Origin of the sequence: Streptomyces canus, assembly GCF_030815415.1 — a bacterium.
In the GTDB taxonomy this organism is placed as follows: Bacteria; Actinomycetota; Actinomycetes; order Streptomycetales; family Streptomycetaceae; genus Streptomyces; species Streptomyces canus_F.
In genome coordinates, this window is record NZ_JAUSWW010000001.1 from 1,087,597 (window position 1) to 1,145,267 (window position 57,671).

At 70.9% G+C, this 57,671-nt stretch carries 43 protein-coding genes and 2 pseudogenes (1 of these 45 running past the window's edge); 28 read left to right on the forward strand and 17 right to left on the reverse strand.

The window, feature by feature from the left end; translation table 11 throughout:
- From QF037_RS05120 to QF037_RS05135, 4 genes are all read right to left on the reverse strand, one after another.
- Nucleotides 1-826: the 5' portion of an FAD-dependent oxidoreductase gene (locus QF037_RS05120; RefSeq protein WP_307022253.1), read on the reverse strand. It extends 311 nt beyond the left edge of the window; the window shows 826 of its 1,137 coding nt (coding positions 1-826); its start codon is at nucleotides 824-826; its stop codon lies off the left edge, out of view.
- A gap of 513 nt (nucleotides 827-1,339) precedes the next feature.
- Nucleotides 1,340-3,055 (reverse strand): serine/threonine-protein kinase, encoded by a 1,716-nt coding sequence (locus QF037_RS05125; protein WP_307022255.1) that lies wholly within the window; start codon nucleotides 3,053-3,055, stop codon nucleotides 1,340-1,342.
- Between the two features lie 111 nt (nucleotides 3,056-3,166).
- Nucleotides 3,167-4,276, reverse strand: coding sequence for a hypothetical protein (locus QF037_RS05130; RefSeq protein ID WP_307022257.1), 1,110 nt, complete (start codon nucleotides 4,274-4,276; stop codon nucleotides 3,167-3,169).
- 2 nt (nucleotides 4,277-4,278) lie between these two features.
- A complete protein-coding gene (locus tag QF037_RS05135) occupies nucleotides 4,279-5,346 on the reverse strand; it encodes a hypothetical protein (RefSeq protein WP_307022259.1) in 1,068 nt (355 codons plus the stop codon).
- 435 nt (nucleotides 5,347-5,781) lie between these two features.
- Here QF037_RS05135 and QF037_RS05140 point away from each other — a divergent pair, with 435 nt between their 5' ends.
- A complete protein-coding gene (locus QF037_RS05140; protein ID WP_307022261.1) occupies nucleotides 5,782-7,704 on the forward strand; it encodes a rhamnogalacturonan lyase family protein in 1,923 nt (640 codons plus the stop codon).
- 920 nt (nucleotides 7,705-8,624) lie between these two features.
- Here QF037_RS05140 and QF037_RS05145 read toward each other — a convergent pair.
- The gene (locus QF037_RS05145; RefSeq protein ID WP_307022264.1) at nucleotides 8,625-9,140 is read right to left on the reverse strand and encodes a DUF3592 domain-containing protein; all 516 of its coding nucleotides are present in this window, start codon (nucleotides 9,138-9,140) and stop codon (nucleotides 8,625-8,627) included.
- Between the two features lie 325 nt (nucleotides 9,141-9,465).
- Between QF037_RS05145 and ligA the strand changes: the two genes are divergently transcribed.
- From ligA to QF037_RS05165, 4 genes are all read left to right on the forward strand, one after another.
- Entirely contained in the window at nucleotides 9,466-11,553 is a 2,088-nt protein-coding gene (gene ligA, locus QF037_RS05150; RefSeq protein WP_307022266.1) for an NAD-dependent DNA ligase LigA, read from the forward strand.
- Nucleotides 11,554-11,763: 210 nt separating this feature from the next.
- Nucleotides 11,764-12,237, forward strand: coding sequence for a hypothetical protein (locus QF037_RS05155; RefSeq protein WP_307022268.1), 474 nt, complete (start codon nucleotides 11,764-11,766; stop codon nucleotides 12,235-12,237).
- Between the two features lie 102 nt (nucleotides 12,238-12,339).
- Nucleotides 12,340-12,699, forward strand: a complete 360-nt coding sequence (locus QF037_RS05160) for a hypothetical protein (RefSeq protein WP_307022271.1) — start codon at nucleotides 12,340-12,342, stop codon at nucleotides 12,697-12,699.
- Between the two features lie 202 nt (nucleotides 12,700-12,901).
- Nucleotides 12,902-14,320, forward strand: a complete 1,419-nt coding sequence (locus QF037_RS05165) for a DEAD/DEAH box helicase (protein WP_307022273.1) — start codon at nucleotides 12,902-12,904, stop codon at nucleotides 14,318-14,320.
- A gap of 81 nt (nucleotides 14,321-14,401) precedes the next feature.
- On the opposite strand, the gene QF037_RS05170 is transcribed toward QF037_RS05165, so the two are convergent.
- Nucleotides 14,402-14,566, reverse strand: a complete 165-nt coding sequence (locus QF037_RS05170) for a hypothetical protein (RefSeq protein WP_307022275.1) — start codon at nucleotides 14,564-14,566, stop codon at nucleotides 14,402-14,404.
- Between the two features lie 268 nt (nucleotides 14,567-14,834).
- Here QF037_RS05170 and QF037_RS05175 point away from each other — a divergent pair, with 268 nt between their 5' ends.
- The 5 genes and pseudogenes from QF037_RS05175 (at nucleotide 14,835) to QF037_RS05195 (ending at nucleotide 17,789) form a co-directional block, all read left to right on the forward strand.
- Nucleotides 14,835-15,446, forward strand: coding sequence for an FAD-dependent monooxygenase (locus QF037_RS05175; RefSeq protein ID WP_307022277.1), 612 nt, complete (start codon nucleotides 14,835-14,837; stop codon nucleotides 15,444-15,446).
- Complete coding sequence (locus QF037_RS05180) at nucleotides 15,443-15,919, forward strand: hypothetical protein (protein ID WP_307022279.1); 477 nt, start codon at nucleotides 15,443-15,445, stop codon at nucleotides 15,917-15,919. The genes QF037_RS05175 and QF037_RS05180 overlap by 4 nt, the downstream gene beginning before the upstream one ends.
- Nucleotides 15,920-16,056: 137 nt before the next feature.
- A pseudogene (locus QF037_RS05185) lies at nucleotides 16,057-16,497 on the forward strand (methyltransferase family protein); the annotation flags it as partial.
- 124 nt (nucleotides 16,498-16,621) lie between these two features.
- Nucleotides 16,622-16,819: a methyltransferase gene (locus QF037_RS05190; protein WP_307022280.1), complete on the forward strand. Its 198-nt coding sequence runs from the start codon at nucleotides 16,622-16,624 to the stop codon at nucleotides 16,817-16,819.
- 199 nt (nucleotides 16,820-17,018) lie between these two features.
- Nucleotides 17,019-17,789, forward strand: a complete 771-nt coding sequence (locus QF037_RS05195) for a polysaccharide deacetylase family protein (RefSeq protein ID WP_307022282.1) — start codon at nucleotides 17,019-17,021, stop codon at nucleotides 17,787-17,789.
- A 69-nt stretch (nucleotides 17,790-17,858) separates the two neighbouring features.
- On the opposite strand, the gene QF037_RS05200 is transcribed toward QF037_RS05195, so the two are convergent.
- The 3 genes from QF037_RS05200 to QF037_RS05210 form a co-directional block, all read right to left on the reverse strand.
- A complete protein-coding gene (locus QF037_RS05200) occupies nucleotides 17,859-18,062 on the reverse strand; it encodes a cold-shock protein (RefSeq protein WP_037751662.1) in 204 nt (67 codons plus the stop codon).
- Between the two features lie 247 nt (nucleotides 18,063-18,309).
- On the reverse strand, nucleotides 18,310-18,603 hold the full coding sequence (locus QF037_RS05205) for a hypothetical protein (protein WP_307022284.1): 294 nt from the start codon (nucleotides 18,601-18,603) through the stop codon (nucleotides 18,310-18,312).
- Between the two features lie 42 nt (nucleotides 18,604-18,645).
- A complete protein-coding gene (locus tag QF037_RS05210; protein WP_307022286.1) occupies nucleotides 18,646-18,873 on the reverse strand; it encodes a ferrous iron transport protein A in 228 nt (75 codons plus the stop codon).
- A gap of 332 nt (nucleotides 18,874-19,205) precedes the next feature.
- Between QF037_RS05210 and QF037_RS05215 the strand changes: the two genes are divergently transcribed.
- The 16 genes from QF037_RS05215 to QF037_RS05290 all read left to right on the forward strand — a co-directional run bounded on the left by QF037_RS05215 (nucleotide 19,206) and on the right by QF037_RS05290 (nucleotide 44,342).
- Complete coding sequence (locus QF037_RS05215) at nucleotides 19,206-20,861, forward strand: phosphodiester glycosidase family protein (protein WP_307022288.1); 1,656 nt, start codon at nucleotides 19,206-19,208, stop codon at nucleotides 20,859-20,861.
- A gap of 219 nt (nucleotides 20,862-21,080) precedes the next feature.
- Entirely contained in the window at nucleotides 21,081-22,271 is a 1,191-nt protein-coding gene (locus QF037_RS05220) for a Cmx/CmrA family chloramphenicol efflux MFS transporter (RefSeq protein WP_307036995.1), read from the forward strand.
- A gap of 170 nt (nucleotides 22,272-22,441) precedes the next feature.
- Complete coding sequence (locus tag QF037_RS05225) at nucleotides 22,442-23,020, forward strand: dihydrofolate reductase family protein (protein WP_307022290.1); 579 nt, start codon at nucleotides 22,442-22,444, stop codon at nucleotides 23,018-23,020.
- A 93-nt stretch (nucleotides 23,021-23,113) separates the two neighbouring features.
- Complete coding sequence (locus tag QF037_RS05230; protein WP_307022292.1) at nucleotides 23,114-23,608, forward strand: NUDIX hydrolase; 495 nt, start codon at nucleotides 23,114-23,116, stop codon at nucleotides 23,606-23,608.
- A gap of 56 nt (nucleotides 23,609-23,664) precedes the next feature.
- Nucleotides 23,665-24,474, forward strand: coding sequence for a leucine-rich repeat domain-containing protein (locus tag QF037_RS05235; protein ID WP_307022294.1), 810 nt, complete (start codon nucleotides 23,665-23,667; stop codon nucleotides 24,472-24,474).
- Between the two features lie 219 nt (nucleotides 24,475-24,693).
- Nucleotides 24,694-26,661 (forward strand): DUF1996 domain-containing protein, encoded by a 1,968-nt coding sequence (locus QF037_RS05240; RefSeq protein WP_307022295.1) that lies wholly within the window; start codon nucleotides 24,694-24,696, stop codon nucleotides 26,659-26,661.
- A gap of 333 nt (nucleotides 26,662-26,994) precedes the next feature.
- Nucleotides 26,995-27,861 carry a DUF4132 domain-containing protein gene (locus tag QF037_RS05245; RefSeq protein ID WP_307022296.1) on the forward strand — a complete coding sequence of 289 codons (867 nt, stop codon included), beginning with the start codon at nucleotides 26,995-26,997 and terminating at the stop codon, nucleotides 27,859-27,861.
- Nucleotides 27,858-32,762, forward strand: a complete 4,905-nt coding sequence (locus QF037_RS05250) for a DNA-binding protein (RefSeq protein WP_307022299.1) — start codon at nucleotides 27,858-27,860, stop codon at nucleotides 32,760-32,762. The genes QF037_RS05245 and QF037_RS05250 overlap by 4 nt, the downstream gene beginning before the upstream one ends.
- Nucleotides 32,763-32,865: 103 nt before the next feature.
- Nucleotides 32,866-34,026, forward strand: coding sequence for an ATP-binding protein (locus QF037_RS05255; protein ID WP_307022301.1), 1,161 nt, complete (start codon nucleotides 32,866-32,868; stop codon nucleotides 34,024-34,026).
- Nucleotides 34,023-37,559, forward strand: coding sequence for a vWA domain-containing protein (locus QF037_RS05260; RefSeq protein WP_307022303.1), 3,537 nt, complete (start codon nucleotides 34,023-34,025; stop codon nucleotides 37,557-37,559). Before QF037_RS05255 ends, QF037_RS05260 begins: the two co-directional genes overlap by 4 nt.
- Nucleotides 37,556-39,430: an SWIM zinc finger family protein gene (locus QF037_RS05265; protein ID WP_307022305.1), complete on the forward strand. Its 1,875-nt coding sequence runs from the start codon at nucleotides 37,556-37,558 to the stop codon at nucleotides 39,428-39,430. Before QF037_RS05260 ends, QF037_RS05265 begins: the two co-directional genes overlap by 4 nt.
- Nucleotides 39,431-39,588: 158 nt before the next feature.
- Entirely contained in the window at nucleotides 39,589-40,098 is a 510-nt protein-coding gene (locus QF037_RS05270; protein WP_307022307.1) for a SigE family RNA polymerase sigma factor, read from the forward strand.
- A gap of 10 nt (nucleotides 40,099-40,108) precedes the next feature.
- Nucleotides 40,109-40,435, forward strand: coding sequence for a hypothetical protein (locus tag QF037_RS05275; protein WP_307022309.1), 327 nt, complete (start codon nucleotides 40,109-40,111; stop codon nucleotides 40,433-40,435).
- A 116-nt stretch (nucleotides 40,436-40,551) separates the two neighbouring features.
- Nucleotides 40,552-42,246 (forward strand): dolichyl-phosphate-mannose--protein mannosyltransferase, encoded by a 1,695-nt coding sequence (locus QF037_RS05280; RefSeq protein WP_307022310.1) that lies wholly within the window; start codon nucleotides 40,552-40,554, stop codon nucleotides 42,244-42,246.
- A gap of 61 nt (nucleotides 42,247-42,307) precedes the next feature.
- Nucleotides 42,308-43,009 carry a 2-phosphosulfolactate phosphatase gene (locus QF037_RS05285; RefSeq protein WP_307022312.1) on the forward strand — a complete coding sequence of 234 codons (702 nt, stop codon included), beginning with the start codon at nucleotides 42,308-42,310 and terminating at the stop codon, nucleotides 43,007-43,009.
- 100 nt (nucleotides 43,010-43,109) lie between these two features.
- The gene (locus tag QF037_RS05290; RefSeq protein ID WP_307022314.1) at nucleotides 43,110-44,342 is read left to right on the forward strand and encodes a PP2C family protein-serine/threonine phosphatase; all 1,233 of its coding nucleotides are present in this window, start codon (nucleotides 43,110-43,112) and stop codon (nucleotides 44,340-44,342) included.
- 19 nt (nucleotides 44,343-44,361) lie between these two features.
- Here QF037_RS05290 and QF037_RS05295 read toward each other — a convergent pair whose 3' ends face one another.
- The 4 genes from QF037_RS05295 to QF037_RS05310 all read right to left on the reverse strand — a co-directional run bounded on the left by QF037_RS05295 (nucleotide 44,362) and on the right by QF037_RS05310 (nucleotide 49,553).
- Nucleotides 44,362-45,744 (reverse strand): L-serine ammonia-lyase, encoded by a 1,383-nt coding sequence (locus tag QF037_RS05295; protein WP_307022315.1) that lies wholly within the window; start codon nucleotides 45,742-45,744, stop codon nucleotides 44,362-44,364.
- 54 nt (nucleotides 45,745-45,798) lie between these two features.
- A complete protein-coding gene (glyA, locus tag QF037_RS05300; RefSeq protein ID WP_307022317.1) occupies nucleotides 45,799-47,055 on the reverse strand; it encodes a serine hydroxymethyltransferase in 1,257 nt (418 codons plus the stop codon).
- Between the two features lie 28 nt (nucleotides 47,056-47,083).
- Complete coding sequence (locus QF037_RS05305) at nucleotides 47,084-48,262, reverse strand: NAD(P)/FAD-dependent oxidoreductase (protein ID WP_307022319.1); 1,179 nt, start codon at nucleotides 48,260-48,262, stop codon at nucleotides 47,084-47,086.
- A 157-nt stretch (nucleotides 48,263-48,419) separates the two neighbouring features.
- Nucleotides 48,420-49,553 (reverse strand): aromatic ring-hydroxylating oxygenase subunit alpha, encoded by a 1,134-nt coding sequence (locus QF037_RS05310; protein ID WP_307022321.1) that lies wholly within the window; start codon nucleotides 49,551-49,553, stop codon nucleotides 48,420-48,422.
- Between the two features lie 250 nt (nucleotides 49,554-49,803).
- Between QF037_RS05310 and purU the strand changes: the two genes are divergently transcribed.
- Nucleotides 49,804-50,676 carry a formyltetrahydrofolate deformylase gene (gene purU / locus QF037_RS05315; RefSeq protein ID WP_307022324.1) on the forward strand — a complete coding sequence of 291 codons (873 nt, stop codon included), beginning with the start codon at nucleotides 49,804-49,806 and terminating at the stop codon, nucleotides 50,674-50,676.
- Between the two features lie 120 nt (nucleotides 50,677-50,796).
- Nucleotides 50,797-51,595, forward strand: a pseudogene (locus QF037_RS05320) (IclR family transcriptional regulator).
- A gap of 43 nt (nucleotides 51,596-51,638) precedes the next feature.
- Here the strand turns inward: QF037_RS05320 and QF037_RS05325 are convergent.
- Genes QF037_RS05325 through QF037_RS05340 form a run of 4 tightly spaced genes read right to left on the reverse strand, consistent with a single transcriptional unit; the run spans nucleotide 51,639 to nucleotide 57,645 of the window.
- Entirely contained in the window at nucleotides 51,639-52,241 is a 603-nt protein-coding gene (locus QF037_RS05325) for a sarcosine oxidase subunit gamma (RefSeq protein ID WP_307022325.1), read from the reverse strand.
- Nucleotides 52,234-55,494, reverse strand: a complete 3,261-nt coding sequence (locus tag QF037_RS05330) for a sarcosine oxidase subunit alpha family protein (protein WP_307022327.1) — start codon at nucleotides 55,492-55,494, stop codon at nucleotides 52,234-52,236. Before QF037_RS05330 ends, QF037_RS05325 begins: the two co-directional genes overlap by 8 nt.
- Before the next feature lie 26 nt (nucleotides 55,495-55,520).
- Nucleotides 55,521-56,753, reverse strand: a complete 1,233-nt coding sequence (locus QF037_RS05335; RefSeq protein WP_266819105.1) for a sarcosine oxidase subunit beta family protein — start codon at nucleotides 56,751-56,753, stop codon at nucleotides 55,521-55,523.
- Nucleotides 56,754-56,784: 31 nt separating this feature from the next.
- On the reverse strand, nucleotides 56,785-57,645 hold the full coding sequence (locus QF037_RS05340) for a bifunctional methylenetetrahydrofolate dehydrogenase/methenyltetrahydrofolate cyclohydrolase (protein WP_307022330.1): 861 nt from the start codon (nucleotides 57,643-57,645) through the stop codon (nucleotides 56,785-56,787).
- Nucleotides 57,646-57,671 lie beyond the last annotated feature (26 nt).

Consider the following 57,671-nt stretch of genomic DNA (forward strand, 5'->3'; position numbering starts at 1 on the left):
AGTGGGGCCGCAGGACCGGTGCGGTGTCGCCGTCGGTGATCAGCGCGGTCAGTTCGGGCGCCCAGCCATCGAACTCCTGGGCGATCCGTGCGGCGGCCGCGGCGGCATCGGTGAAGTCGATGCCGGCGAACCACTCCTGCGGCCTGCTCAGCGCCACATAGGTGTGCAGAGTGTCGCCGCTTTCCCGGTGGCCGAAGATCTCCTTGCCCGGCGAAGGCGCCATCATCGAACCACCACCGACCGCTTTCGCGCAGGCGGGGTGGCGGGTGTCGGCGTCGAACAGATAGGTCTCGACGAACGATGTCCCGACGTACTCGGGTGTGGCACTGGAGAGCAGCGGCCTCACCCGCGACCACGCACCGTCCGCGCCGACCAGCAGACTGGTGACGACGGTGGTGCCGTCGGCGAACGACACCTCGTAGCGTCCCTCGCCGAGGGCACGGGTGCCGCTCGCCTTGTGCCCCCACCGGACGATGCCGGCCGGGAGTGAGTCGAGCAGGATCTGCCGCAGTTCGCTGCGCTGGACCTCGGGGCGTCCGCCGGTGCCGTCGTCGCCCTCCTCGAACAGGACGGTCCCGTCCCGGTCGAGCACGCGCATCGCCTGGCGGCCCTCCAGGATGATGGCCCGGAACTCGTCCATCAGACCGGCCGCCTCCAGGGCGAGCTGCCCGTTGTAGTCGTGGATGTCGAGCATCCCGCCCTGCATACGCGCCGACGGGGAGGACTCCGCCTCGTAGACCGAGACCGGGATGCCGTGAACATGCAGGACACGGGCCAGCGTGAGTCCCCCGAGTCCGGCGCCGATGATCGTGACGGGTGTGCGCATGGTGGCTCCTTGGGGATCGGGCCGCCCGGTGGTCTCCGGCCGGCCTCCTCCCGAAAGATCCCAACGCGTGCCGACAAGCCACCGACATCGCACCAACAGCCCCCGACAACCGACCGACACCACGGCTCGGCCGCCCGACAAGAAGCCACAGGGGCACCGGCCGGTCCGACAGCCGCACACAGGTCTGGCCCGCCGCTACGGGGGAGAGCGACGGGCCAGCATCTCCACAGTGCCACAGCCGGGCACGAGATGTGCGGCGTCACGGGAAAGCGGCGTGACGCAAGGTGGCCCAGAAGGCCGAAAACACACAGAGCCTGTCCCGCATGTACGACGGGACAGGCTCTGCTTCTGAGCGCCGGGCAGGCCTTGCACCTGCATCTCCCCGCAGGAAGCGGGGCGTCTTTCCTTGGACCACCAACGCGCGACCGGAGACCAGCAGTTCTGGCGACCAGCTCAAGATCAAGCATAGCGGATGCGCGACGGCCGGCAGACACGGGCGACCGCGCGAAGCGGTCAGTTCTCTGCCGGGTTCACGTCCGTCACTTTGCCCCTGGTATCGGTCTGCAGGTATCCAGTACGGCTGTACTTGTCCGAGAGGTAGACGGACAGCCCGAACGAAGGGTTGAAGGCGTTGGGCTGGCGGACCAGCACATAGCGGGTCTCGGGATTCTTGACGTTCAGCTTCTTCTCCGCCTCTGCCAAGAGAGCGGGGACCCTGTCCCAGTTGAAGTCTTCGGCGGCGAAAGGCTTGTAGCCGCTGATCAGTGTGCCGTCGATGATGCCCTTCTTCGCGCCCGTGCCCGGACGGTAGTCGTACGACTCGTATGCGGTGTCACTGCCGTTGACCATCACCTGGGCCAGCACGTAGTCGTCGTAGACGGAGAAGCTGCCGAACCTCTTCCGGCCGCTCTCCTTCTCCAACGCCTTGATGGCGATGCGGATGTTGGCGGGGGTGAGCATGCTCCCCGTCGCGGTCTCCTGCGAATCCGAGCCGGCGGAGGGTGAGCCCGATGTAGGCGTCGAGACGGACGTGGGTGTCGAGGACGACGTGGACGCCGACGGGCCTCCCGTGTTCAGGTCGGCGGAGCCGCCGTCCAGGGGCAGCAGCCACCACAGCAGGGCTACGGCGCCGATGAGCGAGGTTCCCGACAGGCTCAGCAGCAAGGGGCGGCCCGGGGTGCGTCGCCGTGGCGCTCGGGTGGGGGCGGTCACCGATTGAGGTGCCGTCGGTGGTGTCGGCCCTGGGATCGGGTTGACCGGTGGATGGCCGAATGCGGCGGGACTGGCAGGTGCGCCGGGGTACCAAGGCCCCGTGGGCGCGGACGGTGCGGGCAGCGGGTAGGAGGTGGGTTGGTCGCGCGGGGGCGTCGGGTCGATCGTCGGCTCCGACTCGATCACGGCGAGTCTGCGGTCCAGGACGGCGGCGGATGCGCGCGCTGCGGGGTCCCGTACCAGCACGCTCATCAGGACGTCACCGAGGAGGCCGGCGCGTACCGGTGGCGGCACGTCCTCGTGGAGGACTGCGGCGAGGGTGGCCAGGGTGCTGCCCCGGCGCAGCGGGTGGTGGCCCTCCACCGCGTTGTAGAGCATCATCGCCAGGGACCACAGGTCGGACGCGGGTCCGCCCTCGTGGCCCGAGATGCGTTCCGGCGCCATGAAGTCGGGGGTGCCGATCATGGAGCCGGTGGCGGTGAGGCTGGTCGTCTCACGGATCGCGGCGATGCCGAAGTCGGTGAGGACGGGGCGCCCGTCCGGCCGTAGCAGCACATTGGCGGGCTTGACGTCCCGGTGCTGGATTCCGGCGTCGTGCGCGGCGGTCAGTGCGGCCAGTACCCCGCGGCCGATCCGTGCCGCCTCGGCCGGGGGCATCGGCCCCTGGGCCAGCCGGTCGGCGAGCGAGCCGCCGCTGACCAGCTCCATCACGATCCACGGGTAGGTGCCCTCGCCGCCGTCGACGATGTGGTGGATGGTGACGACGTTGGGATGGTCGATGCGGGCCAGGGCCCTGGCTTCGCGCAGCACGCGCTCACGCAGCATGCGTGCGGCCTCGGGGTCGTACTCGGCGAGGTCGCGGTCCGGCGGGCGGACCTCCTTGATCGCCACCAGTCTGTGCAGGACCAGGTCTCTGGCCCGCCAGACCATTCCCATCCCGCCGCCGCCGAGGCGGCCCTCCAACTCGAAGCGCCCGTCGACAACTCGTCTGCCGGGACCTCCGTCTGCCTCGTTCATGGGCGGGAGCTTAGTTGGAGCCACCGACATCGTTCGACGGCCCCCGAGGCGCCGGTCCGGTGCTGTGCGATCAGCGTGCCCAACGGCCTCCGGACGGGCCCCGTTGGCCTCTCAGCCGAACCGCAGGATGCGCGGGGCGAAGGCGCCCTCGGGACCGTCGGCGCGGCCGACCGACCACACCGTCGACGTGCCCGGCACCGGTGCCAGCCGTAGCGTCCTGGAGTCTCCCTCCCCGGCCACCGCCGGTTCGCTGTACTCGGTGAACGACTGTCCGTTCCAGGCGAGGAAGTCCGGTCCGGGGACCCACGGTGGCGTGCTGCCCGGCGGGCCCCACTTCTGCGAGCGGGCCACCGCGACCCAGCCCAGCTCGCCGGACGTGGTGGGCGCCAGTGACGTGATGCCGCCGAAGTCGGTGGGCACGGTCACGTGGCTCCACTCGTGTCCGTCGAAGCGGACGAGCAGCGGCGGGATCGGCCGGCCCACCGGACCTCCGACGAACCCGGCCGTGCCGCCCGCCCACACCTCCGTGGGCGAGACCGCCAGCACGCTGCCCACGGCCGAGCGCGGGAACCCGTCCACGACGGTCTGTTCCCACGTCTGCCCGTCCCAGTGCGACACCGCCGCACCCGAGACGGTCTCGCCCGCGGCCCAGACGTTGTCGGCCGCCAGGATGTGCAGGCCGTACACGGCCCCCGAGGGCGCCGGCACGTCCAGCCAACCGCGGCCGTCCCAGCGCAGCAGTACCTGGGCGCCGTCCCGTGAGCCGATCAGCCAGGTCTCGCCGCCACCGGAGACGACTCGGGTCAGCAGGACCCCGCGCGGCGACCGGGTCTCGCGCCAGGCAGTACCGTCGTAGCGCAGCAGGTGCGCGCCGCCGGCCGAGTCGCGGCCGACCGCCCAGACGGTGGTGGGTGAGGTCGCGGCGACGGACAGCAGTTCTCCCTGCCAGCCGATCCCGGGCAGGTTCTGGCGCTGCCAGGTTGTTCCGTCCCAGCGCAGCACCAGCGGGAAGCCCGGCGCCTCGCGGCCGACGGCGTCGGCACCGACCACCCAGGCCTGGTCCGGCCCGAGTGCCACGGCCTCGTTGAGTCCGGTCTGTGGGTGTACCTGTGCCGGGACGGGAACGTGTTGCCAGGACTGGGTGCCCGCCGCGGCCGTGGTCATGAAGGTGATGATGGTCAGGGCGACGGCGAGGGCCGCGACGAGAAGTCTGCGTGCCATGGTCAGCCTCCCAGCCGCTCGCTCATCAGGTTCGGTTTGGAGCCGTAGATCTCGACGGTCCCGAAGGACAGCAGTGAGGACCCGACCCTCGTCAGTTCACGCGGTTTGACGTCGATCGCGTTCGTGCGCTCCGGACCGTAGGAGAAGGTGGTGCGGGTGCCGTCCACCCGTGCGTACTTCGACTGGAACGCACGGTCGCTGCGCACCGGCAGCCACAGGGCGCCGTCCGGGCCGCGCGTCATGCCCTCGGTGTACGTGTCGCCCAGCGAGGGGTAAGTGGTCCGCCAGGAACGCCCGTTGAAGGTCATCAGGTAGGTGCGGGGCACGCCGTCGATGTACTGGCTGCCGCCGATCGTGGCCCGGCCGGACGGTTCGAGCAGGATCGTGTGCACGTTGCTGTTCGGCGGCAGCGGCACCTCGGCGTCCCGCCACACCGTGCCGTCCCAACGCAGCACGGTGGTCCCGGTGTTGGTGTTCGCCCAGGCCCAGGCGTCGGTGGCCGTACGCGCGGTGACGCCCATCAGGTAGATCACGCCGTCCGGGGTGGACTGCGTGGTCCAACGGGAGCCGTCGTAGTGCAACACCTTCAGCCCGGTGTCGTCTTCACCGACGACCCACGCGGCACCCGGTACGGCGGTGAAGTCCTGGTAGGTCCACAGGGTCTGCGGCAGCGGTACGGCACTCCATCCTGACGTCGACCGGCGCAGGATCTCCCCCGCCCCCGCGCGGTTGTGGAAGATCCACACCTCGTCGCCGACGAACTGCACCTTGCCGAGCCAGCCCAGCTCGTCGGCGCCGGGGAAGGTGGTGTCCCGGTTCCATGCCGTGCCGTCCCAGCGGTACAGCATCGGCCGCAGTCCGTCGGCGGCGTGCTCGTACCCGGTGGCCCATGCCTCGCCCGCCCCGCGGGCGGCGAGATCGGACACGGTCACCGGCGGGGCCGCCGCCGGCACCGGCAGCGCCGACCAGCTCGGTTTCGCAGCAGCGGCGGGCGGCGCGGCCGTGGCCGGTGACACGACCGTGGCGCACGCGATCACAAGGCAGACGATGACTGTGCGGAGACCGTTCACGAGACCCCCCAGTACGCGACGGTCGCACACGGTATTGGCGTTCACGCACCGGGAACAGACGGCATTCGGCCATCACGGTTCCCTCTGGAGGACGTCCGTGTCGCGGGGCTTCTGGAGTCACGAGCAGGGTTTCGTCGGGCGGGGTCCTCCTTCCTGCGCGCCGTGCCGAGTTGCAAGCGTTTTCACTCCAAGGTCGCGCGGACGGTCGGGAGATGACGACCGACCTGAACTCCATAGATGGAGTCATGCGTTTTTCCTTGACGCGTACGCATCACGATGCTTCCATCGCCACCGTGTAAACGCTTCAACTCCGGACGGCCCGTTGGCGATCGATCGACGCGAAGGTCACGCCGACGAGGCGGTCACGAGCGCGGCCGAGTCAGGTCCGATGGACCGCACCACGAACACAACCGCGAGCAACCCAAGGAGACCGTCGTGCACTTAACGCATCGGTGGCGAGCCGCCCACCGGCTCCCCGTCACCGTCTCAGCGGTCCTGGCCGTCTGCGCCACACTGGCCGCCGCCCCGGGAAGCGTCGCCTCGCCCGACCCGGCCGCGGCCGGGGATGTGACGATCCAGGCCGCGCGCGTGATGGAGAACCTCGGACGCGGGGTCGTGGCGGTGCGCTCCGGCAGCAGCCAAGTCCTGGTCTCCTGGCGGCTGCTGGGCCTGGACCCGCAGGGCATCGGCTTCAATGTGTACCGGTCCACCGGTGGCGGCGCGTACGCCAAGGTCAACACCGCCGTCCTGACGGGTGGGACCAACTACACGGATTCCACGGCCGACTTGACGCGGTCCAACAGCTATCGCGTGGCCGCGGTCGTGGGTGGTCAGGAACAGGCGCCCAGCGCAGCCTTCACTTTGACGGCCAATCATGCGACGGAACCCGTGGTCCGTGTGCCGCTGCGCTCCGGTGGTCCGGTGAAGTTCGTCTGGGTCGGCGACCTCGACGGCGACGGCGAGTACGACTACCTGGTGGACCGGCAGACCTCGCCCCAGAAGCTCGAGGCGTACAGCAGTGCCGGCGACTTCCTCTGGGACGTCGACATGGGGCCGAACAGCCAGAACCAGGACAACATCGAACCGGGGTCGTCCGCGATCGACGTAGGCCACTGGGACGGCGTCACGGTCTACGACTTCGACAGCGACGGCCGAGCGGAGGTCGCCCTCAAGATCGCCGACGGTGTCAGGTTCGGCGACGGAGCGACCTGGACGCACGCGGACGACGCGCGGCAGTTCATGGCCATCCTCGACGGCCGGACCGGAGCACTGCGCAACTGGTCCGCGGTACCCACCACTTACCTGAGCGACGGCCCGATGGGGGCGCGTCTGGGCGTGGCGTACCTCAACGGCACCACGCCGAGTCTGGTCGCCTACATGAAGAACCGGCGCGACGACGGCGCGTTCAACCTGATGATGGCCGCCTGGAAATTCACCGGCAGTGCGCTCAGGCAGGAATGGACGTGGCTGCGCGGCAGCCAGAACACACCCGACGGACACAACAGCCGCGCCCTCGACGTCAACGGCGACGGGACCGACGAGGTCGCCGAGATCGGGTTCGTCCTCAACGGCGACGGCACCCTGCGCTACTCCATGGGCCCCCAGGGCATCGTCCACGGAGACCGCTTCCACATCGCCGACATGGACCCCGGCCGCCCGGGCCTCGAGGGCTACGGCGTCCAGCAGGACAACCCCAGCGGCCTCCTCGAGTACTACTACGACGCCTCGACCGGCTCCATCATCTGGAAGCACAACGGCGGCCCCGCCGACGTCGGGCGCGGCATGGCCGCCGACGTCGACTCACGCTTTCCCGGCATGGAGGTCTGGTCCTTCTCGGGCCTGTACAACGCCCCCTCCAACCAGCTCACCGAACCGAACACCTCCCTACGGCCGTGGCCGCAACTGGGACTGTGGTGGGACGGCGACCTCACCACGGAGCTCCTCAACGACGGCAAGATCGAAAAATGGAACCCGCTCAACCCGGCGTCGACCGGCAGCCTCCCGCGCCTGGTCAGCACCTGGAACTACGGCGCCGTCACAGCCGCCCAGGGCGGCCCCACCCTCGTCGGTGACATCCTCGGCGACTGGCGCGAGGAGGCCGTCTACACCAACGCCTCCTACAACGAACTGATCATCTTCACCACGAACCAACCGACCACCACCCGCCTCTACACACCGGCCCACAACCCCGCCTACCGCAACGCCATGACCTTCAAGGGCTACATGCAGTCCCACCACGTCGACTACTTCCTCGGAGCCGGCATGTCCGCGGCGCCTCGGCCGAATATCGCCTATGCGGGTAGCGCTGCCGCGGGCGCGGCGGAAGCACGGGGCAGCGCGAACGGCTCGGGCGGCTAGAAACTGGTCTCCTTGAAGGGGCGGCCGGTTGATCGGAGACGGCTGGGCTGCCCGGTGAGGCATCGCTGGTGCGGCGATGCGGCACGGGACCGGATCGGCCTGCTGATGCCGCCTGATCCGGTTCGCGGAGGCTGGTGGTTCGACCACCGCTCTCGAAGTAACTTGGGGTGGGGTGCTGCGTAGGGCCAGTGCGCGCCTCACCCGCGCTGATGGCTGCCTGCCGCCGCGCTTGTCGGCCGGTGTGCGTGGGCGCTGTCACGCGGTTGGACACTCAACCCTGCCTACAGGTCCATGGCGGCATCGTCCCGTTCCCCGATGTCTGCGCTGGAGTTGAGCGGGGCCTCAATGAGGTCTCGCAGTTGTTCAGCATCCACACCGGCCCCCTCGGCTCGGCCGGGTTGTGACACCAACACGTTTTCCAGCCGTGGTGGTGAACTTTGGAGGCACGAACAGGGACGTTCTCCCTGCGTTTATGGACGGTCGGCTGTCAGCGCCGGCACGGTCTTGGGTCGCGCCTGAACGGCCCTGAACGGCCTCAATGAGACGGACGGTGGGGCCATGCTCGGTAGCCTCTCCGCTTTTGAAGGGGAAACCACGGCGCTGGTCCGCAAGGGATCATGACGGATCGTTGTCAACGGCACGGTCTACCGCCGGCGGCTGCGGGGCAGGCCGACGCACCTTCAAGGGCTGGCCTGGTCGCCGTGCACGAATCTGGCACACAGCCTCTGCGTCCCGAACTACAGGCGGGGCGGTTGCTGAGGTCTGCTGTGCCGCTGAACTGGCAGGCGAGGTTGGCCGCTGCGGCCGTCACGTGATCTTGGACGGACCTATGAGCTTGAACCGTCCGCTGGAGTGCAGCAGCAACAAGACTGCGACGCCTGTCAGTGCTCTGAGGAAGGGGCTGCCGCTGGACTGGCGTGCTACCCGGCTGATCCCCCTCCAAGGCTCGAACCCGCGCGACACTGCCGCACCACGCGTATAGCCGCGACGCCACAGATCATCAGGAAGAGCAATGCGCCTCCGCCCGACATCACCGCCAGTACGGCTGCCCCGCCACCCCCGACATCATCTTCACGGCCGACGACTTGTGGATCGTCCGCCAGGTACCGGACGGTCAGTGTGCTGCCGACAGAGCTCTTGCCGCCGCCGCTGCCTACCGGAAGATCCGCCACCACAGTCCGTCCATCGGCCTCGAACTTGACCCGGCATTGGCCCGCCATGCACGAGCCGCTCGTATGCAACGTCGCACGAGCCTGCTCGCCGTCTCGGAGAGAGCGTAGATGCTGGGCCGCCGGAAGCATCACCAGCGCCGACAGCGCAGCCAGCAGCAGCGCGAGCACCAGCGACGCCAGTAGGGACGCGCGAGGCCCCAAGCCGCCGTTCTGCTGGTACGCATTGGAGGCACCCGCGTTCGATATACCGTTCAGGACTGTCACCGCCCCTTCCAGTTGGCGTCGAGGCGGTGCGCCACGTCTCGCACGTGGAGTGCACCTCGTAGCCGTGTTGGGAAACAGAGTAGAAATTCTGCCGAGGTGGCGTCAGGTACTGATTCGGCACATCGGACACGGCCTGGCTGCCTGCTGTCGGCAACGAAGGTCGGCTGAGCGACTTTGGCCGGGACGCCGCATCGCCTCCGGGATCGTTCAGCGCGGCGTGATCCCGGCCGGCGTGACCGCCACCCCGCTCGCACACCGACCCTGATCTTCTGCCCGGAGCCGGGTCGCGAGGGCATTGTCAGTGGTGGCAGGCAGGATGATGGGCATGACGACACCCGTTGCACAGATCGTGGATGCCGCCGCCTACGCGCAGGCGGTCGAGGATGCGGTGAAGGCCGCGGCCGCCTACTACGAGGGCGGCACCTCAGCCCTGGACGACGACACCTACGACCGGTTGGTGCGCGGTATCGCGGCGTGGGAGGCCGAGCATCCCGATGAGGTGCTGTCCGACTCTCCGACGGGCAAGGTGGCCGGCGGGGCCGTGGAGGGGGATGTTCCGCACACGGTGGCGATGCTGAGTCTGGACAACGTGTTCTCGCCGGAGGAGTTCACCACCTGGACCGCCTCGCTGGCCCGGCGCATCGGCCACGACGTCACCTGCTTCAGTGTCGAGCCGAAGCTCGACGGGCTGGCGATCGCCGCACGCTATACCCACGGCCGTCTGAGACAGCTGATCACGCGCGGGGACGGCACCGCCGGGGAGGACGTCTCGCACGCGATCGGCACCATCGAGGGGCTCCCGGAGGAGCTGTCCGAGCCGGTCACCGTGGAGGTGCGCGGCGAGGTCCTCATGACCACGGCGCAGTTCGAGCACGCCAACGAGGTGCGCACCGCGCACGGCGGGCAGCCGTTCGCCAATCCGCGCAATGCCGCGGCGGGCACTCTGCGCGCCAAGGAGCGTGCCTACACCGTGCCGATGACCTTCTTCGGTTACGGCCTGCTCCCCCTGCCCGACACCCCACCGGCATTGGCGGAACAACTCGGCGAGAGCGCCCACAGCGGCCTGATGGCACAGGCCGGCGGGCTCGGCGTGAACACCACTGCGACGACCGCCGTGCCCGGCAGCACCGCCGACACCGTCGAGGAGGTCCTGGCGCGGGTGCAGGAGATCGCGGCACTGCGTGCGGAGCTGCCCTTCGGGATCGACGGGGTCGTCATCAAGGCCGACCTGGCCATCGACCAGCAGACCGCCGGATCCGGGACACGCGCCCCGCGCTGGGCGATCGCCTACAAGCTCCCCGCCGTGGAGAAGGTCACCCGGCTGCTCGAAGTCGAGTGGAACGTGGGCCGCACCGGCATCATCGCGCCCCGCGCGGTCCTGCAACCGGTGGAGATCGACGGCTCGACCATCACCTACGCCACCCTGCACAACCCCGCCGACATCACCCGCCGCGACCTGCGCCTGGGCGACCACGTCATGGTCTACCGCGCCGGCGACGTCATCCCCCGCATCGAAGCCCCCGTCGCCCACCTGCGCACCGGCGACGAACAGCCGATCGTCTTCCCCGAAGTGTGCCCGCGCTGCGGCTCCGCCATCGACACCAGCGAACAGCGCTGGCGCTGCGAGAACGGCCGCAACTGCCACCTGGTCGCATCCCTGTCCTACGCCGCCGGCCGCGACCAACTCGACATCGAAGGCCTCGGCCACACCCGCGTCGTCCAGCTCGTCGACGCCGGCCTGGTCGCCGACCTCGCCGACCTGTTCACCCTCACCCGAGACCAACTCCTGGCCCTGGAACGGATGGGCGACACCAGCACCGACAACCTCCTTGCCGCGCTGGCCACGGCCAAGAACCAGCCGCTGTCGCGTGTGCTCTGCGCGCTCGGAGTACGCGGCACCGGCCGGTCCATGTCCCGCCGTATCGCCCGCTACTTCGCCACCATGGACAACATCCGGGCCGCCGACGCCGAAGCGATGCAGCGGGTCGACGGCATCGGCACCGAGAAGGCCCCCTCCATCGTCGCCGAACTCGCCGAACTCGCCCCGCTCATCGACAAACTCGCCGCGGCCGGGGTGAACATGACCGAACCGGGCGCCACCCCGCCCGTCCCGGCGGACGACAACACCGCGGACACCGACGGTGAAGCGCAAGGAGCGGAACTGCCGCTGGCAGGGATGGCCGTCGTGGTCACCGGCTCCATGACCGGCGCACTGGAGAAGCTCTCCCGCAACGAGATGAACGAACTCATCGAACGCGCCGGCGGCCGTGCCTCCTCCAGCGTCTCCAAGAAGACCACCCTGGTCGTCGCCGGAGACGGCGCCGGCTCCAAGCGAGCCAAAGCCGAAGACCTCGGCATCCGCCTGGCCACCCCGGACGAATTCGCCACGCTCATCGCCGACTTCCTCAACTGACCGACACCTGGAGCCGCGGCCGACCTCCCCCCTCCAGCCGCGGCGCCGCCCACTGTCGGCAACACCACCAGCCACGTCCCTCCTCACGTCCAAAGCGCCTCTGGTGAGCGGCAAGGGAAGCTGCGAGATACAGGGCGTTCTGCCGGGGCCGGGCCTGCACCAGGTGCCGTCATACCGGCGTGTCAGAGGCACCAAGTAGCCTCGGGAACCATGGGCATTGAGATCGACGTAGTGGTGGGTTACCCGATCAACGATGAGGTGGAGCGGGTGCTCGGGTTGGCCGAGGCGGTCGATGAGCCCATCACTGTCACGTTCATGTGGGAGGGGCGGGAAAAGGCGGAACGCGCGGTGCTGGTGCCCGCGGCCACGTTGGCGCTCTGGGAGCACTGGGCCCCCACGGCGTACCCGACGAGTGGCACTGGGGAAGTGGACCAGGTTGTGGCGGAGGAGCCGGAACTGGCCCACCCGGCGGAGTTCGGCGCGTTCACTCTCTTTCGTCGTCGCGTGGGCGGGCGCACGGCGGTTGCCCGTAAAGGCGTGGTGGTCGCCGAGCTCCTGGACCCCGACGAGGCGCACTGGCTCCAGGAGAAGGCCCGTAATGTCCGCCAAGGGTTCATGGATCCGAAGCAGAAAGCGGCGTTCGAGGAGTTCCTGGCCCGACAGGCATCCCTCGATGATCAGTGAGGCGCCCTCGCCCTCGAACGCGGTCCGGCGGGAGCCGGGTGCGATCCTGCCGGTATGAACGATCTCGGTGACGCGCACCTACGTACCTGGACGCTGCGCTTGATGACTCTCCTCGCAGCCGACACCCAGGATCAGCTTGCCTGGATGGGCGAACGTGAGCTGGAGACGGAGGACATCGTCGAAGAGGTGGAGCTCCTCTGCCGCGTCTCCGAAGGGCTGGCAGAGCGCGGAGTCTTCGAACCCCAGGAGCTGCTGGATCTTCGGGCCGTCGGCCGTCGCCTCGGCAAGATCGATGCCACCTGCCGCACCGGCCTCTGGGCCGACGCCCTGGGCACAGATGCGGCGACAGATCCTGCGTGGGGCGAGATACGTCTTCTCGCCCGCCAGTTCCTCCTCACGGCGCTGGGCGACTGGCGTCAGCCGATGCCACGTCCCGTGCACCCGCACACAGGCCACCACTGAGTGACACATGGGCGAACAGATGAAACGAACACTTGTTCCCCATCGCGGCTGAAGGCGACCGCCGTGATGCCCGGGGCCCGGACCAGCGGGCCGCTGGGCGTCCGCTGGTAAAATGGGGGCACGCTTCGACATCGCCGGGGCCCGTGCCAAGGGGTACGGGCCCCGGACCGTTCCGGGGCGCCACTTCAGGAAGGTTCCCCTCATGAACGCGAAGCCGTCGACCCGTGGACGCTCCCGTGCCGGTACACCGCAGCGGGCGACAGGGGTGCAGGGCGACCTTTCGACGCCGAAGACGGTGTCGCCGGGCCTGCCCGCGGCCGCGTCCTTCGACGCGCTCGAGCTGCCGCCGGAGCTGAGGGAGGCGATGACGGGCCTCGGGGTGACGGAACCGTTCCCGATTCAGGCAGCCACTTTGCCCAACGCGCTGGCCGGCCGCGATGTCCTCGGCCGGGCACAGACCGGCTCCGGCAAGACGCTGGCCTTCGGGCTGGCGCTCCTCGTCCGGACCGCGGGCCTGCGAGCGGAGTCGAAGCGCCCGCTCGCGCTGGTCCTGGTGCCGACCCGGGAACTCGCGCAACAGGTGAGCGACGCGCTGACTCCGTACGCGCAGACCCTCGAGGTGCGACTGACGACGGCGGTCGGCGGGCTGTCGATCAACCGGCAGCAGGCCGCGTTGCGGACCGGAGCCGAGGTGGTCGTCGCGACGCCAGGGCGACTGGCCGACCTCGTGTCACGCCGGGACTGCCTCCTGAATCATGTGCGGATCACCGTGCTGGACGAGGCGGACCAGATGTGCGACCTGGGCTTCCTGCCGCAGGTCACGGAAATCCTGGACCAGATGCCCACCGACGGGCAGCGCCTGCTCTTCTCCGCCACGCTCGACCGCAACGTCGACCAGCTGGTGCGCGACTACCTCCACGACCCGGTCCTCGCATCCGTCGACCCGGCGGCAGCCTCGGTCACCACGATGGAACACCACCAGCTCAACATCCACCCCGCCGACAAGTACGCGACCGCGACCGAGATCGCCGCGCGGGACGGCCGGGTCCTGATGTTCCTGGACACCAAGGCCGCCGTGGACCAGTTCACCCGTCACCTCCGGGCCAGCGGCGTACGGGCCGGAGCCCTGCACAGCGGAAAGTCGCAACCTCAGCGCATGCACACCCTGGGCCAGTTCAAGAACGGCGAGATCACCGTGCTGGTGGCCACCAACGTCGCCGCCCGAGGCATTCACATCGACACGCTCGACCTCGTCGTCAACGTCGATCCGCCCGCCGACGGCAAGGACTACCTGCACCGCGGCGGACGCACGGCACGCGCCGGGGAGTCCGGGACCGTGGTCACCCTGGTCACACCCAACCAACGACGTGATGTGAACCGGATGATGTCCGAGGCCGGGATCCGGCCGACGGTCACTCAGGTGCGCTCCGGCGAGGCGCAACTGACCGCCATCACCGGTGCGAAGCGCCCGCCGACGGCCACGAAGTCCACCACCGGCAACATCCCCTTCCGCGGCATCGGCGACCGTACGGGCCGCCCCGCGAAGGAGTCCCGCAAAGCCGCCGAGGCCCGCAAGGCCGCGGAAGCCCGCGCGGCGGCCCGGGTGCGCAAGAGCCGCTGACGGCGGTTTGGTTGCTCGGGCGCTGAACGTCGTACGCACTACGTGCGCTGCGGAGCGGACCCGCGGTCGATACGAAACTGCTCAGCGGTCGGCGGCGCGTGAACGTCTGCGTCGCCGCAGCGGTGCTGTCCCCCACACCGTCAGCCCGACGAGGGAAACGATCAACGCCCCTCCGATGACGATGGGGACGGACGCTATCAAAGCGGAGTTCAGCAGGAGCTCCGCCCAGGTCGGCTCCTCACCCATCGTGCTCCCACCCTGTGCCATACACGCCAGGACGCCGCCGGGAGTCGATCAGTTCCAGGTGTCCGGCACGGCCTACGCCAGTGAAGGGCCGAGTTTCTACGGCGCGGTGGTGACCTGCGGTTCGGGGCCGAGGCCGAGGAAGTCTCCGAGGGCCGGGTGCGGTTGCGCGGCGGTGCGGAGGTGACAGGTCGGTACGTCGCCGGCTGCGGCGGACACGCGCCGGGCGTTGGCGGCCCGGGGTGTGCGGACGGATCGGTGGGATCACGGAGTGTCCTGGCTGGCGGTGCTGGTCCAGGCTCCGCCCAGCCTGGCGGCCGTCGGATACGCCCTGCACGAGCGAGGGTTCGCGGGGCACATGGCCCGTGCGGAATCCGTCACCCGGTATTACCTCCAGTGCCCGCGCGGAACCGTTTCCGCCGACTGGAGCGAGGAACGGATCTGGGCCGAGCTCGCGAGGCGGATGCGGACGACCGAGTTCGGGCCGCTGCACGGGGGCGCCGTCCTGGAGAAGGCGGTCGTCGACCTGCGTTCCGACGTGCTGGAGAGCCCGGGTGCTGGGCGGCTGTGGCTGGCCGGTGACGCCGCCGGGCTCATCAGTCCGTCGGCGGCCAACGGGGCCAACCTCGCCGTTCTCCAGGCCGAGTTGCTCGCCCGGGGACTGCACCAGGCACTGACGCGCGGGGACGAGAACGGCCTGTCCCGGTACGCCGCGGACTGTCTGCCGCGGGTCTGGCGGGCGCATGAGTTCTCGCACTGGATGAGCACGCTCCTGCACGGTCCGGCCGACGGCGGTGCCGAGGCCCGCTACGGGCGGGCGCTCCAGTACGCCCGACTGGACAGTCTGCGTACCTCCCGCGCGCATCAGGACTTCTCTTCATGAACCTCCCTGTCGCACAGGCCTGCCTGTCCGCCTCCGATCTGAAGCGAATTGAGCACGCGGCCGCCCATGTCCGCAACTACGACACCGAGCAGGGTTCTCGCCGGACTCCTGCCCGGCCTCACGGCCGAGGAGCGGGGCGACGTCTGCCGCCACCTCGTCTGCCGGTCGCGCCGAGCGGGGTGGTCCGCGAGCGTCTGGTCCGCCGCTACGGCGCGCTCGTCGGCGACGCCCGGGTCGGCATCGTGCATGTACCCGTCGACGGGCGCAGCGTGGAGATCTTCGCGCTGCCCGTACCGCCGGACTCCCCGAGGCAGGCTGTCGCCGACGACGAACGCTCCGCCGAGCACGAGGTGCACCACGCGTTCGCGGTCACCGCGCCGGGGGCGGTGGTGCCGGCCGGGCTGCGGACGCTGCACCAGGAGAGGGGCGGCGCGGTACCGGACGTGGTGGGTACAACGGCCATGAGAACGTGACCGTCCTGTACTTCCGCACCAGGCAGCACCGCCGCTTCGAACTCCGGCTGCCCGGCCGTCACGAGCCGCTGCCGGACCCCTCGGTCTCGTTGCTCGGCGTGATGACCGGCGCCTGGGCCACCCAGGCCGTCGCCGCCATGGCAGAGCTCGGGATCGCCGACCGCCTCGCCGACCGGCCGGAGCTCGGCGCCGACGCCCTCGCGGAACTCACCGGCACCGACCCGGACGCGCTGCGCCGACTGCTGCGCTATCTCAGCGCGCTGGGCCTGCTCACTTCCGCCGCCGACACGTATCACCCGACCGCCCTCGGCCAACCCCTGTGCACCACAACCGAGTTCTCGCTGCGGTCGCTGGCCCAGCTCTACGGCGGCCCGTTCTACGACTCCTTCGCCGGACTGACGTACTCCGTACGCACCGGGCGCGAGTCCTTCGCCCACCGGTACGGGCAGCACCACTTCACCTGCTTCGCCGAACGGCCCGAACTGGGCACCCTGTTCAACCGGGCGATGGCCGCGAGCGCGGAGATGTTCACGCCGGTTCCGGCCCTGGCGGACTTCTCCGGTGCGCGGCGCGTCGTCGACGTCGGCGGCGGAAACGGCGCCCTGCTCACGCGAGTCCTGCGGACACACGGGCATCTGGAGGGCGTACGCGGTCGGGCTCGACCGGCGGTGCTCCTTCGTCGTCGGGGACTTCACGGTGGCGGTGCCGGAGGGGGGCGACGTCTCTCTGCTGTCCCGGGTGCTGCACGACTGGGACGACGAGCGGTGCCTGACCATTCTCCGGCGGTGCGCGCGGGCGATGCGAGCAGGAACCGAACTCCTCGTAGTGGAGCGGCTGCTGGCGGAAGCGGGCTTCGAGGGTGACGGCTTGCCATGGTCTGCCCCTGGGGGGGCTCTCTGATCCACGCCGTGAGAAGTGCCGTGATGTGACGTCTTCCTGCATTTGGTTCCGGCTGCTGCTCGCCGTGTTGTCCGTGAACTCCCCCGGAATTGTCCTTGATCGGTAACAGGCGCATCCCGGAGGCGCCGGCCGTCGTCCTGCCTGGTGTGTCGCACGGCGACGCAGGATCGGCGAGGAACTGTTGGAAGGCGGGGCGGACATGGCGCAGCACGGCGGCGGGCGGGGCTGGTACGGCAAGGTCGTCGGAGCTGCTCTCGGTGTGACGGTGCTGGCCGCCGGTGCCTCGGCGTGGTCGGCGCAAGCCGGCGCCGTGGACGGCTCGTCCCCGCGGGCGGAGAGTTCCGCCACGCCGGGCAGTGTCAAGCCCGTGTCGGTGACCATCGCGCACGCCTCGGACAAGGGCGCGCGCGGCGTCAACATCACCATCGACGACGGCCCCGACCCCGTGTGGACCCCTCAGATGCTCGACGTACTGCGGGAGTACGGGGTGAAGGCCACGTTCTGCATGGTCGGTACCCAGGCGCAGGCCCATCCGGACCTCGTGAAGCAGGTGGTCGCGGCCGGGCACCGGCTGTGCGACCACTCGGTGGCGCACGACACCACCATGGACACCAAGACCCAGGCGTACCAGTCGCAGCAGATCCTCGACGCCGAACGGATGATCACCGAGGCGTCCGGGGGCGTACGGCCGATGTACTACCGGGCCCCCGGTGGCGCGTTCACGCCCTACAGCCGCAAGCTCGCCGCCTCCCGGGGCATGCGCCCGCTGGGCTGGAACGTGGACACCAAGGACTTCGAACGGCCGGGCGCCGACGCCATCGTCGCCACCGTCCAGCGGGAGCTGCCCAACGGACCGACGCTCCTCTTCCACGACGCGGGCGGCGACCGTTCCCAGACCGTAGAGGCGCTGCGCCGGATCCTGCCCTGGCTCAAGACCCAGGGCTACTCCTTCGGCTTCCCGGTGCGCTGAGCCCCGGCAGCTGTGAAACGGTTCGGGCCCGCGAGCTTGGCTCGCGGGCCCGAAACGCTGCCTTCAGAACTAGGCGGGGGTGATGTTCTCCGCCTGCGGGCCCTTCTGGCCCTGGGTGATGTCGAACGTCACCGCCTGGCCTTCCTGGAGCTCACGGAAGCCGGAGGCGTTGATGTTGGAGTAGTGAGCGAAGACGTCCGGTCCGCCGCCGTCCTGGGCGATGAAGCCGAAGCCCTTCTCCGCGTTGAACCACTTGACGGTTCCGCTGGCCATGCTGGTACCTCTCAATAGACGTCAGAACCGCACCGCGCGGTCCTGAAGGTGCTCGCCCTGGTCCGGTACTGCACAGCAAAGCGCCCGCGCCTAAGCGCGGGCAGGTACTGCGAACCACGACAGCTGGCAGTGACGCTACACCGCGGAAAGGACGATCACCAGAGAGCAACAACCTCGAACCACACCAAGCTGGTTGGAAAAATGTCTCAAGGGCTTCGTTCTGCCGCATTCCACGGTGCGGGATTGTTCAAAATGGTACGGAAAGGCCGGCCTCTCGCTGCCTGAGCAGCGCTCTTCCCATGCACTCCGCGACCGAGGCTCCATCGGCTCTCATGCCTTCGAGCAGCGGCCCACCACTCGCGGCAAAGGTCCACGCCGGTCGGCCTTCCTGCAGTCGCTCCGCGTCGACCCGGATCATCGCCCCCACGCCCTGCTCGCCGAGCCATTCCAGAATGAGCAGCGTCACGTCTTCTACGCCGTCGTTCGGATCCAGCTTCGGCCACCGTCCCTTCGCCCTGGTCATGGTCATGGTCATGGTCATGGTCCGAAGCCTACGCAGTGGCTGTCAGCGGCTGGGGAGTCCCTACACATCGGCATCGGACCCGGTCCTCAGATACCGACCCCAGATCTGGGCCTTGCGGTAGGGGCCGTCCCCGTCGCTGTCGTACTGCGGGGTGTCGAAGGTGACCCAGTACAGCAACTCGCCACTGGGTGCCTGGGCATGTTCGTTGGGCTCGGGCGCGCGGGTGGCGTCGATCGTTCCGGGAAACTCGGCCTGCCAGGGGCCGTCCCAGTCCGATGCGCGAACCACCGTGACCCGGCTGCGGGGCGGCAATGCACCTGTCGGCCATGTCTGACCCACATCGGCAGGAGCGGGATCGGAAGCTTCTTTCATGCCCCCCACCCTGCCCGCACCGTCTCGGAGACGCCACAGGACAGTCACGCCTCGACACCCTGCATCCAAGGTCTGCCTCAAGGCACGCGAGACGTCTCGATCCGGTCCTACTCGGTCCCCCGGATATCAGCGAGGCTTTCCCTGCTCATGCCCGCGTCTTCACGCAACGGCCTTCGCGCGGAACTGTGATGACGGGTGCGGTGCCCAGGTGCCGTCGCCCACCGCACGGGCCAGAGGTCAGGAGAGGTATGTCTGTGATTGCCAAGGCGCCCGGATGCCCAGCACACCGTGGACAGCTCAGGACCGTACGCAGCTTCGCGCTGGGGACCGCGCTCACCCTGATCGCGTTCGCTCCGTCCGCGGCCGCGACCGAGCCGGACAGTTCGGTCGGCGATGACGCCATCTCGTGGACCACGCAGTACGTGGCACCCGGAGTCGAGGTCCGTACCGGGGTGTTGAGCGCCCCGGAGGCCGTCGGCGTCTGGACGGTCACGGTCCATGCGCCCGCGGCCAACCGCCTGACCGGGGCGGCCACATGGGCGCCGCTCGGTGACCGGTCCTGGGCCGACACCACCGCCGAGAAGTTGCGGGCGGACGGATTCGCGCCGCGCCTGGAGCGGGTGACCTGGGACGCGTATGCGGACACACCGCACGGCACGATGGGGTGGCAGGTCAGGGTCGGGCAGTACGGCACCCAGGCCGAGGCCCGTACGCTCAACTCGGCGGTGTCGGCGGCCGGTTTCCGTACGTCCGTGGAGTGGACGGGGTACGACGGGCGGCAGCGCGCCGACGCGGAGCGCATCCACGTCGCCGTGATCGATCCGGGCCGACTGCGGGGCACCGTCGAGGTCAGCGACGGCGGCAATACGGCCGATCGCGAGAAGACCTCGGCGGTGGCCGCTCGCCTGGGGTCCCTGGTGGGTGTCAACGGCGGATTCTTCATCACTTCCGATGCGGACGGCGTACAGGGCACGACCGCCGGACTGTCGGTGGTGGACGGCGAGTTGCAGTCGATGGCGGTCGGCTCGCGCGCCGCGCTGGTCCTCGAGGACGGAGGTCGGCACGTACGTGTCGCGGATCTGTCCACCACCGTCACCGTGCGCGCCGGTTCCGCCTCCCACGCGGTGCAGGGAATCAACCGGGTGCCGGGCAAGGTGCGCAACTGCGGCCGTCCCGGCGCCGTACCCACCGAACTGCCCCGGCAGGACCTCACGTGTTCCCTGCCGGACGACCTGGTGAAGTTCACCGAGCCGTTCGGGGCGCCGCTGCCCACGGGCGCCGGTGTCCAGGTCGTGCTGGACGAGCACGATGTCGTCGTCTCCCGTGGCGACCGGGGCGGCTCCGTGCCCGCCGAGGGCTCCGTCCTCCAGGGCACCGGGGCAGCAGCAGCCTGGCTCACCGAGCACGCCGAGGTGGGCCGAGGGCTGCACCTGCGCGAGATCGTGCGGGACGCCGAGGGACGGCAGTTGCGCCTCGGTCCCGACGACGACGTCGTCAGCGCGGCACCCACCCTCGTCGAGAACGGCCGCATCCACATCGACGCCGCCACCGAGGGCACGCTGGACCCGCTCGACCTCTCCTTCGGGTTCGCCTGGTCCAACGTCCGCCAGCCCCGCACCCTGGCCGGCATCGACCGGCGCGGCAGGCTGCTGCTGGCGACCGTCGACGGACGGCAGCCCGGCGTCAGCGAAGGTTTCACACTCGCCGAAGCCGCGCGGTTCATGCGCACCCTGGGCGCCGTCCAGGCCCTCAATCTCGACGGCGGCGGCTCCAGCGCGATGGCCGTCCACGGGGCTCTGGTCAATGTGCCGTCGGACGCAACCGGTGAGCGAGCCGTCGGCGACACCGTCCAGATCCTGCCGCGTGCGACTGAGTCCGCTTCCACTGAAACCGAGGTGCCCTGACCGGCATCGGTCGGGTAGCGTGCGGGCCATGTCGAGTCCTGAGTCAGACAAGGTGGGGGCTTTCGGTCACGCCGTCAGCCCCCTGAACCACTGAGCTCATAGCCCTGCCGTCGCACCGCGTCCCGCGGTGGGACGCGAGCGCTCCTGAGGGCCGGCCGCGGTGACGAGATGCCCCTCTCGTGCTTGTCCTCACCTCGGAGCCACTCGATGCCACTCCCCCTGCCTCTCCCCCTGTATCTGCTTGCCGTGGCGGTCTTCGCCATGGGCACCTCGGAGTTCATGCTCGCCGGCCTCTTGCCGGACATCGCGTCGGATCTCGATGTCACCGTCGCCACGGCAGGCGTACTCACCTCCGCCTTCGCCATCGGCATGGTCGTCGGCGCCCCTCTTGTCGCCGCGCTCGCCCGCAACTGGCCCAGGCGCTCCACTCTTCTCGGCTTCATCCTCACCTTCGCGGCAGCTCACGCCGTGGGCGCCGTGACCACGAACTTCCCGGTCCTGTTCGCCACCCGGGTCGTCGCCGCGCTCGCGAACGCAGGGTTCCTTGCCGTCGCGCTGACGACTGCCGCCACGCTCGTCCCACCCGACAAGAAGGGGCGTGCACTGGCCGTGCTGCTGTCGGGCACGACGGTGGCCACGATCGCAGGTGTCCCTGGTGGGTCGGTACTCGGCGCGTTGCTCGGCTGGCGAGCCACGTTCTGGGCGGTCGCCGCCCTCTGCCTGCCCGCAGCCATCGGCATCCTGAAAGGGACCCCAAGGGGACGAGGGAACGATGGGGCGAGCGGCGGCCCAGTCTTGCGTACGGAACTCGCCCTCCTCGCACAGCCGAGGTTGCTTCTGGTGATGCTGCTCGGCGCACTGGTGAACGCGGCGACCTTCGCCGGCTTCACCTTCCTGGCACCCGTCGTGACCGACACCGCCGGGCTGAGTGAACTGTGGGTCTCCGTCGCCCTGGTCCTCTTCGGCCTCGGCTCCTTCGCCGGGGTCACCGTCGCCGGCCGTCTGTCCGACCAGCAGCCCGGCTCGATCATCGCGGTCGGTGGTCCGCTGCTGCTCATCGGCTGGCCTGCCCTGGCGGTACTGGCCGACGAGCCGGTCGCCCTGCTCACGCTCGTGTTCGTGCAGGGCGCCTTGTCGTTCGCGCTGGGCAGCACTCTGATCACACGGGTCCTCTACGAGGCTGCGGGAGCCCCCACCATGGCCGGCTCGTACGCGACGGCGGCCCTCAACGTCGGCGCCACCGCCGGACCCCTCATCGCCGCATCCACTCTCAGCAGTCCGGCCGGGGCTCTCGGGCCGCCGTGGTCGAGCGGGCTCATGGTCGCTGTTGCGCTGCTGATCGCGTTCCCCTTGCGCGGGGTGATCGCGGCCGGCCGGAACACCGACCGGAGGACCGAGGCGCTCCAGTGACGCATGCGAGCGCCTCCTTGGCCTCGATCACTCGATCACTCGATCACTCGATCAGGCCAATGGTGGCGCCCAGGGCAGGGGAACGGTTCAAGAGCGATGAGTCTCGCCGTGATCGCCGGTCTCCATCCCCGACACACGATCAATCGCACCCCGCACTCAAGGAGAGCATCGTGACCGCTACCTACACCTTCGACGTCTTTTCCAGCCTCGACGGCTACGGCGCCGCCGGCGGCAACTGGACCGGCTACTGGGGCAAGCAGGGCCCCGAGCTCCTCGACCACCGCCTCGCCCTGTACAGCGAGGAGCAGCGGATGGTGTTCGGAGCGAACACGTATCGGGCGTTCGCGCGCATGCTGGCCGCGAGCACCGAGGAGTCCGATGTGCGTGACCCATGGGTCACGCGAATGAGGAGCCTGCCGACCACGGTGGTGTCGACCACCCTGGAAGGCCCCCTCGACTGGCCGGACGCGAATGTCGTGAGCGGTGACGCCGTCGACGTCGTCGCCCGGCTCAAGGAAGAGTCCGAGGTGCAGTTGCGCTCGCACGGCAGCCTGTCGATGAACCGGGCCCTGATGGCCGCCGGTCTCGTCGACCGTGTCCAGGTGACCCTCTTCCCCGTGATCACCGGTCAGACCGGGGCGGACCCGATCTTCCAGGGGGCGGCCGACTTCGACCTCGAACTCATCGAGCACCGGACGCTCGACGGCCACATCCAAGAGCTCGTCTACCGGCCCACCTTGCATGTCTGAGCCCATACCCTTGAGCCGCGGTTGAGGCGGGCACGTGGTGACGGGTGGCCCAGGCCTTGAACGGCGTTTCGAGCACCGCATAACGTCAGGGCGGTGGGGACATCACACCGACCCGCCGCCCGGGTCATCTGTCTGGACGCCGCCCATCGCGTGCTTCTTCTGCGCTGGCGTGATCCGTTCGACGGGAGACTTCTCTGGGAGCTGCCCGGTGGCGGCATCGAGCCGGGCGAGAGCCCACTGGCGGCGGCGCGTCGCGAACTGGCCGAGGAAACCGGCCTCGACCCGGCTGCCGTGCTTGATCTGTCGGTGGCGGTCGCCCGTGATGTGCGGTGGAACGGCAAGCGGTACACCGGCACGGAACTCTTCTTTCTCGCGCAGTATGCCGAGGAGCGGCCACCACTCGTGCGGACCGGTCTGCTCCCCGATGAGGAGGCCAGTCTGGACACTCATGCCTGGATCGCGTGGTCGGATCTGGACTCGCACCCGGAGCCGGTGGAGCCGCCGCAGTTGTTGTCCGTGCTCGGCGACTTGATGCCGGAGGGCCCGTGGCGTGAGTCGGTCGAGGGCCCGCGACGGGACACCGGTTGACCGTACGGTCCGGTAATCGTTGGGTGGGCCTGCGGGGTTCCTCGTATGTTGGCGCCATGACGGACGAGGGAGAGCCGACGCTCTTTGTGAACCGCTGGGGCGACACTTCGACGCCGGGCCGAGGCGGGCCGGGGCCCTCCACGGACCGTTGCTCGTGCTTCGACGGCTCCAAGCCTCACCCGCGCGCCAGAGTCGGGTTTCACGGCGAACGTCAGGACACCTCCGCCCCGGGCTGGCGGCACTTGCTGGAGCTCATCGACGAGGCCGCCGCAGACGGGCGCGAAGAGTTCCGCCCCCTGGTCGAACTCAGCCCCGAGGAGCGACGGCAGGTCGTCACCCTGCCGCCGAGCATCGCCACGCTCACCGAGGTCAAGCACCTCATGCTCTACGGCAGCAACCTGGTGCGGATTCCGCCCGAGATCGGGGCCATGACCGGCCTGGAGGAGTTCACCCCGTACACCTCTTACCGGCTGCACTGGTTCCCGTACGAGATCACCCGGTGCCGCAGGCTCGTCTCCAGCACGGTCAGCACCCGCGCACTGTTCGGCAACTACAAACTGCGGCCGCCTTTCCCCCGTCTGCAGCCATCCCAGGACTCCGTCACGGAGCTCGATACGGCCGACCTCGACCCCAAGCGGTGGGGAACCACCGCCGTGCACCACTGCAGTGTCTGCGAACGGCCGATCGAACAGAGCGGCCTCCATCAGGTCTGGATCTCCCTTCGCGTGGCCACGGACGTGCTGCCCCTCCTGGTCAATGCCTGCTCGTCCGCGTGTGTGGCCGCCCTGCCCGATGGCGCCGAGGACTACATTCGCGCACCCCACAAGGGGGGCCGTGTGGATCAACCACCCTCCGACTGGGACTGACGCGCGAAGGCGCCCCCGACGGAGCCCCGACACCCCCGTCACCTATCAAGATGCTGTGAGTTTCCGATGCGGTTGAACAGACGGGACTCGCCATCCGTATGGGGCCGGGGGGCTTTATATGCCGGGACGGACGACAGGCGCAGGAGTACTTCCGTGGGACGCAGTAATCGCAGACGCCCAACAGGTGCACGACGTGCGACCTTTGCAGCCGTAGCTCTGATGTTGGGGGGTGGTGGCCTGGTGGCGGTGAATGTGTACGCCTCCGCGACCGAAGGCAGCCCCGACACGAGCCAGACGACCGACGGTGGTTGGCAGGCGGGCACGATCGACTGCCCCGACGTGGGCGACACCTTGACGAACGTGCCGGATGACGCGAGGGAAGAGGTCGACAAAGAGCTCGCCCAGCTGGACCAGCAGATAGCCGAGGCGTACCAGAAGTTGCAGGACCCTGCGGTGCGGGGTGACGAGGCCGCCGCGAGCGGCATCATGGATCCGCTGGCGGAGAACCGGGCCGCGACGATCGAACGCATCGCCGCCGCTCTCGAACGCTCCGGGGAGCGCCCCGAGGGCCTCGACGAGCTGGCGGCGTGCACGCTTCGTCAGGCCGACGATCAGGCCGACGGGCAGGACGGATCCCAGGACGGCCAGAACGGCGAGGGCGATCAGGGTCAAGAAGGCGGCCAGGAGCAGGACGGTCAGGATCAGGGCGGCCAGCAGCAGGGCAACGGCGGCCAGTCCGGCAACGGTCCCGTCGCCGCCGACTTCGCCGACATCACCACCGCACCGCCCGCCGCACAGGCCCCGAACGCCGGAGCCGACGCCTCCCGCGGCACCTTCGCCACGAGCTGCGGCGTGAACGCGAACGGCCTGTTCAACTCGGACAACGTGATCGTGGCGCCCGGCGTGTCCAACGGCGCCCACCACTTCCACGACTACATCGGCAATCAGGCCAACAACGCCTTCGCCGACGACAACGAACTGGCCAACGGCGGCACCAGCTGCGTCGACCAGGGCGACAAGTCCTCCTACTACTGGCCGGTCCTGCGTCTGCAGAACGGCACGCAGGAGCAGGACGCGGGTGCTCCCGGCGGCGGCATCGAGGGCAACGCGGGTGAGATCGTCACGCCCAAGGACGTCACCCTCACCTTCGTCGGCAGCCCGAGCAGCAAGGTCACGGCCATGCCGCGGCTGCTGCGCATCATCACCGGCGACGCCAAGGCGTTCGTCAACGGCACCACCAACGCCAACGCGTCCTGGAGCTGCACCGGTTTCGAGGACCGCCAGTTGAAGGACAAGTACCCGGTGTGCCCCCAGGGCAGTGACGTGGTCCGCACCTTCAAGTTCCAGAGCTGCTGGGACGGTCGCAACATCGACAGCGCCAACCACCGCACCCATGTGGCGTTCGCCCAGGCCGACGGCTCCTGCCCGGCCGGTTTCCAGGCCATCCCGCAGTTGGTTCAGCGCATCGTCTACGACGTCGACGCGCCGAGCCTGCAGGATGGCGGCCGCACCGTTCCGCTCTTCGCCGTGGACGCGTTCCCGGAACAGCTGCACAAGCCCGTCACCGACCACGGTGACTTCATCAACGTCTTCGACGAGGGCCTGATGCGGGAGATGGTCGGCTGCATCAACGACGGCCGCCAGTGCGGAGCGGGCGCGGACGAAGAGCCCGGCAACGGCGGCGGTGGCGGCGACGGCGACGGCGACGGCGACAACGGCAACGGCAACGGCAACGGCAACGGCAACGGCTCCGACGACGGCTCCGACAACGGGGCGAGCCAGGATCCGGGGTCCGGTTCCGACAACGGTTCCGAGAACCCCGGCGGATCCGACGACGAGCCGCAGGAAGAGCCGACGCCGACCGCCGACGTACCGAGCGGTGACGCGAGCACCGCGCCGGCGGACGACGAGCCCAAGACGTACACCTCGCCCTCGGCCGCCGAGAAGCCCGTCACGCAGTCCCCCGAGGCCACGTCGTACCCCCGCAACGACAGCACGCCGAGCCCGTCCGAGAGCGACTCGACCGGCGTCGTGGCGCAGCCTCCGGCCGATGCCCAGCCCGCTCCGCAGGGCGGCAACGGCAGCCTCGCCGAGACCGGCACGCAGTTGTGGCCGGCCGCCGCCGGAGCGGTCCTGCTCATCTCCGGTTTCGTTCTCCTGCGCCGCACCAGGCGCCGTTACATGTGACACCGCGGCCCGGTTGGTTCGTGGCGGCATGACACACCGTCACGAACCGGGCCCCGCCCGCACAGCACTTCAGACGCACCTTCATGCACGTGCGAACTGGCTGAAACAGCGCGCTCCCGTCCACGACTGTGCAGCTCAGCGCCCACCGTGCGGGCCTCTGACGTACGCGATCGCCGCCCTTTCCGCAGACGACCTCCGAGACCCGGCATCGGCTCGGGGAGCCGATTGTCAGTGATCGCCGCTAACGTTCCTCACATCGTCGCACTGGCGCCGGGAAGCCCCCGGCTGAACTGTGCTTTCTTCTTGCTGTCTTGGTGCGGAAGGCGGGGACTCGTGGGTTGGCTCTCGGCGGGTGACGGGTATGAAGTCGCCCTGGTGGAAGGACGGGTGGCAGCGCGTGCCACCTCGGGCCGGTCGGCGGGGCGGCAGTTGAAATCACTGCCGCGTGCGCTGCGCGACCACCCGGAGGTGGACCGGCTGCGGCGCTTCGCCGAATGGCTGGATCGGCACGCCGCGGCATGTGTCGCACAGGTCGACTCCTGGATGGTGTCGTCGCTGCCCGTGCCCACCGGCCTGCTGGCCCGGGTGTGGCCGGACGAGGCCTGGCAGGCCGCGCTGCGTGACATGGCCGTGGTGGGCGACGACCCGGAGGAGGTCGGATTCCTGCGGGGGGCCACCGAGGACGGCGAGCTGCGGGTGGTGAACCTGGACGGCGAGACGGTACGGCTGTCGCCGCGCACGGTCACCCTGCCGCACCCGGTGCTGCTCCCGGACCTCGACGACATCCGGGAGTTCGCGGCGGAGCTGGGCATCGTCCAGCGCGTCGAGCAGATCCACCGGGCGACCTGGCAACGGCCCGACGACCTCGACCCCAAGGCCACCGAGATACGGGAGTTCACGGGCGGCTCGTTCCGGTCCCGCTTCGCCCTCGCCGCTCGGGCGAGTTCGCTGGGCTACCGCGTCTCCGGGGGCTACTCCACCGCTCGGGTCCGCGACGGCGGGCGCACCGTGGAGGCCTCCGTGTGGATCGGTGAGCCGTACTGGGAGGACACGGTGGAGACCGGCAGCCTCACCTGGCAGGACCAGGACGGGCGCGCCCTGCCGCTGCGGGAGGTGGGACCGGTGGCCTGGTCCGAGGGGATGCGGATGGCCGCGGCTCTCTATGCCGGGCGTGTGATCGAGGAAGGCAAGAACGGATGAGCGGGGGGACGCAGGTGTCGTACGAGGAACTGCTGACGGCGGGCGCGGTGCTGCCGCCGGACACCGAGGGGGGCGGTGAGCGCGCGGTGCCGCTGACGGCCCGCGCCTATCGCCATCCGGGCCTCGACGACCGCGTGGTGGTGCGGCTGGTCGCCGGTGAGCTCGGGGCGGCCGAGGATCTCGCCGCCGGGTTCCTCGGCATGGAGCCGGACGGCGAGCCGGCCGTCGTGGGGCTGGGGCTGCGCCAGTCGTTGGGCTTTCCCGAGTGGGTGCTCGTGCACCACCCCGAGGACGGCCACCACGCTTTGGGGGTCGTACCGGATCTGGAGCGGGCGGCGCGACAGGCGAAGTCCCGTCCGAAGGCCGCCCTGGACGCCTATCTGGAACTCGGTCAGCGGCTGGCCGCCTCGGTCCCGCATTTCCTGCCGACGTTCTACGAGCAGGCAGGACGGGTGTTCCTGGCCGAGGAGAACGCCACCTACGCCGCCCAGTTGTTCACCCGCGCCCGCAAGGCCGAGGCGGAGCACGGGCTGACGGTGGAGGAGGAGCGTCTGGACGCGGTGTTCCTGGAGTTCGCGCTGGCCGGCGCCCTGCCGGTCAAGGTGCTGTCCGCGTACGGCAAGGAGCTGGCCGCCCGGGTACCGGCCGATGAGGCGCTGCGCCGCTTCACCCGGCTGTGCCTGCGCCGCACGGCGGGCGGTCTGCCGCCGTCCGCGCAGATGGCGAACGACCTGCGCAAGCTCGCCCGTGCCGCGGGCCAGGACGCCGACCGCGCCGAGCAGGACTATCTGGCCGAGCTGCTCGGCCTGCCGGCGACGCTGCGTGCCGCGGCCGGCTGGTGGAAGGGCCACCACGCCGCCCTGGTGGCGCTGGCCGAACGGGACCGGCGGGTGCGCGGCATCCTCCTGGACATGCTCCCCGCCAGTGCCGACAGCGCGATGCCCGCGATGTGGCTGGAGGTGCTGAAGGCGTCCGGCGCGACGGCGGGGTTGTGGGACGTCTCCCTACCCGCGGAGGAGCGCCCGGGCAGCGGCACGGCGGGCTGGCTGGAGCGCTTCCTGGCGTTTCGGGAGCGGGCCCGCTCCTGGCGCGCCTCCACCCGGATGCCCGAGCTGTACCCGCTGGTGGAGCGGATGGCGCCCAGCCTTCGTGCCGAACTCGCCGCGTCCGGCGGCGCGTTGAAGGTGGTGCACGACATCGACCTGATCGATCTGCTGCTGTCCCTGGACGTGCCGGTGGCCACCCCGGGCAAGGACGAGGCCCTGCCGCTGACGGCATGGGCCATGGGCGAGGGGCAGCGGGATCTGGTGCTGTTCGGCGCCGACACCCGTTTCCGGGACGCCTTCCTGCGGGGAGCGGAGCGCTTCCACAACAACGACCAGGGGCTGCGGGCCATCCGTCTGCTGGCGGTGTCGCCCGGCGCCCGCCCCTGGCTGGCGGAGTGGGTCGGCACGGTCGTGCGACGGTTCACCGCGGTCGGGCTGCCCGGCCTGCCCAACGCGCTGAGCCGGCTCGGCTGGCTCCCCGCCGAGGCACTGGCGCTCGCCGAGGACGACGTCCGCGCCGCGGTCGGCACCGACCTCGCACCCGTGCTGGCGCGCACCCTGCGCGCCGGGCTCTTCGACGAACTGGGCTGGCCGGCCTGGGAGGAGGCGACCGCCGCCCTCGTCCCCAAGGACCGGGTCGAGGACATCATCGTCGCCGACGCCTGGCCCCACCTCGTCGTCGCGGGCAACGCCCAGGCGCGGGTCATCGGCGCCGACGGCACCCTGCTCACCCACGACCTGCGACTGCCCGCGAACGACGTGTCGGGCGACCCGGGGTTCCATCATGTGGACGGCGAACTGCTCGTCTACTGGAACTCCCGCAAGGACGGCCTGCGCGGCTACTGGCACCCCCGTGCCGACCGCGTCGAGTCCCTCAAGGGACCGCACGCCACCCGGGGCACCGAGATGGACTGGTACCGGGCCGACTTCCCGATCACCCTGCCCCTGCCGGACGGCGGCCGGACCACCGGACGCGGCGTCCTGCACGCCGGGGACACCACCCTGCCCGAGGAGCGGCCGCTGCTCTTCGACGGCTCCTCCTACTGGGTGTGGCACGCGGACTCCGAGGACCGCGAGGCGCACGGCTGGTACGAGTACGACCCGGCCACGAACGAGCGCGGCCGCATGAGCCGCCCCGCCTTCCTGGCCGACGCCCTGCGCGACGCCCCGGAGGGCAGCAGCTTCGCGGGCGGCCGGCTGCGCCCTTCCCCCACCGCCGACACCACCTCGGCCTGCGCTCCCGTGGACGGCCTGGTCGGCCTGCGGCTGATGGAACTGCCCGACGGCTCACGGCGGGCCGAGAACCTCGCCGGACACACCGTCACCCTGCCCGCCGAGGCCGGCAAACCGAGCGCGCTCGTCGTCTTCCCGGGCGCCGAGCGGGCCACTGCCGTCGTACGCAACAACTGGCAGCTCGAACTGGTCGACGCGGACGGCACCGTCACCGCCTCGGCCAAGACCGACCGAGCCCCCGGCGACTTCGGCGAGGGCACCCTGCTGCTGCCGCCCGTGCAGTACTGGGAGTGCCTGACACCGCGTGACCCGGAAGGGTCCAAGGCGCTGCGGAACATCGACCGGGACACGGCTGCGGCGCTGCTGGCCGCCGCGGCGAGCGCCGACAAGGAGGCGCTGGCCGACGCGATCGGCACCCTCCTTCCGGTCACCCACCAAGCCCTCGTGACGGGCATCGCCGGCGTCGCCCGCTACGCCGCGGCACAGCAGGCCGTCCTGGACGCCGCGGCCGCTCGGCTCACCCGCGCCCTCGAAGGCGGACTGGAGGACGAGGGACCTGCCGGACCGGCGGACAGCATCCTCTCGGCGGCGACGAGCGGACTCGGCACCTCCAGGGGCTACTGGTGGAACGGCGACGACGAGGCCGACACCGTCTTCCGCTCCCTGCGTGTCCTCGCCCGGGCCGCCGGGCTCGGCGGGACGGCCCTGCCCGACCGGCCGGACGTCCGGCTCCACCTCGACGGTCACCCGCTGCCCGTCGGACAGCCGGACCTGGAGTCGCTGCTCGATCGAGCGGCCGCCCTGGCCTACCGGGCGGCATCCGGCACCACCACCGAGGAGCACCGCGAGGTGCTGCGCACGCTGCTCGCCGAGTTCGACCGCCTCGGGCTGGGCCCCGCCGCGTCCGCCCACTGGCGCAAGATGAGCCTGCACGTGCCGGCGGCCCCGCTGCGCACGCCCGCGGGCCAATGGCGCGACGGCTCGTGGAACGGGCTGCTCCCGCTGGCCGACGGCGCGTTCCTTGCCGTCACCGGACGCCGACTGCTGGAGGACGACGGCGGTACGTTCACCGGCTACTTCCACGACCCGTCCGGACGGTTCGAGACGCCGCAGCCCTACAAGGTGCTGACGTCGGAGCCGCTCGGCGAGGACCCCGACACGGGACGGCTGGGCAGGTTCCTCGCCGAGCTGGCCGAGCGCGGACCGGCCCCCTGGTTTCCGGAGGCCGCCGAGGAGTTCGCCCGCCTCACCGGGGTGACCGAGACGATGGCCCGGCTGATCGTCGCCGGTCTGCCGGGGATCGACGTCTACGAGCGGAGCTTCCTGAGCACCGAGGCGCGCACCCTCATCGGGGTGAAGGTCGCCCCGGCGGCGGTCGCCAAGGACGAGCTGAGCGCCGTCGACAGCACGGTGCGTGGCGCGGTCGTGGGCGCGCTCGTGCCCACCGAGCCCGCCCGGCTGTGGACCGAGGGCCCGGACGTGGCCGCGGCCGCCGCGGTGTGGAACGCCACGGTCGGCAAGCGGGTCGCCGTGCCCGAGGAGCTGCTCGGTGATGCGGGCCGCACCTTCAGGCACGCGTCCTGGCCGGTCCGGCAGGCGCTGCCCCAACTGCTGGACCCGGCCGGCTCTCCCCGGCTCAGCCGGGACCTTGAGTGGGCGGTCAAGGGCGACCGGGTCCGGCCCGTCGGTGACGACGCGGACGGGTTCACGGCGGAGACGCTGGTCGGCGCGGTCGGTCTCACGGCCTGGCTGGCCCACCGGCTGCCCGCCGGCGACCCGGTGCGGGCCGCACTGCCCCCGGCCCTCACCGCCGTGCGGGAACGCCTCGCCCACCCCGGGCTGATGCTCGACCTGGGGCGCTACATCAGCCTCCCCGACTTCCGGAAGACCGCCGGTGCCCCCACGGAGACCGGTCCGGGCTTCGAACGGTACGGCGCCGTGGTCCTGGCCACCCAGGACGACCAGCCCGCTCCGGGTGTGCGGGTCGCTCTCCTCGACGAGGCGGGCCAGGACCCGTACCTGCCTGCGGTGCGCGTCGACAACCAGCGGCCCTACACCGCCGAAGTGGCCCTGCGTCTGGTCCGCGACCAGCGGTTCGCGGCCCTGCTCGCGGACCCCGGGGAGCCGCTCGCGGGCGACCGGGGCAAGGACGGCTCCTGGTGGCCGCAGGACCCGAGCCGTTCGGTGCCCGACCTGGTGACCGAGGCGGCCAAGGAGTACGGCCTCGGCGAGGACGCCGCCACGCTCTATCTGATGCTGCTCGCCATGCCCGACCCGACCGACCGGATGACGGCCCGGTGGACTGGCTGGAAGCCGGCCCGGCTCAAGGCGGCACGCGCCGAACTGGCCGCCACCGACCTGGTGGTCGAGGCCAGCCGGACCCGCGCCGGACGCTCGCTCTTCCTGCCGGGCGGCTGGGTCTCGCAGTCGTCGCCGCGCGTTCCGCTGGAGCGCTGGAAGCTGCCGCTGTTCGCCGACGTGACCGACGAGCACGCGCCGTTCGGCGTGATCGTGCCGTTCGAGCCGGCCTCGGAGCTCTACCGCAGGGCGTGGCTGCGCGTACGGGACGGCGACGCTCCCCGGTTCGAGGAGCTGAAGGTGCGGCGGACCCGCCGCCGCTGACGCGACGCGGCCCGGGGCGCCGCCGAGCGGCGGCGCCCCGATCCCCCCACCTCTGTCTCCCCCCACGCCCCGACACAGACCGATCCACCGAGCAAGGACATCCATGCCCCTCACCGACACGGTGTCGGCCCTCCCGGCCCGGCAGACCCTGCCCGCCGAAGAGCGCTTCGCCACCGAACTCGCCTTTCTCGCCGCCCACGACGACGGCCCCCGTCCGCCCGGCTGGCTGCTGACACCCCGCGCCGTGATCACCTTCGTCTGCGGCAGCGGCGGCGAGGCGCTCAAGCTGCCCGAGCCGCCCGGTGCGCTGCCGGACGAACTGGTCATCGCCCCCAAGTTCGTCGGCGAACGCGCCCTGGTGGAGCGGTGCGTGGTCACCCTCGCCGGAGAACGCGGACTGCTGCTCGTCGGCGAACCGGGCACCGCCAAGTCGATGCTGTCCGAGCTGCTGTCGGCAGCCGTCTGCGGCACCAGCGCCCTCACCGTGCAGGGCACCGCGGGCACCACCGAGGACGCCCTGCGCTACGGCTGGAACTACGCCCTCCTCCTCGCCCAGGGCCCCTCCCCGCAGGCCCTGGTGGACTCACCGGTCCTCGCCGCGATGCGCGCCGGGAGGGTGGCCCGTATCGAGGAGATCACCCGCTGTCTGCCCGAGGTGCAGGACGCCCTGGTGTCGCTCCTTTCCGACCGGCGGATGAGCGTGCCCGAACTGTCCGGCACCGACGACGCACAGGTCGCCGCCGCGCCCGGGTTCACGGTCATCGCCACCGCCAACCTCCGCGACCGCGGAGTGTCGGAGATGTCCGCCGCTCTCAAGCGCCGCTTCAACTTCGAGACCGTGCACCCGATCGCCGACGTCGAGGCCGAGACCGCCCTCGTCAAACGGCAGGCCACGGCGGCCGTCGAGCGGGCGGGCGCGGCCTTCGGCGTCGATGACGCGGTCCTCGACGTCCTGCTGACCGTCTTTCGCGACCTGCGGGCCGGACGCTCGGCCGAGGGCTGGGACGTGGAGCGCCCGGGGACGGTGATGTCCACCGCCGAGGCGGTGCAGGTCGCCGTCTCCCTGGGGGTCGCCGCCGCCTACCTCCCCGGCGGCGACTCGCTGGACCTCGTCCCCGGCCATCTGCTGGGCGTGGTCCGCAAGGACGACCCGGCCGACCACGCGCGTCTCCTCGGCTACTGGGACGGCCCGGTGCGCCGCCGCGCCGAGGACGGTTCGGCGACCTGGCGTCGCCTGTGGGACCTGCGGGAGAACCTGCGGTGACCCTCGTTCAGGAACCGAGGGCGGCCCTCGCCGCCCTCGCCGACTCCGTGGTGCCGTACCTGCTGGGCGTACGGCACCACAGCCCGGCGCTCGCCGCCGCCGTCCCCGCCCTGCTGGACGCCTCTGGCGCCGAGGTCGTCTGCGTGGAGCTGCCCACCGACTTCCAGCCCTGGCTGACCCATCTCGGCGCGCCGGGCACCCTCGCCCCGGTCGCCCTGGCCGGGGCCGGCGAGGGCGACCGGCTGGGCTTCTACCCCTTCGCCGACTTCTCGCCCGAACTCGCCGCCATCCGCTGGGCACGCGAGCGCGGCGCCGAGGTCGTCTGCTGCGACCTGCCGATGTCCGATCCGCGCTGGAGTGCCGAAGCCGGGGACTGTCGGGTACCGGCGGCCGAGGCGCCCACGGCGTTTGCGGCCGCGCTCACCGCGGCCGGCACGGGCCGCGACGGCGACGACATGTGGGACCGCAGTGTCGAGGTCCTCGCCCCGGGCTGCGCCCCCGAGGCCGTACGCCGGGCCGCCCTGGGGGTCGGTTGGGCGCTGCGCCGCGACGCCGAGTCGGCGGGCGGGGTCCCCGCGGTGGACCTGGCACGCGAGGCGCACATGCGTGAGGCGATCGCCCGCGCCACGGCCGGCGGACGCCGCGTCGCGGCCGTCGTCGGAGCCTTCCACGCACCGGCGTTGACCGAAGAGGCCCCGACGCCCACTGCGGCGCCGGTGTCCTCGGGCGGGCGACCGGCCGTCGTCACCTCCCTCGTGCCGTACGCCTTCGATCTGCTGGACTCCCGTTCCGGCTATCCGGCCGGCATCCGCGACCCGCGCTGGCAGCAGGCCGTGTTCACGGCCGGCGGCGATCCAGAGCGGCTGCACGACGCCGCGGCACGGGCGATCACCGACGTCTGCCGTGAGCTGCGCGCGGCCGGACACGTCGCCGGTACCGGCGAGGCCCGCGAGACACTGCGCGTGGCGTGCGACCTGGCGCGGCTGCGGGGTCTGTCGGCTCCTGGGCGCGGCGAGGTGCTGGAGGCGCTGACGACCGTGATGGGCCAGGGTGAGCCGCTCGGCCGCGGTCGGGCCCTGGCGCGGGCGTTGGAGGTCGTCCTGGTCGGCACCGACCGCGGCCGCATCGCCCCGGGCACGCCCCGCTCCGGGCTCGGCCCGTCCGTCGAGGCGGAGCTCGCCGCGCTGCGCCTGCCGGGACCCGACGATCCCGCGGGGCGTGAACTGCGGCTCGACCCGCTGCGCTCGGCACTCGACGGCCGCCGCGAGATCCTGCTGCAGCGTCTCACCGTGTGCGGAGCGGGGTACGGCGAGCCGGTCCAGGTGGCGGGTACGGGGGATGCGGCCGCGCTCACCACGCGGTGGCGCCTGTCGTGGACCCCGGCCGTGCCGGTCCGGCTCGATCTGGCCGGCGTCCGGGGCGTCACGGCGGCGCTGGCCGCCGAGGGCACCCTGCGGGAGGCCTTCCGCAGGGAGTCGGCGGACGGCGGGCCCACCAGCGCCCTCGTCCTGGCGGCACTCCGCGGCGCCGCCCGGTGCGATCTGGCGGAGCTGGTCGCCGAGCGGCTGGCCGACGCCGCCGAGGTGCTCCCCGCCTGCGCCACCCTCCCCGAACTCCTCAGCGCCCTCGACCTGTCGGAGGCGCTGCGGCGAGGCCATCTGCCCGGCACCACACCCGAGAGCCGGCAGACGGCCGCCGAACTCGCCGCCGAACTGCTGGAGTCGGCCGTGCGGTCCCTGCCGGGACTGGCGGGCAGCGACGACCCGCAGGACGCGGACGCGCTCGTGGCGCTCGCCTCCCGAGCGGGCGAACACCGCCTCGGCCTGCGGATGGACGGCGCGTTGGACGACCTCGCGCGCACCGGCTCCCCGCTCGTCCAGGGCGCCGCGCTCGCCGCCCGGGTCATGCTCGACCTCAACGACACCGACACCCTCGGCTCCCGTGCCGCGGGCTGGATCGACACCGCCACCGGGCCCGACGAGCGGCATGCGCTGAGCCGACGCCTCACCGGTCTGCTCAGCGGGGCCGCTCCCCTGCTCCAGTCGGCGCCGACCGCGTTGGACCCGCTGCTCGACCGCATCGACGCACTCACCGACCAGGGGTTCCTCGACCGGCTGCCCGCCCTGCGCGGCGGTTTCGACGCGCTCAGCCCGGCGGGCCGCGGCCGTCTGCTGGACACGGTGACCGAGCGTCTCGGCGACCGGCTCGACCTGTCGCTCGGCGCCTCGCCACAGCTGCTCGCGCTGTGGACGGCCGCCGACGCGGCGGGCCGGGCGGCGGTCGACGCGCTCCGGCCACCGCTGGGGACGGCTCTCGCCCCGGCCGAGAGCACTCCGCCTTCGAACGCCGCGGTCACCGCCAAGGCCCCCGACGCGCCCGCGTCCCGCCCTGAAGCACGACAGGGCGCCACCCTGCACCTCACGCCGACCGACCGCTGGCGACTGCTCCTCGGCCGGGAGAGCGACAAGCTGCCGCAGGGCGCCCGCCGTTACGCGCACGCGCTCGACGAGTTGTACGGCACCGGCCGTGGCGAGGGCTCCGCCGACCTCGGCCGCGAGGGCGGTCCCGGCGGTGGTCGGGAGGCCTCCTTCCCGACCGCCCGTGAGTGGGCCGAGGAACTCGACGCGCTGTTCGGCACCGACGTCCGCGAGGAGGTGCTGGCCCGGGCCGCCGACCAGGGCCGCAGCGATGTCCTGGCCGAGCTCGACCCGAAGGCGGTCCGCCCGTCGGTCGAGCTGCTGTCGTCCGTGCTGTCCCTGGCCGGCGGGATGCCGGAGCAGCAACTGGCCCGGTTGCGCCCGCTGGTGCGCCGTCTGGTCGACGAACTGGCCAAGGAGTTGGCCACCCGGCTGCGTCCCGCGCTGACCGGGCTGGCCACACCACGCCCGACCCACCGGCCCGGAGGCCGGATCGACCTGCCGCGCACCCTGCGAGCCAACCTCGCCCACACCCGCAGGACCGACGACGGTCGCACCCTGGTCGTCCCGGAGCGGCCGGTGTTCAGCACCCGCTCGCGCAGGGAGGCGGACTGGCGGCTGATCCTGGTCGTCGACGTGTCCGGGTCGATGGAGGCGTCCGTCATCTGGTCGGCGCTGACCGCGGCCGTGCTGGGCGGAGTGCCCACGCTGAGCACGCACTTCCTCGCCTTCTCCACGGAGGTGATCGACCTGACGGAGCGCGTCGACGATCCGCTGTCGCTGCTCCTGGAGGTGCGGGTCGGCGGCGGCACGCACATCGCGGCGGGGCTGGCCCAGGCCCGTTCCCTGGTGACCGTCCCCAGCCGGACCCTCGTGGTGGTGGTCAGCGACTTCGAGGAGGGGTATCCGCTCGGCGGCCTCCTCGGCGAGGTACGCGACCTCGCGAGCTCCGGCGTCCATCTGATGGGCTGCGCCGCCCTGGACGACACCGGCAGCCCGCGCTACTCGGTCCCCGTGGCGCAGCAACTCGTCGCGGCCGGGATGCCGGTCGCCGCCCTCAGTCCCCTCGCTCTCGCCCGCTGGGTGGGCGACCGCCTCCGCGGAGAGACCCGATGAACACCGAACTGCCCCCCGTGGCACCCGAGGTGGTCGCCGCCGCCGTCGAGCAACTGACGTCCCGGCTGCGCAAGAAACTGGACGCCGCGATCGAGACGTACGCGACGCTGCCCGTCACCGCCGACGGCCCCGTACGGCGGGTGCGATGCGGTGAGGACGCCGAGGTCACCCTCACGCCCGGGCCGTCCGGCGCGGTCACGGAGGACGGTCAGGCACAGTGCAGCTGTCTGCTCGCGCCCCGGTGTCTGCATCGCGCGGCCGTGCTCGGCGCCGCTCCGGTGGCCGACGCGGACACGGTGGCCGTGACGCCGGAACCGGTGTCCGGCGGGGCCGACGTCAAGACGACCCCGCCTGACGAAGGTGCCGGGACAGCGGACACCCGTGCGGCGGATGCGCCGCCGGTGGGACCGACCGACGCCCAGGTGTCAGCCGCGACAGGCCTTTGGGACGCCGCCGCCGCGGTGCTGGCCGCCGGGGTGCCCGGCGCGGGTGCCGTACCGCAGGCCGAGTTGCTGCGGGCCGCGCACACGGCCCGGCTCGCGGGACTGCACCGTCCCGAGGCGGCCGCCCTGCGGGTGGTGCGCGCCCTGCGTGCGGCCCGCGCCCGTCACGACGGTCATCGGCTGGCCGACCTGGTGGCCGCCCTGCGTGAACTGCTCCTCACCAGCGGCCTGTTGGCGGCGTCCGACCCCGACCCGGCCCTGGTCGGCACGGCCCGGCGCGGCTACCGTCCGGGGGGCGGCCTGCGTGTCCACGGGGTGTGCCGGGAGCCGGTGATCTCCGCCACCGGCTATGGCGGGGTCGTCACACATGTGCTGTCCGACGAGGGGCGCTGGTTCTCCGTGGCTGACGTCAGACCCGGTGGCCCGGCCCGGGCGCGGGGTGCCGCCACGGCCACCGTCGCGCTCGGCTCCGGCAGCCTAGATCACGCGCAGCTCTCCCGGGGCGGGTTGCTGATCTCCGGTGCGACGCTCTCACCGGACGGCCGCCTCGGCGCCGGGAAGGGCGTACGGGCCACCCCGGTCACGGGTCTCTCGTGGACGTCGGGCCCGCTCGCCCGGCTGTTCTCCCGCCCGTTGGCCGAGGCCGCGGCGACACGGTTCACCGGCGCCGACACGACCGAGCCGGAACAGGCCGGACAGACGGCCGACGAACTCATCGGCTGTGACGTGGTCATCGTGGGAGCGGCCGAAGACCAGCTGTTCGCCCGGGAGTTGCCCGCACAGGAGGGGGACGGTGAGGGTCTGCTGATCCGGCTGGTGCCGTCCAGCAGCCACCCCGACCTGGCGCATACGGCCAACTTCCGCAAGCTGGCCTCGCGGCCGGGCTTGCGGTTGCGCGTCGTCGGGCGTCTCGACCCGGCCCGTGCCGCGACACTGCGGCCACTGGCGGTCGGCCCTGTGCCGGACGGCACAGCGACCCTGCGTCTGCCGACCGAGTGGGCGGGACACGCTGATCTGGGCTACGACCGCCTCGAGGGCGCGCATTTCCCGTCGGCCGATGAACTGCCATCGGTGGAGACCTTGTCCGCGTTCCCACCGGATCCGGTGGCCGAAGCGCCCCTGTGGCGGCTGCGACGGCTGGTCGAGGTCGCCGTCTCCGGGGGTCGGCGGACCGCCGCCGAGCCCGCACGCGACGGCGACCGGGCGTCAGGAACCGCGGCCCTTCGGCGTAGCGGCTTCCGGGCCGCGGCCGACCTGGCGGACGCGCTCGCGGCGGAGGCCGACCGCCGTGGCCGCGATGTGTTCGGCCGGACCCGGCAAGCCGATCCGAGCGGATACGCACGGGTGTGGCTCGCCGCGGCCGTCTACCTGTCCGGCACCGAACGGGCCCTGGTCGAGGCGACTTGGCGGCCACCGGCTGCCGCATGACCACCAGTCCGTTCACTCCGGCCGGAGCGCGGGCCCCGCGAACCGCGGACGTGACCCACGCCACACTGCGGAAGTGCATAGCGGGGCGGGGCCCAGCGTCTTGTTAAGGGTGACAGCGGCGGAAGCCGGCGTGTTCGGCAGGGGGTTGGGGGGCGACGTTGACGGGGCAGCAGCGGGCCGTTGAGTTCGACCGGTTCGTGGCTGCCCGGTGGTCGGCCTTGCTCCACCTGGCGCGGCTGCTCACCGGCGGAGACCGGCACCGGGCCGAGGACCTGCTGCAGGAGGCGCTGGTCAAACTGTGGTTCGCCTGGCCGAAGGTGGCCGACCAGGCGCCCGAGGCCTATGTGCGCAAGGTCCTGGCCCGTGCCGCGGCACGCTCGGCACGGCGTCGATGGTGGGGCGAGCACCCCGTCGACCAGCTGCCCGACCCGCCCGGAGCGGGAGACGAGACGGCCGCGGTGGACGAACGGACCCGGCTGGAGGCCATGTTGGCGTTGCTGCCGGCACGGCAGCGGGCCGCGGTGGTGCTGCGCTACTACCAGGACCTGCCCGAGCGGGATGTCGCGGAAGTGCTCGGGTGTCCGGTGGGGACCGCCCGTTCACTGACGGCGCGCGGGGTCGCGCGGCTGCGGCGGCTTCTGGCCGAGGCAGTCGAGCCGGTCGAGTGAAGGAGGAACAGTGGATCACTTCGAGCAGGAGCTGACACGCATGATGCGTGACGGCCACACGGACAGGCCCTACGAGGACCGGCACCGATACCGGCTGCAAGCCGGCGTCCGCGCCCGGCAGCGGGCCCGGGCCGCCTGGATGGCCACCGCATCCGTGCTGACCATCGCCGGACTCGGCATCGGACTGCTGCTCCTGGCGAGCTCCGTCGCCCAGGGCGGACCCCACACGAGGCAGCCCCGCCCCGTCACCTCCGCCGAGTCGATCCCGACGCCGTCGACGGTCCTCCCCGCCTCCACGGCCCAGGTAGGGGCAGGTTCGAGCGGCCCCGCTCGCTGAGGGCCGAGCCGGTGTGACCACCACCGCCCGCCAGGCGGTTGACGCCCGCTCCTCCCGCTCTCCACGAACAGAAAGCTCACCAGGTGTTCCACGAGAACGCGCCCACGTCCGTCGACATGCCCCGAACCGATCGGGCCGATCACCGGCCGGCCTCCTGGGAGCAGCGGCTGCGCGCCTTCGGATACACGGAACGCCGGCACACGTCCGTGCGCGACCGCCTGGTCGTGCCCTTTCCCGAACCCGGGTCAGGGCCGTGGCGCAGGCTGGGGCTGTCGCCCACGGCGGCGTTCCGGCTGGCCCGCTGGTCGGAGTGGGGCGGACCCCTGCTGGTGGCGCTCCTTTCCGGGCTGCCGCGCTTTTGGCGTCTGGGCAGCCCGCGCGAGGTCGTGTTCGACGAGACGTACTACGCCAAGGACGCCTGGTCCGTGCTCCGGCTGGGCTACGAGGGCACCTGGCCGGACCGTAAGATCGCCGACCCGCAGATCCTGGCCCATCCCCAGGTGATATCGCTCTCCGACACCGGGTCCTTCGTCGCGCACCCGCCGACGGGCAAGTGGGTGATCGCCCTCGGCGAGTGGATGTTCGGTCTCACCCCGTTCGGCTGGCGCTTCATGACGGCGGTCCTCGGCACGCTGTCGGTGCTGATGCTGTGCCGCATCGGGCGCCGGCTGTTCCGTTCGACGCTGCTGGGGTGCCTGGCCGGGGCGCTGATGGCGGTGGACGGTCTGCACTACGTCATGAGCCGCACCGCGCTGCTCGACCTCGTCGTCATGTTCTTCGTCCTGGCGGCGTTCGGCTGTCTGCTCATCGACCGGGACCACGCACGGGCCCGGCTCGCGGCAGCCCTGCCCGTCCCCGAGGACGGCCGGGTGCGCCCGGACGGACACACCGGTGACCGTGCCGGAACGGGAGTGCGTCCCTGGCGGATCGCGGCCGGCCTCTGCCTGGGACTGGCGGCCTCCACCAAATGGAACGGCCTGTACTTCCTCGCCTTCTTCGTGGTCCTCACCCTGCTGTGGGACGTCGGGGCCCGCCGTGTGGCCGGGGCGCGCCGCCCGTATCGCGCGGTGCTGCGCAAGGACCTCGGCCGGTCGGTGCTGTCCCTCGTGCCGGTCGCCGTCGTGACGTATCTGGTGACATGGACCGGCTGGTTCCTGTCCGACGACGGCTACGGACGCCACTGGGCGGACGGCCGCGGCGGCACATGGTCGTGGATCCCGGCTCCGCTGCGCAGCCTGTGGCACTACGAGTACGGGGTGTACCAGTTCAACGTGGGGCTGCACACGCCCCACAAGTTCGAGTCGAACCCCTGGAGTTGGCTGGTCCTCGGCCGCCCGGTGCTGTTCCACTACGAGTCGCCGAAACCCGGGACGGAAGGCTGCCGCACAGCCACCGACTGCACGCAGACCATCCTCGCCCTGGGGACGCCCCTCCTGTGGTGGTCGGCGTGCTGCGCCCTGGTGTACCTGCTCTACCGATGGGCGCTGCGCCGCGACTGGCGCTCCGGTGCCGTCCTGTGCGCGGTGGGTGCCGGTTATCTGCCCTGGTTCCTGTACCAGGACCGCACGATCTTCTCCTTCTACGCGGTCGCCTTCGTGCCGTACCTGTGTCTGGCCGTCACGATGATGCTGGGAGCCCTGCTGGGTCCGCCGGGAGCGACCGGTGAGCGCCGCACAGTGGGGGCGGTGGCCGCAGGTGTGCTCGTGCTGCTCATCGTCTGGAACTTCATCTACTTCTTCCCCGCCTACACCGGGCAGACGATTCCGTACGCGGACTGGCGCGCCAGGATGTGGCTCGACAGCTGGATCTGAGTCGCGTGATGTGGGTCACTCGCCGGGTGCTGCGGGTCGGGCGTGCTCGATCATGATCCGAATGGACGCCCACTTTCTTGGCATCACCGAGCTGGTCGAGGCACCGTCCGTGGCGGTCGTGGTCGACGTCATGCGGGCCTTCACCGTGGCCGCCTGGGCCTTTGGCCAAGGGGCCGAGAAGATCGTTCTGGCTGAGTCGCTGGACGAAGCCCTGGCCCTCAAGGCCCGCCACCCGGACTGGGTGGCGCTCAAGGACGGTCCGCCCGCACCCGGCTTCGACACCGTCAACTCGCCGGGCATGCTGCGTTCCATGGACCTCGGCGGCCGGACCGTCGTACAGAAGACCACGGCGGGGACGGTCGGCGCCCTCGCGGTCAAGGACGCGTCACTGGTGCTGTGCGCAAGCTTCGTGGTGGCGGAGGCAACGGCTCGGCTCCTTCTTACCCGCAAGAGTGACAGCGTCACCTTCGTCGTCACCGGCGAGGGTGGACAGGCCGACGAGGATCTGGCGTGCGCCCAGTACATCGCCCGGAGGGCCACCGAGGCAGGAACCGATGCCGCCGACTTCCTCCGCCGCGCCGCCGAGTCCCGCGCGGCAGCCGAACTGACACAAGGGGTGCGTCAAGGAGTCCACCCCGATGACGTCGCGCTCTGTCTCGAACTCGACCGCTTCCCCTTTGCCATGGTGGCGGCCGTCGAAAACTCCCTGATGGTCCTTCGCCCGGACCTCGTGCCTTCGCCGGGCGACGACACCTCGATCTGATCGCCGACACGGCCCAGGTGGGCCGTTCCCCGGGCCCCGTGGCCTGTTCGCTCCTATCGTGGAAGGGCACAGTGACGCTCGGCGCCGAGGCAGGCAGCAAATGGCGGAGGAACCTCAGATCGACTATGCGGCGGTATTCAGGGCTCTGCCCGGCATGGTGGCACTGCTCACCCCCGAGCTGGTGTACGTGGACGCCAACGAGGACTTCCTCCGGCTGGCCGGACGCACCCGCGAGCAGCTGCTGGGCCACTACATCTTCGACGTCTTCCCCGAGAACCCGAACGACGCCGCCGCGGCCGGTATGCGCGAGACCCGGGAGTCGATGCTGCGCACCGCCGCCACCGGCGAACGCGACACCATGGCGCTGCTCCGCTACGACATCGAGGACCCCGCGCACCCCGGCCGGTGGGAGGAGCACTACTGGAGCCCGGTCAACGCTCCCGTCCACGGCCCCGACGGGCAGGTCACGCTGATCGTGCACCGGGTGGAAGAGGTCACCGAACTCATCCACGCCTTCGGCGGCCCGGGCGGCGACCGGCGGTCCCGGGTGCTCGAGGCCGAGCTGTACACCCGCGCGCGGGAACTTCAGCAGGTCAACGAACGCCTGCGCCAGGCACACGACCGCGAGCGTGAGGTCGCCCTGGCCCTGCAGGCGGCCATGCTGCCCAACCCCAGACCCCTCGCACACCGCAAAGCGGCTGTCCGCTACCGGCCCGCCATCGGCGCCCTGAACGTGTGCGGCGACTGGTACGACGTGGTCGAGCTGCCCGGCGAGGGCCTCGCGGTGGCGGTGGGTGACGTCGTCGGTCACGGCCTGGCGGCCGCCTGCGCCATGGGACAACTGCGCAGCGCCCTGAGCGCGGCCACACGCGTCGCCGACGGCCCGGCACAGGCCCTGGAGGCCCTCGACATGTACGCCCGCTCCGTCGACGGCGCCGAATCGACCACAGCGGCGACGACCTTCATCGACTGGGACGACCACACCATCACCTACAGCTGCGCCGGGCACCCGCCGCCCGCCCTGCTCCACCCCGACGGCACCGTGTCCTTCCTCGACGGGGCCACCGACCCGCCACTCGCCGCCCGCCCCCGCTCCGCCCCGCGCCCCCAGGCCCAGACGCCCTTCGCCGAGGGCGCCACCCTGGTCCTCTACACCGACGGCCTGGTCGAACGCCGCACCGACGACATCGACGCCGGGCTGGCCCGCCTCGCCGACTCCCTCACCCACCATCAGCACGCCGCCCCCGAGGCCCTGGCCGACGCCCTCCTCACCGATCTGCTCCCCCAGACCGGCAACACGGACGACACCGCCCTCATCGTCCTACGGCTGTGACCCGTCCCCTGGCCCCGCCTCAGCACTCGATGACGTTGACGGCGAGGCCACCGCGGGCGGTCTCCTTGTACTTGACCTTCATGTCGGCGCCGGTCTCCTTCATGGTCTTGATGACCTTGTCGAGGGAGACGTGGTGCCGGCCGTCGCCCCGCAGGGCCATCCGCGCGGCGGTCACGGCCTTCACCGCGGCCATGCCGTTGCGTTCGATACAGGGGATCTGGACGAGGCCGCCGACCGGGTCGCAGGTCAGCCCGAGGTTGTGTTCCATGCCGATCTCGGCGGCGTTCTCGACCTGTTCCGGGGAGCCGCCCAGCACCTCGGCGAGACCGCCCGCGGCCATCGAGCAGGCGGAGCCGACCTCGCCCTGGCAGCCGACCTCGGCGCCGGAGATGGAGGCGTTCTCCTTGAAGAGCATGCCGATCGCCCCGGCGGCGAGCATGAAGCGGACGATGCCGTCCTCGTCGGCGCCCGGCACGAAGTTGAGGTAGTAGTGCAGAACGGCGGGGATGATGCCCGCCGCGCCGTTCGTCGGCGCGGTGACGACCCGTCCGCCCGCCGCGTTCTCCTCGTTCACCGCCATCGCGTAGAGCGTGATCCACTCCATCGCGCGCGCCAACGGATCGCCCTCGCTGCGCAGTTGACGAGCCGCCGCCGCAGCCCGCCGACGCACCTTCAGGCCACCGGGCAGGATGCCTTCGCAGGACATCCCACGCGACACACACCCTTCCATCACCCGCCAGATCGCCAGCAGGCCCGCGCGGATCTCCTCCTCGGTGCGCCAGGCGCGCTCGTTCTCCAGCATCAGCGCGGAGATCGACAGCCCCGTCTCCCTGGTCAGCCGCAGCAGTTCGTCACCCGTGCGGAACGGATGGGCCTGCGCGGTGTCGTCGACCTTGATCCGGTCCGCCCCGACGGCGTCCTCGTCGACCACGAAGCCGCCGCCCACCGAGTAGTACGTCTTCTCCAGCAGCGGGACCCCGTCGGCGTCGTACGCGAAGAGGGTCATGCCGTTGGCGTGGTACGGCAGCGAGCGCCGACGGTGCAGGACCAGCTGGGTCGAGGCGTCGAAGTCGATCTCGTGGGCCGGGCCGATCTCGGCACCGAGCAGACGGATGCGCCCGCTGCCGCGGATCCGCTCGACGTCCAGGTCTGCCTGGGCGACGTCGACCGTGTGCGGCTCGTTGCCCTCCAGGCCCAGCAGCACCGCCTTGGGGGTGCCGTGGCCGTGGCCGGTGGCACCGAGGGAGCCGAACAGCTCCGCCCGCACCGCAGCGGCCGGGGCGAGCAGGCCGTCCGTCTTCAGCCGGGCGGCGAACATCGCGGCGGCGCGCATCGGTCCGACGGTGTGCGAGCTGGACGGGCCGATGCCTATGGAGAACAGGTCGAAGACGCTGATTGCCACGCTGTACTCCATGGGGTGAAGCGCGAGGGGCGTGCCCCTGCGGGAGGTGGTCGGTTACAGGCCGGGGTACAGCGGGTGCTTGTCGGCGAGCGTCTTGACCCGGGCCTTGAGGTCGTCGACGTTGTAGGACGGCTTCAGTGCGGAGGCGATCACGTCGGCGACCTCGGTGAAGTCGTCGGCGGTGAAGCCGCGGGTGGCCAGGGCCGGGGTGCCGATCCGCAGGCCCGAGGTGACCATCGGGGGACGCGGGTCGTTGGGGACGGCGTTGCGGTTGACGGTGATGCCGACCTCGTGGAGACGGTCCTCGGCCTGCTGCCCGTCCAGCTCGGACTCACGCAGGTCGACCAGGATCAGGTGGACGTCGGTGCCGCCGGACAGCACGTTCACGCCGGCCGCGCGGGCGTCCGGGGCCGTCAGCCGCTCGGCGAGGATCCGCGCTCCCTCCACCGTACGCGCCTGGCGCTCCTTGAACTCCTCGGAGGCGGCGACCTTGAAGGAGACCGCCTTGGCCGCGATCACATGCTCCAGTGGACCGCCCTGGAAGCCGGGGAAGACGGACGAGTTGAGCTTCTTCGCGAACGCCTGCCTGGCGAGGATGATCCCGCCGCGCGGCCCGCCCAGGGTCTTGTGCGTGGTGGAGGTGACGACATCGGCGTACTCGACCGGGTTGGGGTGCAGACCGGCCGCGACCAGTCCGGCGAAGTGTGCCATGTCCACCCACAGGAAGGCCTCGACCTCGTCGGCGATCCGGCGGAACTCGGCGAAGTCCAGCTGGCGCGGGTAGGCGGACCAGCCGGCGATGATGACCTTGGGGCGGTGTTCCTTGGCGAGGCGTTCGACCTCGGCCATGTCGACTAGCCCGGCGTCGTCCACGTGGTAGGCGACCACGTTGAACTGCTTGCCGGAGAAGTTCAGCCGCATGCCGTGGGTGAGGTGGCCGCCGTGGGCCAGGTCCAGGCCCAGGATGGTGTCGCCGGGCTGGGCGAGCGCGAACAGTGCGGCCTGGTTGGCGGAGGCACCCGAGTGCGGCTGGACGTTGGCGTACTCGGCGCCGAACAGGGCCTTGACCCGGTCGATGGCGATCTGCTCGGCGACATCCACGTGCTCGCAGCCGCCGTAGTAGCGGCGGCCGGGGTAGCCCTCGGCGTACTTGTTGGTCAGGACCGAGCCCTGGGCCTCCATCACCGCGACCGGCGCGAAGTTCTCGGAGGCGATCATCTCCAGGGTGGACTGCTGACGGTCCAGCTCGGCATCGACCGCCGCGGCGATCTCCGGGTCCACCTCGTGCAGGGGCTGGTTCAAGAGGGTCATCGACGGTCTCCTTGGATGTGGGCGCTCCTCAGAGCGCGACCGCGGCGGCGGGGACGAGCGTGCGGCGGAGCCGGTTGAAGAACTTGGGCTGGTTGAGGGAGAGCACCGCGACGGGGGTGCCCTCGCGCCGGTAGACGGCGGTGAAGGAACGGCTGTCGACGTCGCCTTCGACGACTTCCGGCTCGGCTCCGGGGCCGACGTGTCCGGCGAGCTGGATGCGCACCTGGTACTGATCGGACCAGAAGTACGGCGCGGTGAGCGGCGCCGGGACCGACTCTCCGCGGAGCAGTGTCCGAGCGGCGGTCCTCGCCTGCTCGATGGCGTTGCTCCAGTGCTCGACGCGGGCATGGCGCCCGGTGAACGGGCTGGGACAGCGGGCGACATCACCTACGGCGACCACGCCCGGGACACCGGTCGCACAACCGGCGTCGCACACCACACCGTCGTCCGCCCGCACGCCGGATCCCGCAAGCCAGTCGGTGGCGGGCCTGACACCCACGCCCACCACGACGATGTCGGCGGGCAGCACTCGCCCGTCCGCCAGCCGTACGCCGGTCACCCGGTTCTCGCCGACGAGTCCCGCCACTCCGGTTCCCCTCAGCAGGCGGACGCCGTGATCGGTGTGGAGCGAGGCGCACACCAGCCCCATCTCCCGCCCCAGTTGGCGTTCCAGCGGTACGTCGAGTGCCTCCACGACGGTGACGTCGAGCCCGAGTCCGCGGGCGGTGGAGGCCACCTCGGCACCGATGAAGCCGGCGCCGATGACGACGAGCCCGGGCCGGCCGTCCAGCAGTTCGGCGCGCAGGGCCTGGGCGTCGTCGAGGGTACGCAGGGTGTGGACACCGGCCGGCCCGTCCGTACCGGGGAGCATCCGGGCACTGGCGCCGGTCGCGACGACGACCCCGCCGGTGCGGACGTGCCGTCCCCCGGCCAGGGTGACGGTCCTGGCCACCGGATCCAGCCGCACCGCGCGCTCGCCGAGGAGCCACTGCACGTCCAACGCCTCGTACTCATCGGCGTCACCGAGCGCGAGCGCGTCGACGTCGAGGTCCCCCTTGAGGAAGTCCTTCGACAGCGGCGGGCGGTCGTAGGGAGTGTGGTGCTCCTCCCCCACGACGACGATCTCGCCGTCGTAGCCCTCCGCGCGCAGCGCACGGACCGTGCTCAGACCTGCCAGCGACGCTCCGACGACGGTGATGCTCCTCATGTGCGGGCTCCAGACGGAGAGTTGTCTCATATAGCACAACGACACTCGTTATGCGCAACATGGTTTCCGTGCGGCACGGGGATTGTCAAGGGAGGAGTCGTCCATCAATTTCTGATTACGCGCAATGTTGCGTACCCCGCAACGCATGCCGGAGGGATCAGCCCACGGGCTGTGCGTCGATCCGGTCCTGTACCCAGGTGTGGAACGCGCCGATGTGGTGCTCGCTGGGGACCAGGACGCCACCCTTTGCGTAGACCCGCGAGCTCATTCCCGGCTGGGTACGTTCGCAGGCGTCGAAGTCCTGCTGGTTCACGCGGTGGAACAACTCGACCGACCGGCTGACGTCCTTGCCGCTCTCGATGACGTGCGAGAGGTAGAGCCAGTCGCACTCGACGATCGTGCGGTCGACGGACACCGGATACATCCGGTGGAAGATCACATGGTCGGGGACCAGGTTGATGAACACCTGCGGCCTGACGGTGATCGCGTAGTAGCGCCGGTCCTGGTCCTCGGCCACCCCCGGAATGCGGTCCAGACCCTCCGAGCCGTCCACGGTGAAGCCCTGGACCTCCTCACCGAACTCGGCGCCGTGGCCCACGTAGTACTGCGCCGCGTAGCCGTCCGCGAACTCCGGGAGCACCTCGGTGAGTTCGGGGTGGATGGTCGCGCAGTGGTAGCACTCCATGAAGTTCTCGATGATGAGCTTCCAGTTGGCCTTCACGTCATAGACGATGCGCTTGCCGACCGACAGATTGTCGATGTCGTAGCGCTCGATCGACTCCACGTCGCCGAGGCGGGAGACGACCTCACCGATGACGTCCTCCTCGAAGGACGGCGGGTTCTCCGCCAGGCACACCCACACATAGCCCAGCCATTCCCGCACGTGGAGGTTGACCAGGCCGTACTCGGTCCGGTCGATGTCCGGCATCTTGGTCAGGTTGGGCGCCGCGACGAGCTTGCCGTCGAGCCCGTACGTCCAGGCGTGATACGGACACTGGAAGGCCCGCTTGACCTCGCCGGACTCCTCCGTGCACAGCTTGGCGCCACGGTGCCGGCAGACATTCAGGAAGGCCTTGACCGAGCTGTCCCGGGAGCGGGTGATCAGCACGCTCTCCCGTCCGACCTGGTAGGTGCGAAAGCTCCCGGGCTTGGCCAGTTCCGAGGCTCGGGCCACGCAGAACCACATAGCCTCGAAGATCCGTTCCTGTTCCAGGGCGAAGATCCCGGGGTCGGCGTAGTGCCCCCCTGGCAGGGTGGCGATCAGGCTCGGGGGCAGGCCCTCTTGGGTCACTGTCGGTCTCCTCATCGAGGGGCGGCCGAGTCGAGGCCGAACCAATTCTGGGTTGCGCATAGGGCAACAGCATCCGCCATATGGAACGAACGCCCAAACTGTCCCGCCGTCGACACCCACTGTCAAGAGGTCGGCGGATCGGACCTACCCTCCACACGCCACCCCTTGACCGGCACGGCATCGACGTTGGAGCATGTTGCGTATAGCTCTACTTGTTGCGTAATACGCAGCTAGACATTCGGAGGATGGCATGTCCCCTCGACCGCAGCCCGGCCGCGAGTTCGTCCTCACCCTGTCCTGTCCCGACCAGGCCGGAATCGTCCACGCCGTGACCACGTTCCTCGTGCGTCACTCCGGCAACATCCTGGAGAGCCAGCAGTTCGACGACCGGTTGCAGAACCGCTTCTTCATGCGGGTGCACTTCGATGTCTCGGATCCCGCGGTCTCGTTGGAGGAGCTGCGCACGGGGTTCGGTCCGGTCAGCCAGGCGTACGCGATCAGCTGGCGGCTGCAGGACGCCTCCACGCCGACGCGCACCCTGATCATGGTGTCGAAGTTCGGACACTGCCTGAACGACCTGCTCTTCCGCAGATCCACGGGCGCCCTCAACATCGAGATCCCGGCGATCGTCTCCAACCACCGCGAGTTCGAGCCGCTGGCGCGCACCTACGGCATCCCCTTCCACCACATCCCGGTGACGAAGGAGACCAAGGCGGAGGCCGAGGCGCGGCTGCTGGGTCTCGTCGACGAACTGGACGTCGACCTCGTGGTCCTCGCCCGCTACATGCAGATCCTCTCCGACGACCTGTGCAAGCAACTCGACGGACGGGCGATCAACATCCACCACTCGTTCCTGCCGAGCTTCAAGGGAGCCCGGCCGTACGTCCAGGCCCACCAGCGCGGCGTGAAGCTCGTCGGGGCGACAGCACACTACGTCACGCCCGACCTCGACGAGGGCCCGATCATCGAGCAGGACGTCGTCCGCGTGGACCACTCGCGCACCCCCGACGAACTGGTCGCCCTCGGCCGCGATGTCGAGGCCCAGGCACTCTCCCGCGCGGTGAAATGGCACAGCGAGAACCGTGTGCTGATCAACGGCCACTGCACGGTCGTCCTGCGCTGACAGATGACGGACAGCACCGGGTCCGCAGCGCTCAACAGCCCGCTGACCGGGCCGGCATCGGGCGCACCGTCGAATTCCACGCCACAGGTCTGACAGCGGACCCGTGATTATAGTTGCGCCATGAGCAACCACACGGCAGAGGGCGAGACAGCAGGGTCCGCGGTGAACGGGGTGCAGTCCGTCGACCGTGCCGTCAGCGTCCTGGAGATCCTCGCCCTGCGCGGCGAGGCGGGCGTCAGCGAGGTCGCCGCGCAGATCGACGTCCACAAGTCGACCGCCTTCCGCCTGCTCGGGGCGCTGGAGGCGCGCGGTCTGGTCGAGCAGACCGCCGAGCGCGGCAAGTACCGGCTCGGTTTCGGCATTGTGCGGCTGGCCGGCGCCGTCACGGGCCGTCTCGACGTGACACAGCAGGGCCGGCAGGTGTGCAAGCGGCTCAGCGAACAGGTCGGCGAGACCGTCAACATCGCGGTCCTCCAGGAGCATTACGCGGTCAACCTGTACCAGGTACGCGGTCCGGGCGCCGTCGGCACCCACAACTGGGTCGGGCAGCTCACCCCGGTGCACGCCACGTCGAGCGGCAAGATCCTGCTGGCCCACCTGCCGGCGAAGGAGCGCGCCGACGTGCTCGCGGCGTCCGGGCTGCAGAAGCTGACGTCGCGCACCCTGACCACCGAGGCGGCACTGGAGAAGGACCTCGCGGTGGCCCGGGAGCGCGGCTACGCGGTAAACCCTGGAGGAACTCGAGATCGGACTGCACGCCGTGGCGGCCCCGATCCGCACCCATGACGGCGAGGTCATCGCCGCCCTCAGCGCCTCCGGACCCGCGTACCGCCTCACCGAGGAGCGCGTCCACGAGCTCGTACCCACGCTCCTTCAGGGCGCGCAGGAGATCAGCCACCGGATGGGCTACCTGGGCTGACCCCAGCTCCTCCCCGACCGGTGGGCTGGGGTCCGGCGTTCGCTCAGACGTACTCCGTCGCCGCGTCCAGCAGCCAGTCGGTCAGATAACCGGCGAAGGACGACCGCACCAGGACCCAGAAACCGGCCCTGGAATCGGCCCGGGCGACCACGATGACCTGCGTACGGCCCAGGGTGGTCTGGGCGCAGCGTCCGGAGCCGAAACTCCGCGGATGCAGGTCCAGTGCGCAGCCGTGCGCCAGCAGATCGTGGGCACGGGGGCCCGCCACGAGCAGCGTGGTGCGCTGTGCGGAGACGTCGGTGACGGAGACGTGTTCGTCTCCCGCGGCCGTGCGGATCCGGCTCTCCAGCTCCCCCTCGCTTCCGGGCGGGCCCACCAGCAGCCATTCGTCCGGGCCGAGCCACAGCACAGTCAACTCCCCGGCCCGGACAACGGTGTTCGGCTGGAGGGGCAGTTGCAGGTCCAGCGCGAGCCCGACGGCTTCCGCCGCCGTTCCCTTGGCGTCCAGGCGCACATTGAGCTGGGCGAGGAAGGGGAGTTCAGCCAGGCGGACCGCACCCCCGGAGGTGCGGGTGGCGGCGGCCAGTCGGCCCGCGGCCTGTGCCAGGGGGCTGCGGGGCGGGGCGGTCAGTGCGGTGTCAGCCATCGCGGCGGGCTCCCTCGGGGTCGTAGAGGACGGGGCTTGCGACGGTCACCGGGACCAGCCGGTCGCCCACGGGGGCGTAGAGCCGCTCACCGATGCGCTCGCGGCCGCCCTTGATCAGGGCGAGCGCGAAGGTCCGGCCCAGCGCCGCGCTGCGGTAGCTGGAGGTGACGTGGCCGAGCATCGGGACGGGCGGTGCCGGAAGGACACGGTCGGCGACCAGGTGGGTGCCTTCCGGGAGGAAGGTCCCGGGGTCCTCGGGGAGGAGGCCGACCAGGTGCTTGCGGTCGGCGCGGACGGTGTCGGCGCGGGCGAAGGAACGCTTGCCGATGAAGTCGGGCTTCTTCTTCGACACGGCCCAACTCATGCCCAGATCCTGCGGGGTGACCGTGCCGTCGGTGTCCTGGCCGATGATGGGGTAGCCCTTCTCGGCGCGCAGGACATGCATGGTCTCGGTGCCGTACGGGGTGATGCCGTACGGCGCGCCGGCCTCGTACAGCGCCTCCCACAGGGCGCGGGCCTGCCACGGTGACACGTTGATCTCGTAGGCCAGTTCGCCGGAGAAGCTGATCCGGCAGACCCTGGCGTCGATGCCCGCGACGGTCGTCCCGCGCCACGCCATGAACGGGAAGTCGTCGTTGCCGACGGCGAGTTCGGGCGCGAGTGAGCCGAGGACGTCGCGGGAGCGGGGGCCGACCAGGGCGACGGTGGCCCACTGCTCGGTCACGGACGTGCAGTGGACCTTCAGTTCGGGCCACTCGGTCTGCAGCCACTCCTCCATCCAGTCCAGTACGGCGGCGGCGTTACCGGTCGTGGTGGTGACCAGGAAGCGGTCCTGGGCCAGTCGGATGACGGTGCCGTCGTCGAAGACCATGCCGTCCGGGCGGCACATGACGCCGTAGCGGATCATGCCGACCTTCAGGGTGCTGATCATGTTGGTGTAGAGCAGGTCGAGGAAGAGACCGGCGTCCGGGCCCTGGACGTCGATCTTGCCGAGGGTGGAGGCGTCCATGAAGCCGACGCTCTCCCGGGTGGCGGCGCACTCGCGCAGCACGGCGGTCTCCATGTCCTCGCCGCTGCGCGGGTAGTACCAAGGGCGCTTCCACTGGCCGACGTTCTCGAACAGGGCGCCGTGGTCGACGTGCCACTCGTGGATGGCGGTGGTGCGGACCGGGTCGCTCAGGACACCACGGTCGCGGCCGGCGAGCGCCGCGAAGGAGACCGGTGTGTACGGCGGCCGGAACGTGGTCGTGCCGAGTGCCGAGACGTCCACGCCGAGAAGTTCGGAGACCACACCGCTGGCCAGGACGCCGGACGTCTTGCCCTGGTCGTTGGCGGTGCCGGCGGTGGTGTAGCGCTTGGTGTGCTCGACCGAACGCATTCCGGCGCCGGCCGCCCGGGCCAGGTCGTCGACGGTGACGTCGCGTTGGAGGTCCACGAAGCGGTGGGGGCCGGAGGTGCCGGGGACGACGTACACGTGCATCGGGGGCGTCGGTCGCGGCTGTGCGGCCACCGCCGGGAGGCGGGGTGCCTGCGGGGTGTAGCCCTCGGACTCGATCGCCCGAGCACCGGCGGCGCTGCCGTGGGCCAGGACCTCGGCCGTGGCCAGGACGCCGTTCGCGCTGCCCACGACCTCGACCGCCTGCCGGCAGGTGTCGGGCACGAAGGAGCCGAGCGTCTCGTCGTAGCGGAGTCTTCCGCCTGCCTGGCTGTACAGGTGCGCGACCGGGTTCCAACCGCCGGAGACCAGCAGCAGGTCGGCGGCGAACTGGCGCTGTCCCGCGGAGTCCCCGTACGGGGCGACGGTCACCGCGGTCAGGCGGGGGGCGCCCTCCGTGCCGGTGACCGCGTGGCCGGTCAGCACCTCGATGCCGGCCTGGCGGGCGCGCTGCGCCCACTCCCCCGGTTCGGGGCGGGTGTCGACGACGGCGGTGATGTCCACGCCCGCCGCCTTCAGGTCCAACGCGGCCGCGTAGGCGCTGTCGTTGGTGGTGAAGACGACCGCGCGGCGGCCGGGGAGGGCCCCGTGGCGGTTGACGTGGGTGCGGGCCGCAGAGGCCAGCATCACTCCGGGGCGGTCGTTGTCCGCGAAGGCCAGTGAGCGTTCGTGGGCGCCGGTGGCGAGGACGACGCGGCGGGCGCGGATGCGCCAGACGCGTTCGCGGGAGACATTGTCGGGGGCTGCCGCGCCGAGGTGGTTGGTGCGGCGTTCCACGGCGAGGAGGTGGTTGTCGTCGTAGTAGCCGAAGACGGTGGTACGGCGCAGGACGCGGACCTCGGGTGCGGCGTCGAGGAGTTCGGCGGCCTCTGAGACCCAGTCGAGGTGTTCGCCGCTGCCCAGGAGGCTGCCGCCCGGCTCCGGCTGGTCGTCGGCGAGGATGACACGGGCGCCGCTCCTCGCCGCCGCGGCGGCTGCCGCGAGGCCGGCCGGGCCGGCGCCGACGACCAGGAGGTCGCAGTGGGCGTGCACGGCGTCGTAGCGGGCGGGGTCCGGGTCCGTGGCGAGGCGGCCCTGGCCGGGGAGGCTGGTCGCGACGAGGCCGTCGTAGAGCTCGACGGTGGTGGCGGGGAGCATCGGCTCGGGGAAGGGAGCCTCGATCTGGATGACCGCGTTGGGTTCTTCCACGCCGGCCGAGAAGATGCCTCGGGGGCGGCCGAGCTTGATGCTGGTGCCGGCCTGGATGACGCCGTTGGCGAGGAGGGCGGAGGCGAGGGTGTCGCCCTTGTAGCCCTGGTATTCGGTGCCGTCGAAGGTGAAGGTGAGGGGGGTGTCTCGGTGGATTCGGCCGCGGGTGGGGTGACGGAACGGTTGGCTTTCTTCGCCCCCGCCGCCCTTACCCTCCCCCAGAGGGGGGACCCCCACCATCCCCAGGGGCTCCGCCCCTTCGACCCCGCCAGGGGCTCCGCCCCTGGACCCCGTCGGCCCTGAAGGGGCCTCGTCCTCAAGCGCCGGACGGGCTGACTGCACTGGGCGGGGCTCAACAGGCGCCGGGCGTTCCTCTCCCGACCTGTACACCGTCAGGATCTCGTTCGTCGACGTGTCCCGTATCGCGTTGAACCACTTGCGGCAGCCCGCCGCGTGGCTCCAGCGTTCGGCGAAGGGGCCCTTGGTGTTGTCGCGGAAGAAGAGGTAGCGGGCCCACTCCTCGTCGGTGAGGGTCGACGGGGTCTCGGGGTACGGGACGTGGGCCTGGCCGCCGTAGTGGAACTCGGCCTCGTCGCGGGGCCCGCACCACGGGCAGGGGATGAGCAGCATGGATCGGCTCCCAGTATCCAGTGGTCCTAGTGGGCCACCGCGGCCGCGCCGTGCTCGTCGACGAGCGCGCCGGTGGTGAAACGGTCGAGCGAGAAGGGGGCGTTCAACGGATGCGGTGTGTCGTGGGCGATCGTGTGGGCATAGACCCAGCCGACACCCGGGGTGGCCTTGAAACCGCCCGTGCCCCAGCCGCAGTTGAGGTAGAGGTTGTCGACCGGGCTGAGGCCGATGATGGGTGAGGCGTCGGGGCTGACGTCGACGATGCCGCCCCAGGTGCGCAGGACGTGGGCGCGGGCGAAGACCGGGAAGAGTTCCAGGGCGGCCGCCATCTGTTCCTCGATGATGTGGAACGCGCCGCGCTGCGTGTAGGAGTTGTACGCGTCGATGCCCGCGCCCATCACCAGCTCGCCCTTGTGGGCCTGGCTGACGTAGACGTGGACCGCGTTGGACATGACCACCGTGGGGTGGACGGGTTCCAGCAGTTCCGACACCAGGGCCTGCAACGGGTGGCTCTGGACCGGGAGTTCGATGCCGGCCATCGCCGCGAGGACCGAGGTGTGGCCCGCCGAGCAGAGGGCGACCTTGCCCGCGGCGATCGGGCCCAGGTTGGTCTGGACCCCGACGACCCGGCCGCCGACCACGTCCAGGCCGGTCACCTCACAGTTCTGGATGATGTCGATCCCTGCCGCGTCCGCCGAGCGGGCCAGGCCCCAGGCCACGTGGTCGTGCTTGGCGATGCCCGCCCGGGGCTGGTAGGTGGCGCCCAGGACCGGATAGCGCACGTCCGGGGAGATGTTGACGATCGGGCAGACTTCCTTGACGCCGTCCGCGTCGAGCCATTCCGCGTCCACGCCGTTCAGGCGGTTCGCCTCCACTCGGCGCACGCTGTCGCGGACGTCCTGGAGGCTGTGGGCGAGGTTCAGCACACCGCGCTGGGAGAAGAGGATCGGGTAGTCCAGCTCCTCCGCCAGGCCCTCCCACAGCTTGAGCGCGTGCTCGTAGATGCCGGCGCTCTCGTCCCACAGGTAGTTGGAGCGGATGATCGTGGTGTTGCGGGCCATGTTGCCGCCCGCCAGCCAGCCCTTCTCCAGCACGGCGACGTTGGTGATGCCGTGGTTCTTCGCCAGGTAGTGGGCGGTGGCCAGGCCGTGGCCGCCACCGCCGACGACGATCACGTCGTAGGAGCGCTTGGGTTCGGGGTTGCGCCAGAGGAAGTCCGGGTGCTCCGGGAGTTCGGCGCCGGGGGTGCGGGGGCTCATCGGACGGCTCCGTCCTCGGGAAGGGACAGGTTCATACGGTGTTCGCGTTCCTCTCGGCGGCCTCGACGACGTTGGCCAGCAGCATCGCCCTCGTCATGGGGCCGACCCCGCCGGGCATGGGTGCGACCCATCCGGCGATCTCCGCCGCGTCCGGGTGGATGTCGCCGACCAGACCGCTGTCGGTGCGGGTGATGCCGACGTCCAGGACCGCCGCGCCGGGGCGCAGCATGTCCTTGGTGATCAGCCCGGGTGAGCCGGCCGCCGCGATGACGATGTCCGCCTCGCGTACGTGCCAGGCCAGGCCCTTGGTTCCGGTGTGGCACAGGGTCACGGTGGCGTTCTCGGAGCGGCGGGTGAGCAGCAGGCCGATCGGGCGGCCGACCGTGATGCCCCGGCCGATCACGCACACCCGGGCTCCGGCCAGCGGTACGTCGTAACGGCGCAGGAGTTCGACGATGCCGCGTGGGGTGCAGGGCAGCGGGGCTGACACGCCCAGGACGAGTCGGCCGAGGTTGACGGGGTGCAGGCCGTCGGCGTCCTTGGCCGGGTCCATGCGTTCCAGTACGGCGTTGGCGTCCAGGTGCTTGGGGAGCGGGAGTTGGACGATGTAGCCGGTGCAGGCCGGGTCGGCGTTGAGTTCGTCGATGACGTCCTCGACCTGCTTCTGGGTGGCGTCGGCGGGCAGTTCGCGGCGGAAGGAGGCGATACCGACCTGCGCGCAGTCGCGGTGCTTGCCGGCGACGTAGGCGTGGCTGCCCGGGTCGTCGCCGACCAGGACGGTGCCGAGGCCCGGCGGGCGCTCGCCGCCTGCGGTCAACTTGGCGACGCGCTCGGCGAGTTCGCGACGGATGTCGGCGGCCGTGGCTTTGCCGTCGAGCAGCTGTGCAGTCACCGGCTGTGCTCCTTCTGTCGAAGCCG

Bases quoted from the DNA above. Each gene is read 5' to 3' on its own strand.
- QF037_RS05305 (WP_307022319.1), bottom strand. From the start codon at position 48,262: ATGAGGAGCATCACCGTCGTCGGAGCGTCGCTGGCAGGTCTGAGCACG.
- QF037_RS05250 (WP_307022299.1), top strand. From the start codon at position 27,858: ATGAGCGGGGGGACGCAGGTGTCGTACGAGGAACTGCTGACGGCGGGC.
- QF037_RS05200 (WP_037751662.1), bottom strand. From the start codon at position 18,062: ATGGCCAGCGGAACCGTCAAGTGGTTCAACGCGGAGAAGGGCTTCGGC.
- QF037_RS05280 (WP_307022310.1), top strand. From the start codon at position 40,552: ATGCCCCGAACCGATCGGGCCGATCACCGGCCGGCCTCCTGGGAGCAG.
- QF037_RS05155 (WP_307022268.1), top strand. From the start codon at position 11,764: ATGGGCATTGAGATCGACGTAGTGGTGGGTTACCCGATCAACGATGAG.
- QF037_RS05130 (WP_307022257.1), bottom strand. From the start codon at position 4,276: ATGGCACGCAGACTTCTCGTCGCGGCCCTCGCCGTCGCCCTGACCATC.
- ligA (WP_307022266.1), top strand. From the start codon at position 9,466: ATGACGACACCCGTTGCACAGATCGTGGATGCCGCCGCCTACGCGCAG.
- QF037_RS05255 (WP_307022301.1), top strand. From the start codon at position 32,866: ATGCCCCTCACCGACACGGTGTCGGCCCTCCCGGCCCGGCAGACCCTG.
- QF037_RS05325 (WP_307022325.1), bottom strand. From the start codon at position 52,241: ATGGCTGACACCGCACTGACCGCCCCGCCCCGCAGCCCCCTGGCACAG.
- QF037_RS05160 (WP_307022271.1), top strand. From the start codon at position 12,340: ATGACTCTCCTCGCAGCCGACACCCAGGATCAGCTTGCCTGGATGGGC.
- QF037_RS05330 (WP_307022327.1), bottom strand. From the start codon at position 55,494: ATGCTGCTCATCCCCTGCCCGTGGTGCGGGCCCCGCGACGAGGCCGAG.
- QF037_RS05335 (WP_266819105.1), bottom strand. From the start codon at position 56,753: ATGAGCCCCCGCACCCCCGGCGCCGAACTCCCGGAGCACCCGGACTTC.
- QF037_RS05290 (WP_307022314.1), top strand. From the start codon at position 43,110: ATGGCGGAGGAACCTCAGATCGACTATGCGGCGGTATTCAGGGCTCTG.
- glyA (WP_307022317.1), bottom strand. From the start codon at position 47,055: ATGACCCTCTTGAACCAGCCCCTGCACGAGGTGGACCCGGAGATCGCC.
- QF037_RS05265 (WP_307022305.1), top strand. From the start codon at position 37,556: ATGAACACCGAACTGCCCCCCGTGGCACCCGAGGTGGTCGCCGCCGCC.
- QF037_RS05165 (WP_307022273.1), top strand. From the start codon at position 12,902: ATGAACGCGAAGCCGTCGACCCGTGGACGCTCCCGTGCCGGTACACCG.
- QF037_RS05180 (WP_307022279.1), top strand. From the start codon at position 15,443: ATGAACCTCCCTGTCGCACAGGCCTGCCTGTCCGCCTCCGATCTGAAG.
- QF037_RS05285 (WP_307022312.1), top strand. From the start codon at position 42,308: ATGGACGCCCACTTTCTTGGCATCACCGAGCTGGTCGAGGCACCGTCC.
- QF037_RS05195 (WP_307022282.1), top strand. From the start codon at position 17,019: ATGGCGCAGCACGGCGGCGGGCGGGGCTGGTACGGCAAGGTCGTCGGA.
- QF037_RS05205 (WP_307022284.1), bottom strand. From the start codon at position 18,603: ATGACCATGACCATGACCATGACCAGGGCGAAGGGACGGTGGCCGAAG.
- purU (WP_307022324.1), top strand. From the start codon at position 49,804: ATGTCCCCTCGACCGCAGCCCGGCCGCGAGTTCGTCCTCACCCTGTCC.
- QF037_RS05125 (WP_307022255.1), bottom strand. From the start codon at position 3,055: ATGAACGAGGCAGACGGAGGTCCCGGCAGACGAGTTGTCGACGGGCGC.
- QF037_RS05215 (WP_307022288.1), top strand. From the start codon at position 19,206: ATGTCTGTGATTGCCAAGGCGCCCGGATGCCCAGCACACCGTGGACAG.
- QF037_RS05170 (WP_307022275.1), bottom strand. From the start codon at position 14,566: ATGGGTGAGGAGCCGACCTGGGCGGAGCTCCTGCTGAACTCCGCTTTG.
- QF037_RS05240 (WP_307022295.1), top strand. From the start codon at position 24,694: ATGTTGGGGGGTGGTGGCCTGGTGGCGGTGAATGTGTACGCCTCCGCG.
- QF037_RS05235 (WP_307022294.1), top strand. From the start codon at position 23,665: ATGACGGACGAGGGAGAGCCGACGCTCTTTGTGAACCGCTGGGGCGAC.